The 57,671-nt window shown below is 66.8% G+C and carries 45 protein-coding genes and 2 pseudogenes (1 of these 47 running past the window's edge); 20 read left to right on the forward strand and 27 right to left on the reverse strand.

Features of this window, described 5'->3' with window-relative positions; all coding sequences use genetic code 11:
* From VGG53_RS07760 to VGG53_RS07770, 3 genes are all read left to right on the forward strand, one after another.
* The coding region (locus tag VGG53_RS07760; protein ID WP_331517468.1) for an ATP-binding cassette domain-containing protein at positions 1 to 341 on the forward strand (341 nt) is incomplete at its 5' end.
* 14 nt (positions 342 to 355) lie between these two features.
* The gene (locus tag VGG53_RS07765; RefSeq protein WP_331517520.1) at positions 356 to 1,105 is read left to right on the forward strand and encodes an ABC transporter permease; all 750 of its coding nucleotides are present in this window, start codon (positions 356 to 358) and stop codon (positions 1,103 to 1,105) included.
* A gap of 4 nt (positions 1,106 to 1,109) precedes the next feature.
* On the forward strand, positions 1,110 to 1,730 hold the full coding sequence (locus tag VGG53_RS07770; protein ID WP_331517469.1) for a TetR family transcriptional regulator: 621 nt from the start codon (positions 1,110 to 1,112) through the stop codon (positions 1,728 to 1,730).
* Here VGG53_RS07770 and VGG53_RS07775 read toward each other — a convergent pair.
* Together VGG53_RS07775 and VGG53_RS07780 are read right to left on the reverse strand one after the other, a co-directional pair.
* A complete protein-coding gene (locus VGG53_RS07775; RefSeq protein ID WP_331517521.1) occupies positions 1,696 to 1,920 on the reverse strand; it encodes a Trm112 family protein in 225 nt (74 codons plus the stop codon). The two genes, VGG53_RS07770 and VGG53_RS07775, sit on opposite strands and share 35 nt — an antisense overlap.
* 14 nt (positions 1,921 to 1,934) lie before the next feature.
* Complete coding sequence (locus VGG53_RS07780) at positions 1,935 to 4,904, reverse strand: acyl-CoA synthetase (RefSeq protein WP_331517470.1); 2,970 nt, start codon at positions 4,902 to 4,904, stop codon at positions 1,935 to 1,937.
* Positions 4,905 to 5,096: 192 nt separating this feature from the next.
* Between VGG53_RS07780 and VGG53_RS07785 the strand changes: the two genes are divergently transcribed.
* Entirely contained in the window at positions 5,097 to 6,878 is a 1,782-nt protein-coding gene (locus VGG53_RS07785) for an ABC-F family ATP-binding cassette domain-containing protein (protein ID WP_331517471.1), read from the forward strand.
* Between the two features lie 9 nt (positions 6,879 to 6,887).
* On the opposite strand, the gene argH is transcribed toward VGG53_RS07785, so the two are convergent.
* From argH to pheS, 10 genes are all read right to left on the reverse strand, one after another.
* The gene (gene argH / locus VGG53_RS07790; RefSeq protein WP_331517472.1) at positions 6,888 to 8,300 is read right to left on the reverse strand and encodes an argininosuccinate lyase; all 1,413 of its coding nucleotides are present in this window, start codon (positions 8,298 to 8,300) and stop codon (positions 6,888 to 6,890) included.
* 88 nt (positions 8,301 to 8,388) lie between these two features.
* Positions 8,389 to 9,585: an argininosuccinate synthase gene (locus tag VGG53_RS07795; RefSeq protein ID WP_331517473.1), complete on the reverse strand. Its 1,197-nt coding sequence runs from the start codon at positions 9,583 to 9,585 to the stop codon at positions 8,389 to 8,391.
* 26 nt (positions 9,586 to 9,611) lie between these two features.
* Positions 9,612 to 10,106, reverse strand: coding sequence for an arginine repressor (locus tag VGG53_RS07800; protein WP_331517522.1), 495 nt, complete (start codon positions 10,104 to 10,106; stop codon positions 9,612 to 9,614).
* Entirely contained in the window at positions 10,103 to 11,029 is a 927-nt protein-coding gene (gene argF, locus VGG53_RS07805; protein ID WP_331517474.1) for an ornithine carbamoyltransferase, read from the reverse strand. Before argF ends, VGG53_RS07800 begins: the two co-directional genes overlap by 4 nt.
* Positions 11,026 to 12,228: an acetylornithine transaminase gene (locus tag VGG53_RS07810; protein ID WP_331517475.1), complete on the reverse strand. Its 1,203-nt coding sequence runs from the start codon at positions 12,226 to 12,228 to the stop codon at positions 11,026 to 11,028. The genes argF and VGG53_RS07810 overlap by 4 nt, the downstream gene beginning before the upstream one ends.
* Positions 12,225 to 13,106: an acetylglutamate kinase gene (gene argB, locus VGG53_RS07815; protein WP_331517476.1), complete on the reverse strand. Its 882-nt coding sequence runs from the start codon at positions 13,104 to 13,106 to the stop codon at positions 12,225 to 12,227. The genes VGG53_RS07810 and argB overlap by 4 nt, the downstream gene beginning before the upstream one ends.
* A complete protein-coding gene (argJ, locus tag VGG53_RS07820; protein ID WP_331517477.1) occupies positions 13,103 to 14,314 on the reverse strand; it encodes a bifunctional glutamate N-acetyltransferase/amino-acid acetyltransferase ArgJ in 1,212 nt (403 codons plus the stop codon). The genes argB and argJ overlap by 4 nt, the downstream gene beginning before the upstream one ends.
* On the reverse strand, positions 14,311 to 15,354 hold the full coding sequence (gene argC, locus VGG53_RS07825) for an N-acetyl-gamma-glutamyl-phosphate reductase (RefSeq protein ID WP_331517478.1): 1,044 nt from the start codon (positions 15,352 to 15,354) through the stop codon (positions 14,311 to 14,313). The genes argJ and argC overlap by 4 nt, the downstream gene beginning before the upstream one ends.
* A gap of 58 nt (positions 15,355 to 15,412) precedes the next feature.
* Positions 15,413 to 17,911, reverse strand: coding sequence for a phenylalanine--tRNA ligase subunit beta (gene pheT, locus VGG53_RS07830; protein WP_331517479.1), 2,499 nt, complete (start codon positions 17,909 to 17,911; stop codon positions 15,413 to 15,415).
* Positions 17,911 to 18,963: a phenylalanine--tRNA ligase subunit alpha gene (pheS, locus tag VGG53_RS07835; RefSeq protein ID WP_331517480.1), complete on the reverse strand. Its 1,053-nt coding sequence runs from the start codon at positions 18,961 to 18,963 to the stop codon at positions 17,911 to 17,913. The genes pheT and pheS overlap by 1 nt, the downstream gene beginning before the upstream one ends.
* A 188-nt stretch (positions 18,964 to 19,151) precedes the next feature.
* Here pheS and VGG53_RS07840 point away from each other — a divergent pair, with 188 nt between their 5' ends.
* From VGG53_RS07840 to VGG53_RS07855, 4 genes are all read left to right on the forward strand, one after another.
* Positions 19,152 to 23,060 carry a Pls/PosA family non-ribosomal peptide synthetase gene (locus tag VGG53_RS07840; RefSeq protein WP_331517481.1) on the forward strand — a complete coding sequence of 1,303 codons (3,909 nt, stop codon included), beginning with the start codon at positions 19,152 to 19,154 and terminating at the stop codon, positions 23,058 to 23,060.
* Complete coding sequence (locus VGG53_RS07845) at positions 23,057 to 24,388, forward strand: M1 family metallopeptidase (protein WP_331517482.1); 1,332 nt, start codon at positions 23,057 to 23,059, stop codon at positions 24,386 to 24,388. Before VGG53_RS07840 ends, VGG53_RS07845 begins: the two co-directional genes overlap by 4 nt.
* A gap of 420 nt (positions 24,389 to 24,808) precedes the next feature.
* On the forward strand, positions 24,809 to 25,429 hold the full coding sequence (locus VGG53_RS07850; protein ID WP_331517483.1) for a TIGR03086 family metal-binding protein: 621 nt from the start codon (positions 24,809 to 24,811) through the stop codon (positions 25,427 to 25,429).
* Between the two features lie 231 nt (positions 25,430 to 25,660).
* Positions 25,661 to 26,491: an SMP-30/gluconolactonase/LRE family protein gene (locus VGG53_RS07855; RefSeq protein ID WP_331517484.1), complete on the forward strand. Its 831-nt coding sequence runs from the start codon at positions 25,661 to 25,663 to the stop codon at positions 26,489 to 26,491.
* Positions 26,492 to 26,584: 93 nt separating this feature from the next.
* Here VGG53_RS07855 and VGG53_RS07860 read toward each other — a convergent pair whose 3' ends face one another.
* Complete coding sequence (locus VGG53_RS07860) at positions 26,585 to 27,382, reverse strand: rhomboid-like protein (protein WP_331517485.1); 798 nt, start codon at positions 27,380 to 27,382, stop codon at positions 26,585 to 26,587.
* Between the two features lie 9 nt (positions 27,383 to 27,391).
* A complete protein-coding gene (locus VGG53_RS07865; protein WP_414688909.1) occupies positions 27,392 to 28,330 on the reverse strand; it encodes an adenylate/guanylate cyclase domain-containing protein in 939 nt (312 codons plus the stop codon).
* Between the two features lie 226 nt (positions 28,331 to 28,556).
* On the opposite strand from VGG53_RS07865, the gene VGG53_RS07870 reads away from it, so the two are divergent.
* Positions 28,557 to 29,624, forward strand: coding sequence for an oxygenase MpaB family protein (locus VGG53_RS07870; RefSeq protein ID WP_331517524.1), 1,068 nt, complete (start codon positions 28,557 to 28,559; stop codon positions 29,622 to 29,624).
* Here the strand turns inward: VGG53_RS07870 and VGG53_RS07875 are convergent.
* The 4 genes from VGG53_RS07875 to infC all read right to left on the reverse strand — a co-directional run bounded on the left by VGG53_RS07875 (position 29,621) and on the right by infC (position 31,703).
* Entirely contained in the window at positions 29,621 to 30,406 is a 786-nt protein-coding gene (locus VGG53_RS07875) for an RNA methyltransferase (RefSeq protein ID WP_331517486.1), read from the reverse strand. The genes VGG53_RS07870 and VGG53_RS07875 overlap by 4 nt on opposite strands.
* Positions 30,407 to 30,426: 20 nt before the next feature.
* Positions 30,427 to 30,816, reverse strand: coding sequence for a 50S ribosomal protein L20 (rplT, locus tag VGG53_RS07880; RefSeq protein WP_331517487.1), 390 nt, complete (start codon positions 30,814 to 30,816; stop codon positions 30,427 to 30,429).
* A gap of 64 nt (positions 30,817 to 30,880) precedes the next feature.
* Positions 30,881 to 31,075, reverse strand: a complete 195-nt coding sequence (rpmI, locus tag VGG53_RS07885) for a 50S ribosomal protein L35 (protein WP_331517488.1) — start codon at positions 31,073 to 31,075, stop codon at positions 30,881 to 30,883.
* A gap of 28 nt (positions 31,076 to 31,103) precedes the next feature.
* A complete protein-coding gene (infC, locus tag VGG53_RS07890) occupies positions 31,104 to 31,703 on the reverse strand; it encodes a translation initiation factor IF-3 (protein ID WP_331517525.1) in 600 nt (199 codons plus the stop codon).
* A 434-nt stretch (positions 31,704 to 32,137) separates the two neighbouring features.
* Between infC and lysX the strand changes: the two genes are divergently transcribed.
* From lysX to VGG53_RS07910, 4 genes are all read left to right on the forward strand, one after another.
* A complete protein-coding gene (gene lysX, locus VGG53_RS07895; protein ID WP_331517489.1) occupies positions 32,138 to 35,458 on the forward strand; it encodes a bifunctional lysylphosphatidylglycerol synthetase/lysine--tRNA ligase LysX in 3,321 nt (1,106 codons plus the stop codon).
* Between the two features lie 72 nt (positions 35,459 to 35,530).
* On the forward strand, positions 35,531 to 37,000 hold the full coding sequence (locus VGG53_RS07900; RefSeq protein ID WP_331517490.1) for an alpha/beta hydrolase: 1,470 nt from the start codon (positions 35,531 to 35,533) through the stop codon (positions 36,998 to 37,000).
* 68 nt (positions 37,001 to 37,068) lie between these two features.
* Entirely contained in the window at positions 37,069 to 37,317 is a 249-nt protein-coding gene (locus VGG53_RS07905; RefSeq protein WP_414688910.1) for a hypothetical protein, read from the forward strand.
* A 9-nt stretch (positions 37,318 to 37,326) separates the two neighbouring features.
* On the forward strand, positions 37,327 to 37,578 hold the full coding sequence (locus VGG53_RS07910) for a hypothetical protein (RefSeq protein ID WP_331517491.1): 252 nt from the start codon (positions 37,327 to 37,329) through the stop codon (positions 37,576 to 37,578).
* Between the two features lie 92 nt (positions 37,579 to 37,670).
* On the opposite strand, the gene uvrA is transcribed toward VGG53_RS07910, so the two are convergent.
* Positions 37,671 to 40,589 (reverse strand): excinuclease ABC subunit UvrA, encoded by a 2,919-nt coding sequence (gene uvrA, locus VGG53_RS07915; RefSeq protein WP_331517492.1) that lies wholly within the window; start codon positions 40,587 to 40,589, stop codon positions 37,671 to 37,673.
* Between the two features lie 91 nt (positions 40,590 to 40,680).
* Here uvrA and VGG53_RS07920 point away from each other — a divergent pair, with 91 nt between their 5' ends.
* Both VGG53_RS07920 and VGG53_RS07925 read left to right on the forward strand, forming a co-directional pair.
* Positions 40,681 to 41,358, forward strand: a complete 678-nt coding sequence (locus VGG53_RS07920) for an MBL fold metallo-hydrolase (RefSeq protein ID WP_331517493.1) — start codon at positions 40,681 to 40,683, stop codon at positions 41,356 to 41,358.
* Positions 41,359 to 41,420: 62 nt separating this feature from the next.
* A complete protein-coding gene (locus tag VGG53_RS07925) occupies positions 41,421 to 42,935 on the forward strand; it encodes an Hsp70 family protein (RefSeq protein ID WP_331517494.1) in 1,515 nt (504 codons plus the stop codon).
* 7 nt (positions 42,936 to 42,942) lie between these two features.
* On the opposite strand, the pseudogene VGG53_RS24005 reads toward VGG53_RS07925, so the two are convergent.
* The 3 genes and pseudogenes from VGG53_RS24005 to VGG53_RS07935 all read right to left on the reverse strand — a co-directional run.
* Positions 42,943 to 43,230 (reverse strand): annotated as a pseudogene (locus VGG53_RS24005) (SDR family oxidoreductase); the annotation flags it as partial.
* A pseudogene (locus VGG53_RS24010) lies at positions 43,226 to 43,405 on the reverse strand (SDR family NAD(P)-dependent oxidoreductase); the annotation flags it as partial. The pseudogenes VGG53_RS24005 and VGG53_RS24010, both read right to left, overlap by 5 nt.
* A 22-nt stretch (positions 43,406 to 43,427) precedes the next feature.
* Positions 43,428 to 43,871 carry a universal stress protein gene (locus VGG53_RS07935; RefSeq protein WP_331517495.1) on the reverse strand — a complete coding sequence of 148 codons (444 nt, stop codon included), beginning with the start codon at positions 43,869 to 43,871 and terminating at the stop codon, positions 43,428 to 43,430.
* 322 nt (positions 43,872 to 44,193) lie between these two features.
* Between VGG53_RS07935 and VGG53_RS07940 the strand changes: the two genes are divergently transcribed.
* Positions 44,194 to 45,756 carry a glycosyltransferase family 39 protein gene (locus tag VGG53_RS07940; RefSeq protein WP_331517496.1) on the forward strand — a complete coding sequence of 521 codons (1,563 nt, stop codon included), beginning with the start codon at positions 44,194 to 44,196 and terminating at the stop codon, positions 45,754 to 45,756.
* A 6-nt stretch (positions 45,757 to 45,762) separates the two neighbouring features.
* Here VGG53_RS07940 and VGG53_RS07945 read toward each other — a convergent pair whose 3' ends face one another.
* From VGG53_RS07945 to VGG53_RS07955, 3 genes are read right to left on the reverse strand one after another with little or no spacing between them, the layout of a single operon-like run.
* A complete protein-coding gene (locus tag VGG53_RS07945; RefSeq protein ID WP_331517497.1) occupies positions 45,763 to 47,166 on the reverse strand; it encodes an MFS transporter in 1,404 nt (467 codons plus the stop codon).
* Complete coding sequence (gene uvrB / locus VGG53_RS07950) at positions 47,163 to 49,322, reverse strand: excinuclease ABC subunit UvrB (protein WP_331517498.1); 2,160 nt, start codon at positions 49,320 to 49,322, stop codon at positions 47,163 to 47,165. The genes VGG53_RS07945 and uvrB overlap by 4 nt, the downstream gene beginning before the upstream one ends.
* A gap of 54 nt (positions 49,323 to 49,376) precedes the next feature.
* Positions 49,377 to 51,437 carry a serine/threonine-protein kinase gene (locus VGG53_RS07955; RefSeq protein ID WP_331517499.1) on the reverse strand — a complete coding sequence of 687 codons (2,061 nt, stop codon included), beginning with the start codon at positions 51,435 to 51,437 and terminating at the stop codon, positions 49,377 to 49,379.
* Between the two features lie 264 nt (positions 51,438 to 51,701).
* Here VGG53_RS07955 and VGG53_RS07960 point away from each other — a divergent pair, with 264 nt between their 5' ends.
* The 4 genes from VGG53_RS07960 to VGG53_RS07975 all read left to right on the forward strand — a co-directional run bounded on the left by VGG53_RS07960 (position 51,702) and on the right by VGG53_RS07975 (position 56,198).
* On the forward strand, positions 51,702 to 54,272 hold the full coding sequence (locus VGG53_RS07960) for an ATP-binding cassette domain-containing protein (protein WP_414688911.1): 2,571 nt from the start codon (positions 51,702 to 51,704) through the stop codon (positions 54,270 to 54,272).
* A 90-nt stretch (positions 54,273 to 54,362) separates the two neighbouring features.
* The gene (locus VGG53_RS07965; protein ID WP_331517501.1) at positions 54,363 to 54,797 is read left to right on the forward strand and encodes a DUF402 domain-containing protein; all 435 of its coding nucleotides are present in this window, start codon (positions 54,363 to 54,365) and stop codon (positions 54,795 to 54,797) included.
* A gap of 57 nt (positions 54,798 to 54,854) precedes the next feature.
* The gene (locus VGG53_RS07970) at positions 54,855 to 55,379 is read left to right on the forward strand and encodes a DNA polymerase ligase N-terminal domain-containing protein (RefSeq protein ID WP_331517502.1); all 525 of its coding nucleotides are present in this window, start codon (positions 54,855 to 54,857) and stop codon (positions 55,377 to 55,379) included.
* A gap of 39 nt (positions 55,380 to 55,418) precedes the next feature.
* Positions 55,419 to 56,198, forward strand: coding sequence for an Fpg/Nei family DNA glycosylase (locus VGG53_RS07975; protein ID WP_331517503.1), 780 nt, complete (start codon positions 55,419 to 55,421; stop codon positions 56,196 to 56,198).
* 8 nt (positions 56,199 to 56,206) lie between these two features.
* On the opposite strand, the gene coaE is transcribed toward VGG53_RS07975, so the two are convergent.
* Together coaE and rpsA are read right to left on the reverse strand one after the other, a co-directional pair.
* Positions 56,207 to 57,406 carry a dephospho-CoA kinase gene (gene coaE, locus VGG53_RS07980; protein WP_331517504.1) on the reverse strand — a complete coding sequence of 400 codons (1,200 nt, stop codon included), beginning with the start codon at positions 57,404 to 57,406 and terminating at the stop codon, positions 56,207 to 56,209.
* Positions 57,407 to 57,417: 11 nt separating this feature from the next.
* On the reverse strand, positions 57,418 to 57,671 hold the final stretch of the coding sequence (rpsA, locus tag VGG53_RS07985) for a 30S ribosomal protein S1 (protein WP_331517505.1). It continues 1,186 nt past the right edge of the window; 254 of the gene's 1,440 nt are visible here — the last part of the coding sequence; its start codon lies beyond the right edge, outside the window; it ends in the stop codon at positions 57,418 to 57,420.

Consider the following 57,671-nt stretch of genomic DNA (forward strand, 5'->3'; position numbering starts at 1 on the left):
ACCTCTCCGGCGGTCAGCGCACCCGAGTGTCGCTGGCTTGCGCATTGGTGTGCGAACCCGAGCTGCTGGTGCTCGACGAGCCCACGGTGGGCCTGGATCCCGTTCTGCGGGTGGATCTTTGGGAGCAGTTCGCCGACCTGGCTCGCGGGGGAACCACCCTCCTGGTTTCCAGTCATGTGATGGACGAGGCAGAGCACTGCGGTGACCTGTTGCTGATGCGCGACGGCCACCTCGTTGCGCAGACCACACCGAACCAACTACGAGAGGACACCGGATGCACGTCACTGGAGGACGCGTTTCTGTCCATCATCAAGCGCAGCACGAAGCGCCGAGCCGGTTAGGGCTGCAGGGGTCGCTGAAACCGTACGGCGCGACCACGTTACGGATCCTGCGCCAACTGGCCGCCGACCATCGCAGCATCGCGATGATCTTGGCAGTGCCGGTTCTGGTTATCACGTTGATGTACTTCATGTTCGAGAATGCCCCGCACCGGCCGGGCACGGCTGCGCCGTTCAACAATGCGTGCCTGATCCTGCTGGGCCTTTTTCCGCTCTTCGTGATGTTCATCATCACGGCGATCACCATGCAGCGCGAACGGGCATCGGGAACGCTGGAACGCATCCTGACCACTCCGTTGCGCCGGCTCGACCTGCTGATCGCTTACGGGACGGCCTTTTCAATTGCCGCCGCGATACAAGCCACTTTGGCCTGCGGCGTGGCGTTTTGGCTTCTCGGTTTCGACACCGCCGGCAGTCCCTTCTGGGTGTTCCTGATCGCGATCGTCAACGCGGTGCTAGGCGTCGGCCTTGGACTGTTGTGTAGCGCGTTCGCGCGCACCGAGTTTCAGGCCGTCCAGTTCATTCCGCTGGTAATGGTGCCGCAGCTGCTGCTGGCCGGCATCATCGTGCCCCGCCCGATGATGGCTCACTGGCTGCAGTGGATCAGCAACGCGATGCCGGCCAGCTACGCGCTGGAAGCTCTGCAGCAGGTGGGCTCGCATACCGGACTGACCGGTATCGCGTTACGAGACATCCTGGTGGTGTTGGGGTTTGCGGTCGCGGCACTCTGCCTGGCTGCGGCGACGTTGCGTAGACGGACCCCGTGATCCGGTGGTCGCCCACGCACAGGGGAAACGTCCGGGACGTCCTCGCGGAGTCTCGGACAACCGCGAACGCATCCTGGCAAGTGCCCGAGAAATGTTTGCCCGCAATGGGATTCACAAGACGTCGATCCGGGCGGTGGCCAAAGCGGCGGACGTGGACGCCGCGTTGGTACATCACTACTTCGGCACCAAGGAAAGGCTCTTCGCTGCGGCTGTCCACATCCCGATCGACCCGATGGAGGTCATCGGTCCGCTACGAGAGGTTCCCGTCGAGGAACTCGGCCACAAACTGGCGTCAATGTTGTTGCCGCTGTGGGACTCCGAGATCGGTTCGGCGTTCATTGCCGCCCTGCGGTCAATCCTGGCGGGTTCGGAAGTCAACCTGTTCCGTGCGTTCATCCAGGATGTGATAGCGGTGGAGGTGGGTACCCGGGTAGACAATCCGCCGGGAAGCGGCATCATCCGCATCCAGTTCGTCGCCTCACAACTGGTGGGCGTCGTCATGGCGCGCTACATCCTGGAGTTGGAGCCTTTCGCATCGCTTCCCGCACAGCAGATCGCGGAAACCATCGCGCCGAACCTGCAGCGTTACCTCACTGGGGACTTGCCGGATTTGCCTGCGCCATGAGCCGCACGTGCTCGTCGTCGCCGACCTCGATCGCCTCGTCGATCAGCAGTACCGGGATGCTGTCTTCGATGCGGTAGGCCCGCCGTAGCCGCGGGTTGTAGAGCAACTCCTCATCACCTCTGTCGACCAGCACCAGCGGTCCTTGGTCGGCCGGGCAGACCAGGATTCTCAACAGCGTTTCGTCAATCACGTCGGCCTCGATCATCAATCCGCATCGGACATCTCCGCCCGTGCCGCGCCCGTCAACCGCCGGAAGTGGTTGGCGTCCGCGTCGAAATACCAAGCGTGCCGTCCCGGCTTGGGAATTCCGGCTGCCCGCAACGGGCTCACTGTCGGGCGATACGTGGCGCTCAGTGTCATCTCCCCCACCACATGCACGATGTCGGGTCCCAACCCGAAGGGCATGGCTGCCACTGCTTCGGTGAGATCGGCCGCGGTGATAGTGGCGCCCGGCCGCAGCGTAACCGCTGCCACTGAGACCTGGTGACCGTCCATCGACACCCCGTAGGTCGCCGCGAGATCGACGGCCGGAATGAGACCGAGCGCATCGGTGATCGGCTCGCAGAACACGACGCCCCGTGCGGTGCTGACCGCCGAACCGCGCCTGCCCACCAGCCAGAAGTCGCCGTCGGTGTCGCGACGGAATAGGTACTCGGTGGAGATCCAGGTGTCGGCGGGAGCGAAAACGCCCCGTTTGACCGAGGCGGTCGGATCGATCGGTCCACGCGGCTCGGCGAGCAGTACGCCGACTTCATTGCTGTCGGGTACCCGGACCAGGCCGCGCTCGGTTTCCAGGATCAGGTCATGCTCGGCGTCGTAGGCGGCCAGTTCGACGTGTCCGGCTCCGGGCAGCGGCCGGCCCTTGCTGCCGATCTTGGCGCCGGACACGTTGGCCAGCACCGCGTGCCCGTCGGTGGTCGCGAAGAACTCGACGACATGCGCGGGCGCGAACACATCGACGACTCGCTGCCACAGCCCGGTCGGCATGCCCGAGCCGATGAACAACCGCACCGGGTGATTGCCATGCAGCGAAAAGCCGGGGTCGTCGATGACATCGCGCAGCATCGCCCACGTGTAGGCGACCACGGTGACGCCGTATTGGCGCACTTCTGCGACGAATCGGTCTGCGCGCAGCCCGCGGGACAACGCGATGCGGGTGCCGCCCACCACCGCGCCGCCAAGGCTGACCAGCAGCCCGGACTCGTGGTGCAGCGGCGTCAGGCAGTACACGGTGTCGTTACGGCCCAGGGTCGCAGTCGAAGCGGTTCCGAACGCCGACAGCGCCCAGCGGTAGTTGGTGATCTGCTTGGCGACCAGCTGTCCACCGCCGGTGCTGAAACCGATGAACGCCAGATCCCGCGCATACCCCGGGTTCGCCCGATACCAGGCCGGCAGCTCGACGACGTCGGGGTCGATCTTTTCCATATCGATGACGCCGGCGTCCTCGGGCAGATGCAGATCCCGGGATTCGCCACCGCCGAGGACCAGAATCTGTCCGGGCAACTGCCGCGCGGTCTCGAGATTGGTTGGATCGGTGATGATCTCGGTCACTCCGCCGAGCCGGACCGCAGCGGTCAGGTCGACGTCGGGCTTCAACAGCACCGCGACGGCGCCCAACCGGGACAGCGCGGCGATGGCCACCAGTGCACTCGGCCGGGTTTCCATCAGCACGCCGACGTGTTCGCCCTGGCGCACCCCGACCTCGATGAGGCCCCGCACCACGTTGTCGATGCGGCGGTTCACCGCCTCGTAGGTGTGAACGCGCCCATCGAACAGCAGGAATTCGCCGTTGGGTGCATCGTGGGCTTGTTCGCCGATGATCCGGCCGAGCGAGATCCGGGTGTGGTCGTTGATCTGACCCAGTCGGGCCAGCCGGGGCAGGGTTCGGACGGTCTCGACGGCCAGGGTCCGCACGGATTTGTTCGCCGCGACGACGGCGCCGGCCGCCCCGCGGGCAAGCGTCAATGCCACCTCGCCTGCCTCACCCAGGCCGTGCGCCAGCCGGGAACTGAGCGCGACACCGCGGTCGGTGCGCTCGGCCGGCTGATCGGCCATCGGGAAGATGTCCGTGGGCTTGTCGCCGTGCCCGGAAATCCACAGCACCCAATCGGCGACAGTGGGCCAAGTCTCCTGTGCCGCTTTTGATCCGACCACCAGACCGAAATGACCGGTGCGCAGCGAATACTCGTAGACCTCGGCATTGGGCGCTGCGCGCCGGATGCCGCGTACCGCGGCCGGCTGCCCGATGTCGTCAACCTCGCCGACGAAAGCCAGTACCGGACAAGTGATATCGGTGAGAGTCACCAGTTGCCCGTTGATGGCAAAGCCGCCGGTCATCATCCGGTTGTGCGCGACGAACTGCTTGAGCAGCTCGGAGACCGCCGGGCCGGACCAGGCGATCCAGCCTTCCGACTCCAGGAATCTGCGCTGGGCTTCCCTTGGCAGCAGCGCCTCTCGATCGTGCAGCTGGCGCACGAAATCGATCCGCGCCTTGGCGGTCTTGAGCGGATCGAGCATCTGGAAGCCGGTGCGCGCCAACCAACTTGGGATATCCAACCGGTTGAAGACATGGTCGGCCATGAAATTCGCGACGCCGGGAGCCATGTTGGGCGGAAGGCCCATCGGCAGCGCCGCCAGGGTGTCTACCGGTGAGCCGAACGTCAGGATGCTGGCGATGCTTTTCGAGCGCCGGTAGGCCGCCGCCTGGTAGCAGAACATCCCACCTTGCGAATAGCCGGCCAGGTGCACGTCCTGACCGGTGGTCTCGGCGGTCAGGTCGATCGCCTCGCCCAGCGCAACGATGTGGTCGGCCAGATTGCGGCGCATGCCACCCTCGACCCGGTCGGGTGAGCCGAAGTCGATGACCCACGGATCCAGCCCGGCGGCGTGCAGGATGCCGACCGCCCCCTCCGCGCGGGTGACATCCCACATGGTCGCCGACATCATCATCGGGTGCACCAGCAGTACCGGCGGACCGGCCGGCGGCTGAGCCGGGCGGCTGTCCGGCGGGAAATAGCGCCGAAGCTTGTACATCGGCACGCTCTCCACGACCTGTGACGGCGACGGAGAGTTGCCGGTTTCCAGGCCCCCGAGCCGCAGCACCTCCAGGCCGTTCTGCGCCGTCGCCATCAGGCGCTCAACCGGTCGCGTGACCGCTGAGAACTTCAGATCCATGCCGCCGCTCCCTCGAAACCAAGACCATGCTGTGTTGCGCGTGGGCCTGACAGCGTGCACATCATGGCACATCGCAGAGGGTGGGCCCGCTGCTTTGGTCAGGCTGCCGAACCGTTCGACCAGCCTATCTTTCCGCGTCGGCGACCGCCCCGATACGGCGACAGGCATCATCGGCGGGCTAGGGTCGGGCCGGTGGCACACCTGCTGGGCGCCGAGGCAGTCCACCTCGAATACCCGACGCGGGTCGTCTTCGAATCGACGACCGTCGGGGTCAACGACGGCGATCGGATCGGCATCGTGGGACGCAACGGCGATGGAAAGTCCAGTTTGCTGGATCTGCTCACCGGTCAGGTGCGCCCGGATGCCGGGCGGGTGACACAGCGCGGCGGACTGCGCGCCGGCGCGCTGAGCCAGGCCGACGTCCTCGAGTCGGACAGCACGGTGGGATGGACGCTGGTCGGTGACCGGCACGAGCATGAGTGGGCCGGTGATCCGCGCATCCGCGATGTCGTCAGCGGACTGGTGTCCGACATCGGCTGGGACGCCGTGATCGGCACACTCAGCGGTGGCCAGCGGCGGCGTGTACAGCTGGCCGCGCTGCTGGTCGGCGAGTGGGACGTCATCGCGCTGGATGAGCCGACCAACCACCTCGACATCGAGGGCATCACCTGGCTGGCCGCTCACCTGCGTCAGCGGTGGGCCCGCAATACCGGCGGGTTGCTGCTGGTGACCCACGACCGGTGGTTCCTCGACGAGGTGGCGACCGCGACGTGGGAGGTGCACGACGGAATCGTGGAGCCGTTCGAAGGCGGATACGCCGCCTACGTGTTGCAGCGAGTCGAGCGTGATCGGCTGGCGGCCGTCGCAGAGGCCAAGCGGCAGAACCTGATGCGCAAGGAGCTGGCCTGGCTGCGCCGCGGTCCCCCGGCCCGCACGTCGAAACCGAAGTTCCGTATCGAGGCGGCCAACCAGCTAATCGCCGACGTGCCGCCCCTTCGGAACACTGTTGAGTTGGCCAAGCTCGCCACCGCGCGGCTCGGCAAGGACGTGGTCGATTTGATTGATGTTTCGGTCTCGTTCGACGGTCGGCCCGTGCTGCGCGATGTCGAATGGCGGATCGGCCCCGGCGAACGGACCGGCATCGTCGGGGCCAACGGGGCGGGCAAGTCGACACTGCTGGGGCTCATCAGCGGGGACGTCCAGCCTGAGGCCGGAAAAGTCAAGCGCGGCAAGACGGTTCGCGTAGGAATGCTCGACCAGCGGGGTGACGAGCTGGTCCCGTTGGCCGGCGAACGGGTTGCCGATGTCTTGGGTCGGCTGCGCAGCGGCTATCAGGTCGACGGCCGCGACGTCACTCCCGCCCAATTGTTGGAGCGTCTCGGATTCGCGGGTGCCGAGCTTTCATCGCGGGTCGGTGAGCTGTCAGGTGGGCAGCGCCGCCGGCTGCAACTGATGCTGACGCTGTTGGCCGAACCCAATGTGCTGCTGCTCGACGAGCCGACCAATGACGTGGACACCGACATGCTGGCCGCTACCGAGGACCTTCTCGACTCGTGGCCGGGCACATTGATCGTGGTCTCCCACGACCGCTATCTCCTGGAGCGCGTCACCGACCAGCAGTACGCGATTCTGGCCGGCCGACTGCGACACCTCCCCGGCGGCATCGACGAATACCTGCGGCTGGCCGCTGCCCAGGCCACCGCGGAGCGGGCCGTGCCGACAGCGGCCAAACCTGCGGAATCGCAGCAGATCTCCGGCGCCGAGCTGCGCGCCGCGCACAAAGAGATCGCTGCCATCGATCGCAGGCTGGCGCGGTTGGCCGAGCAGATCGAAGCCAAACATCGCGAACTGGCCGAGCACGATCAGTCCGATCACGTCGGCATCACCGGGCTCACCGGTCAACTACGCGACCTGGAAAGCGACGTTGCCGAACTGGAGAACCGGTGGCTAGAGGTTTCCGAGGTCATCGAGTGAGTTTGCAACCTAGCGGCTGAGCCGGGATCGAAGTCGCTCGGCGGCAGTAATAACTGAATCACGTTGGCGGGCAACCTGAATAGGCGCGGTGCCGCCGCGCGCGTCCCGCGATGACACCGAGCCCTCGATGGTGAGGACTTCTCGCACCTGCGGCGTCAGGGCGGCGCTGATTGCAGCCAACTGGTCGTCGGTCAACTCCTCGAGCCCGACACCGAGCTTCTCGGCGATCTGGACGGCGGCGCCGGCGGCCTCATGCGCCTCGCGGAACGGAACACCCTGGCGCACCAGCCATTCGGCGATATCGGTGGCCAGGGTGTAGCCGGCCGGCGCCAGTGCCGCCATCCGCTCGACATTGAACGTCAGGCTGCTGACCAGTCCGGCCATCGCCGGCAGCAGCAGCTCCAGCTGCGCCACCGAGTCGAGCACCGGCTCCTTGTCCTCCTGCAAGTCTCGGTTGTAGGCCAGCGGCTGAGCTTTGAGCGTCGCGAGCAGACCGGCCAGGTTTCCGATCAACCGGCCCGATTTCCCACGCGCCAACTCGGCGATGTCCGGATTCTTCTTTTGCGGCATGATCGAGCTGCCCGTCGACCACGAGTCATGCAGGGTGACGTAGCCGAATTCGGTTGAGCTCCAGATGATGACATCCTCGGCGAGCCGGGACAGGTCGACGCCGATCATCGCGAAAACAAACGCTGCCTCTGCGGCGAAATCCCGGGCCGCGGTGGCGTCGACGGAATTGTCGGCGGCTGCCGTGAAACCGAGGTGTTCGGCGATGGCGTCGGGATCCAATCCCAGCGACGAGCCGGCCAGCGCTCCAGAACCGTAGGGCGACACCGCGGTGCGCGCGTCGAGGTCGACGATCCGGTCGACGTCACGCAGCAGCGGATGGGCGTGCGCGAGCAAATGGTGGGCCAGCAAAATCGGCTGAGCGGACTGCAGGTGCGTCTTGCCCGGCATCACGGCGGTCGGGTGCGCAGCGGCCTGGTCGGCCAGTGCGCCGACCAGGTCCAGTGCACCCGCGGCCACGCGCCGCAGCGCGTCGCGCAGCCACATCCGAAACAGCGTGGCCACCTGGTCATTTCGTGAGCGCCCGGCCCGCAGCCGACCGCCGAGGTCGGACCCGGCCCGGTCGATCAGTCCACGCTCCAGCGCGGCGTGCACGTCCTCGTCGGTGACCAACGGGCCGAAGCTGCCGTCGGCAACGTCTTCGGCCAGGCTATCCAGACCGGCCAGCAGTCCGTCGCGCTGCTCATCGGTGAGCAGCCCGGCGTTGAACAGAATGAGGGTGTGCGCTTTGGACGCAGTGACGTCGTAAGGTGCCAGCACCCAGTCGAAGTGAGTGGATCTGCTCAGCGCGGCCAGCGCATCCGACGGGCCGTCGGCGAACCGCCCGCCCCACAGCGATCCCTCGTTGGTGCTCACGTGGTCACCTTCTCGGCGCGAACAGACGCAGAATCGCATCGAGAAGCCGGCTCGCGTGCGATTCTGCGTCTGCTCGCGCTGGAAGCGGTCACTGCTGGTCCCGGCGCGCGGCGAGCTTAGACGACAGCCCGTGCACGTAGACGAAACCCCTCGCCATGGACTGATCGAAGGTGTCGCCCTCGTCGTAGGTGGCCAGGTTGAAGTCATACAGCGACTGGGTGCTGCGCCGGCCGTTGACGGTAATATGGCCGCCGTGCAACACCATTCGGATCTCGCCGGTGACGTGCTCCTGAGTCTTGGCGACGAAGGTCTCCAAGGCGACCTTCAGGGGCGAGTACCACAAACCGTCGTACACCAGTTCCGCCCAACGCTGATCGGTGTGCCGTTTGAAGCGGCCCAGCTCGCGTTCCAAGGTGACGTGCTCGAGTTCGGTGTGCGCGGTGATGAGCACCATCGCGCCCGGTGCTTCGTAGATCTCCCGACTCTTGATGCCCACCAGTCGGTCTTCGACGACATCGAGGCGCCCGACACCCTGCGCGCCGGCGCGGCGGTTGAGTTCCTCGATGGCCTGCAGCACCGACACCGAGTTGCCGTCGATCGTCACCGGTACGCCACGCTCGAAGCCGACAATTACTTCGTCAGGGGTGTTCCAGTTGACGGTGGGGTCTTCGGTGTAGTCGTAGACGTCCTTGGTCGGCGCGTTCCAGAGGTGCTCCAGGAAACCGGTTTCCACCGCGCGGCCCCACACGTTCTGGTCGACGGAGAACGGCGAGCGTTTGGTGACATTGATCGGGATGGCGTTCTCCTCGGCGAAGGCGATGGCCTTCTCCCGCGTCCAGGCGTAGTCGCGGACCGGCGCCAGCACCTCCAGATCCGGTGCCAGCGAGGCGAATCCGACTTCGAAGCGGACCTGGTCGTTACCCTTGCCAGTGCAGCCGTGCGCGACGATGCTGCCGCCGTGCTCGCGGGCCGCCGCGACCAGATGCTTGGCGATGAGCGGACGGCTGATCGCTGACACCAGCGGGTAGCGATCCATGTAGAGAGCGTTGGACAAGATGGTGGGCAGGCAGTAGCCGTCGGCGAATTCGTCGCAGGCGTCGACGACGACGGCTTCGACGGCGCCACAGTCCAGCGCACGCTGACGTACCAGCTCCATGTCCTCACCGCCCTGGCCCAAGTCGATGGCGACCGCGACGACCTCCCGGCCGGTCTCCTTGCCGATCCAGCTGATCGCCACCGAGGTGTCCAGACCGCCGGAATACGCCAAGATGACGCGCTCGGACATGAACTGATCTCCTTAAAGTCGTGCGGTTATGTGAGGTCTTGGATCAGGGTCGCGAGCTCTGCACCGGTCATCGGCTCGCGGGCCGCCACGAAGATCGTGTCATCCCCGGCGATGGTCCCGACTACGTAGGGCAGTGCGGCCCGGTCGATGGCGCTGGCCAGGTAGTCGGCCGCACCGGGCGGGGTCCGCAGCACGGCGAGGTTTCCGCTGGCATCGGTGGAGACCAGCACGTCGCTGAGCAGCCTGGACAGCCGCGCGGTACCACCGGAGACCCCGCGCAGCGGGCTGCCGTTTTCCGGCACGACGTAGACGCCGACACCGCCGTCTGCGCCGCGTAACTTCACCGCGCCGAGATCTTCCAGGTCCCGCGACAGCGTGGCCTGGGTGACCTCGACGCCGTCGGCGGCGAGCAGCGCGGCCAGCTCGCTCTGGCTGCGCACCTCGGTCGACGACAGGATCGCCACGATGCGCGCCTGCCGTCCGACCCGGGTGATTTCGGGCGTGGTCTTGGCGCGCGTCATGTGGATCGCTCCAGCAGCCACACCAGCAACGCCTTCTGCGCGTGTAGCCGGTTCTCGGCCTCGTCCCAGACCGCGCTGTGCGGACCGTCGAGCACGTCGTCGGTGATCTCATGACCACGATGAGCGGGAAGGCAGTGCAGCACAACGACTTCCGAGTCAGCCTTGGCCAACAGCTCAGCGTTGAGCTGGAACGGCCGAAATGGTCGGACCCGGTCCAGCCCGTCATCCTCCTGACCCATCGAAGTCCAGGTATCGGTCACCAGCACGTCGGCGCCAGACGCCGCGGCGTCGGCGTCTGCGGTGATGGTCACCGATGCTCGGGTTTCCGCGGCGCGACGCTCGGCGGCGGCTATCACCGACGGATCAGGCGCAAACCCGGCCGGAGACGCGACCGTCACGTGCATGCCGGCCGTCACGCCGCCCAGCATCAACGAATGCGCCATGTTGTTGGCGCCGTCACCAAAATAGGACATCCGCAAACCGGGCAATGATCCGGTGCGTTCGGCAACGGTCTGCAGATCGGCAAGCACCTGGCAGGGGTGGAACTGGTCGGAGAGCGCGTTGACGATCGGCACCGTCGCGGTCTCGGCCATCGCACTCAGCCGGGCCTGCCCGTAGGTGCGCCAGACGATGGCATCGACATAGCGGGACAACACTTTCGCGGTGTCCTGCAACGTCTCCTCGCGTCCCAGCTGGGTGCTGCGGCCGTCGACCACCACCGCATGACCGCCGAGCTGCGCGATACCCACCTCGAAGGAAAACCGGGTACGGGTGGAGTTCTTGTCGAAGATCACCGCTACGCCGCGCGGACCGTCCAGTGGCCGGTGGCTGAATGGGTCTTTCTTCAACTCCGCGGCCAGCGCCAGCACCTCGGCTTGTTCCGCTGGCCTCAGGTCGTCGTCGCGCAGGAAGTGTCGCGTCATTGTTTTTCCCCCGCATCCCCCTCGACTGCGTCCAGGATGCCCGGCAACGCGGTGACGAACGTGTCGAGCTGATGCTCGGTGATGATCAACGGCGGTGCCAGGCGAACGACGTCCGCTGAGGCGGCGTTGACGAGGAATCCGGCGGCGCGTGCCGCCGCCTCGACCGCTTTCGCGGCGGGCGCGGTGAGCACGACCCCGCACAGCAGGCCACGGCCGCGGACGTGGTCGATCGAGGGATGACGAAGAGATTCGATGCTCTGGCGCAAGGTCTTTCCGAGCACCCCGGCACGCCGCACCAGGTCTTCCCCGGCCAATACCCGCAGCACCGCCAGGGCCGCCGCCGCGCAGATCGGGTTGCCGCCGAACGTGCTGCCGTGCAGGCCGGGGGTCAGCAGTTGCGCGGCCGGACCGGTCGCCAGGCACGCACCGATCGGCAGGCCACCGCCCAGTCCCTTGGCCAGTGTCACTACGTCGGGAGTGATGCCGTCGTGTTGGTGCGCGAAAAACGTTCCGGTGCGGCCCATTCCGGTCTGCACCTCGTCCAGCACCAGCAGCGCACCGTGGTCGGCGGTGATGTCGCGGGCGGCCGCCAGGTAGCCGTCGGGCGGCACGACGATGCCGCTCTCGCCCATGATCGGCTCTAAAAACACCGCAGCGGTGTCGTCACCGACCGCAGCCGCCAGAGCGTCGGCATCGCCGTACGGCACATGGGTGACATCGCCGGGCAGCGGTGCGAATGGCGCCTGCTTACCCGGCTGCCCGGTCAGCGCCAGTGCACCCATCGTCCGGCCGTGAAATGCTTCTTGCGCCGCAACCAGTTTCGTCCGTCTGGTGAGACGGGACAGTTTGAATGCCGCCTCGTTGGCCTCGGTGCCGGAGTTGCAGAACAACACCCGGGTCTCCGCATCGGCGCTGAGCAAACCGACCAGCGCCTCGGCCAGCGCGATGCCAGGTTCGGCGGCATACAGGTTGGAGGTGTGCCCCAGTGTCGACATCTGTCGCGTGACGGCCTCGAGCACGGCAGGATGCCCATGCCCCAGCACGTTGACGGCTATGCCGCCGAGCAGATCCAGATACGACGTGCCATCCACGTCGGTGACCACGGCACCGTTGCCACTGGCCAGGGCCACCGGCGGGACGCCGTAGTTGTTCATCATCACCGCGGCCCACCGGTCTTGCAGCTGTTCCGTGCGGGTCACGCGCTCACCACCTTCGTTCCGGACCCTTCATCGGTGAGCAGTTCGACCAGCACGCAGTGCTCGACGCGGCCGTCGATGACGTGTGCGCTCGGCACTCCGGCCTTCACCGCCCGCAGGCAGGCCTCCACCTTGGGGATCATGCCGGTCTGCAGCGTCGGCAACAGTTCAGTCAAAGTCGCACTGTCGATTTCGCTGGCCAGCGAATCCCGGTCCGGCCAACGGGTGTAGAGACCTTCGATGTCGGTGAGCATCAACAGCTTCTCGGCTCCCAGCGCCTCGGCCAACGCGCCCGCAGCGGTGTCGGCGTTGATGTTGTGCACCACGCCGTCGATGTCGGGAGCCAAGGTTGATACCACCGGAATCCGGTTGGCGGCAATCAGGTCCAGTACGACGGCGGGGTTCACCTGAGCGACGTTGCCCACCAGGCCGACGTCGGTGTCGACACCCTCGACGCTGACGTTGCGCCGCACCGCGGTGAACAGGTTCGCGTCTTCGCCGGTGACACCGACCGCGTAGGGCCCGTGCACATTGATCAGGTTCACCAGTTCGCGTCCGACCTGACCGAACAACACCATCCGTGCCACCTCCAGCACTTCGGGTGTGGTGACCCGAAATCCACCCTTGAAGTCGCCGGCGATGCCCAGTCGCTCGAGCATCGCGCTGATTTGCGGGCCGCCGCCGTGCACCACGACCGGATGAATCCCGCAGTTACGCAGAAAAGCCATGTCGGCGGCGAACTCACGCCGCAGCGTGTCGTTGGTCATGGCGTTGCCGCCGTATTTCACCACCACGATCTTGCCGTGCAATTGGGTCAGCCACGGTAATGCTTCGGCCAGCACCTGCGCTTTGACTTGGGTGGACAGCATCTCCGCGCTCATGAGCTGTAGGCCGAATTCTCTTCGACATAAGCGTGCGACAGGTCAGTGGTCCGGACGGCGGCGTTTGCGGCGCCGACGCCCAGGTCGACAGTCACATCGATGTCGGTGGCCGACAGATCCACCTCGCGCGCCCCCGGTGTGCCGACGCCGTCGACGCAGACCGCTGAACCGTTGAACGACACGGTGATCCGGTCGGGGTTGAGTGCTACCGGTGCCATCCCGACAGCGGCAAGAACCCGGCCCCAGTTCGGGTCGGAGCCGAACAGTGCGGTCTTCACCAGGCTGTCCCGTGCAATCATCCGGGCCGCGACGAGGGCATCGTCTTCGGTCGGCGCGCCGGTGACGTTGATCGTGATGCACTTGGTGACGCCTTCGGCGTCGGATTGCAATTGAGCGCACAGGTCATCGCAGACCCGCAGCACGGCGTCGTCGAGATCAGTTTGGCTGGGTGTGATTTCGCTTGCGCCCGAAGCCAATAGCAGCACGGTGTCGTTGGTTGAGCAGCTGCCGTCGACGTCGAGTCGATCGAACGTCCGCGCGGTGGCGCGGCGCAGTGCCTGCTCGAGCGCGGCTGCTTCGGCCACAGCGTCGGTGGTGAGCACGCACAGCATGGTGGCCAGCGACGGCGCCAGCATTCCGGCACCCTTGGCCATTCCGCCGACCGTCCAGTTGCCCGGATGGTGCAGCGCAACCTGTTTGGGCACGGTGTCGGTGGTCATGATCGCCCGGGCGGCCTCCTCGCCGCCGGTGATCCCGCCGGCCATCTCGTGCACCAGTTCCACGACGCCGGCGAGGACCCTGTCCATCGGCAACCGGTCACCGATCAAGCCGGTGGAACACACCGCGACATCGATGGCCCCGATCTCGGTGCCCCACTCCGACAAAGCGGCCGCCAGGCCCTCGGCGGTGGCATGCGTGTCCTGGAATCCGCCGGGTCCGGTGCAGGCGTTTGCGCCACCGGAATTCAGGACCACCGCGCGCAGCCGTCCATCGGCCACCACCTGGCGGGTCCACAACACCGGCGCCGCCTTGACCTGGTTGCGGGTGAACACCCCGGCCGCGGCGTGATCGGGCCCTTCGTTGAACACCAGCGCCAGATCGGGCGCCCCAGATGCCTTGATACCCGCCGCGATACCGACGGCACGAAAGCCCGCCGGCGCCGTGACTCCTTGGGTGCGTACCAGTGTCGCCAGGTCCGCGCGAGTCACGGGGCCACCCCCACCACCGAAAGGCCTTCGGCTTCCGGCCAACCCAGCGCCAGGTTCATCGACTGCAGGGCCGCGCCACCGGTGCCCTTGACCAGGTTGTCGATCGCGGCGATCGCGATGAAGGTGGAAGCGTCCTCATCCACGGCGACCGCGATGTGGGCTGCATTGCTGCCGATCACCGCGCCGGTGCGCGGCAACTGCCCTTCGGGCAGCAGGTGCACGAAAGGCTCGTCGTGGTAAGCCTTTTCATATGCAGCTCGCAGCTGCGAGAGCGACGACGCGGTCCGCGCAGTACAGGTCGCAAGAATTCCCCGAGAGGTCGGGATGAGCACCGGCGTGAACGACACGGTGACCTCGCGATCGGTAACCCGGTTGAGTCCCTGAACGATTTCAGGTGTGTGCCGGTGTGTGCCGGCGATGTTGTAGGCCCGCGCCGAACCAATCACCTCCGAGCCGAGCAGATCGGTTTTCACCGCGCGGCCCGCACCCGACGTGCCGCTGACGGCGACGACGGTAGCGGCCGAATCGATGAGATCGGCCGCAACGGCGGGAAACAGTGCCAACACCGCGGCGGTCGGATAGCAGCCGGGTACGGCGATGCGCCGGGCACCGCGCAGCGCCTCGCGAGCGCCGGGTAGTTCAGGCAGCCCGTACGGCCAGCTGCCCGCGTGCGCGGAGCCGTAGAAGCGTTCCCAGGCGGCCGCGTCGCTCAGCCGGAAGTCCGCCCCGCAGTCCACCACCAACGTCTGCGGGTCGAGTTGTTGCGCCAGGGCCGCCGAATGACCGTGCGGAAGCGCCAGAAAAACCACGTCATGGCCGACCAGCACGTCAAGCTCGGTGGGCTCCAGTACCCGCTGGGCCAACGGCAGCAGGTGTGGATGGTGTTCGGCAAGCGGCGTGCCCGCACTGGCGGCGGCGGTCACCGCGCCGATCGTCAGCCGCCCATCGTGGTAGGCCGGATGTCCGAGCAGCAGCCGCAGGATCTCCCCGCCCGCGTAGCCGCTGGCACCGGCCACCGCCACCCGCATCCCCTGGGTCATGACGCCCATCGTTGCATGACTATGCACGCCTATGCAAACTCATTCTTTAGCGGGCGGTTCAGCCGCGCAGCACCGCGCCGACCTGCTCGGCCGCACGTCGCACCGCAGCATCGCGAGCGGCGCTGGCCTCGTCTTCGGTGAGGGTACGGTCGGTCGCGCGGAACCGCAGAGCGAAGGTCAGAGACTTGCGGTCCTCGCCGACCTGCGGGCCGGTGAACACGTCGAACAGCCGGACATCCTCCAACAGCTCTCCCGCGCCGTCGCGAACGGCGTCCGCCACGCTCTGCGCGGGCACAGCGGCGTCCACAACGAGGCTGACGTCTTGGAAGACCGCGGGAAACGGGGACACCCGAGGCGCGGGGAAAGTATCGACGATCGGGATCGCGTCGAGGTTCAGCTCGACCGCGCAGGTGCCCTTGGGCAGGCCGGCACGCTCGATCACCGCCGGGTGCAGCTGCCCGGCGTGGCCGACCACCGTCTCGCCGCCGCCGGCGGACACCAGTACTTCCGCACAGCGGCCAGGATGCCACGGGAGGTACTGAGCAGCCCGCAGTGTGACCTCAATTCCGCTGGCGCGGGCGGTGATTCGGACTGCCTCGAAAGCGTCGGCGGCCTCGGACCGCCGACCGTCGCCCCACGGCCCGCGCGGCTCACGTAGCCCGGTCAACACCGCCGCGACATGCTGGGGTTGCTGCGGCAGCGACGCGTCGAGCAGCGCGATCTCGTCGTCGGTAGGACGCCGGTGCACCGGAATCAGCTCGACGGCCTTGGTCTGCTGGGTCGGCTGCACCACCTGCGCGACGGCGAACAGCGCGACGTCGACGATACCGCGGGAAACGTTGCGCGCCAACGCCTCCAACAACCCGGGCAACAACGTCGTGGCCAGATTTGGCCGGTCGGCCTCCAACGGGTTGAGCACCTGAGTGGTGTGACGCCGGGCGTCGTCGGGGGGGAGGCCCCAGGCGTCGAAAACACCAGCGGGCAGGAACGGCGTCGGAAGGATCTCGACGTAGCCGGAAAGCGCCAGCGACTTGCCGATCGCACGACGGCGTCGCTGTGCGGCGGACAGTCCACGCCCGGCCGGCGCCGACGGCAGCACCGACGGTATGACCTCCAGGCCCTCCAGCCGCAGCACTTCTTCGACCAAGTCGGCCGGCTGCAACAGGTCGGGCCGCCAACTCGGCGGCGTCACGGTCAGGCTGTCGCCGGCATCGGTCACCCGGGCGCCCACCTGAGTCAACCGGCGCGCCGTCGTGCCCGGGCGATACTGCACCCCCGCCACGCGGTCGGGCAGATCGGCGGCGAGCCGGATCGGCGGTAGTGACCAGTCGTCCCGCGGCGGGTCGCCCCGCCAATCGGTCATCTTCGCCGACACCTCGCCACCGGCAATCTCGGCAAGCAGCGACGCACAGCGGTCCAGCGCCGCAACGGAAATGGCCGGGTCGACCGCACGCTCGTACCGGCGGGCGGCCTCGCTGGCCAGGTGCAGCCGGCGCGCGGTGCGCGAGACCGCCGCCGGGTCCCACACCGCGGCCTCCAACAGAACGTCGGTCGAGTCGCCGCGCATCTCGGTGCTGCCCGAACCCATCACGCCGCCGATCGCCGCGGTTGCGACGTCATCGACGATCAGGACATCAGCCGAAGTGAGCCGGCGCTCGATGTCATCGAGCGTGATGACCGTTTCGTTCGGCCGGGCGAACCGTACGGCGAGGCCCCCGGTGATTCGGTTGAGGTCGTGCGCATGCATCGGGTGACCCAGCTCCAGCATCACGTAATTGGTCGCGTCGACGGCCGGCGAAATCGCCCGGATACCGCACAGCAACAGACGGCGCTGTAACCACCACGGCGACACGGCGGTTGGGTCGATACCGGTCACCGGGCGCAGCGCGAACCGGCGCACACCGGTCTCGGGCTGCACCGCCAACGGCCAGGCTTCTCCGTTACTCGGCAACGCCGGCGCATCGGCAGGGTCGACGAAGGCGAGGTCGTAGGCGCAGGCGATCTCGCGGGCCAACCCGCGCACCGACATGCAGTAGCCGCGGTCCGGAGTGATGGCCAGGTTGAAGATCACGTCGTCGAGTCCGAGAACGTCGGCACCGCTCGCGCCGGGCTCGGCGGTTCCCGGTGGCAGCACCAGGATGCCGGAATGGTCTGCGGCCAAGCCGAGTTCGGCAGCCGAGCAGATCATCCCGTCGGAGGTCTGGCCGTAAGTCTTGCGCGCGGTGATAGCGAATCCGCCGGGCAGCGTTGTCCCGGGCAGCGCCACCACCACCAGATCACCGGCGGCGAAGTTCGTGGCACCGCAGATTATTTCGCGTCGCTCCGCTTCGCCGACGTCGACCTTGCAGGCCCGGATCGGCTTTTTGAACTCGGTGAGCTCCTCGACCGTCACGACTCGTCCCACCGTCAGTGGACCCTCGACGGGCCCGAGGGTGAGCACCTCTTCCACTTCGTGGCCGATACCGACCAGGGCCTGTTCGAGGTCGGCCGCTGTCACGTCCCAGCCGGGAGCGCCGACGCTGACGACTTCCCGCAGCCAGCTGTAAGGGACGCGCATCAGGCCCCCACTCCGAACGGCAACGAGAACCGGACATCGCCTTCGACCATGTCACGCATGTCCGGGATGCCGTTGCGGAACTGCAGGGTGCGCTCCAGGCCCATGCCGAACGCGAAGCCCGAGTACTCGTGCGGATCAATACCGACTGCGCGCAACACATTCGGATTCACCATTCCGCAGCCGCCCCACTCGACCCAGCCGGCGCCACCCTTCTTGTTCTCGAACCACACGTCGACTTCGGCCGACGGCTCAGTGAACGGGAAGAAATGCGGGCGGATCCTGGTACGCGCCTGCGGCCCGAACTCGGCGCGGGCGAATGCGTCGAGGGTGCCGCGCAGATGGGCCATCGACAGGCCGCGGTCCACCGCCAGTCCCTCGACTTGGTGGAAGACCGGGGTGTGGGTGGCGTCGAGCTCGTCGGTTCGGAAGGTGCGACCGATCGAGATGACGTAGACCGGCAACGTGCGCTCGAGTAGCGCGCGCACCTGCACGGGCGAGGTGTGGGTACGCAGCAGCTGCCGTGAGCCGTCCGGCGCGATGTAGAAGGTGTCCTGCTCGCCGCGGGCCGGGTGATCGGCGGGGAAATTGAGCGCGTCGAAGTTGAATTGTTCGGTCTCGACTTCGGGCCCCTCGGCAAGCTCCCATCCCATCGCGATGAACGTGTCGGCAATGTGCTCGGCCAATATCGTGATCGGGTGGCGCGCACCGGTCGGCTGCCGGGTCGACGGCAACGTCACGTCGATCCGCTCGGCGATCAACACCGCGGCATCCCGCTCAGCGCGCAACGCCTCCAGTCGTTCGTCATAGCTGCGCTGGACATCGCCGCGGGACGTGTTCACCAGCCGGCCGGCATCAGCGCGCTCGGCTTTGGGCACGGTGGCCAGCGCCTGTCGCGCCAACGCCACCGGAGAACGATCGCCGAGGTGCTGGGTCTTGGCGCGGGCCAGCCCGTCGAGATCAGCCGCAGCCGCGAAGGCTTGCCGGGCTGCATCGACCGCGGCGGTCAACGCGTCCGGCGACAGGGCTTCCGTTGACGGGGGCTGGGCACCCACGCGGCGACACTCTCCTTTTCAGTGGGGCAAGCCCTGCTGGGCACTCTGTGCGGGGCCGGCGACACGGCGTGCCGCGCAAGAGCCGATCATATGTGGTCGCCTTGCTGACAATCGGAAGCCATCAGCCTGTTTCCCACACGCCGTGCGCGGTGGACGTCCCAGCGCCCGGCCTTGAGTAGTTTCATGGGGTGGCGACGCCCCAAGCTCCCGAACGGGTCCCGGCACAGTACCTGTCGTCGGCGCGTGCGGCGGACCCGCGCACGCTCATCGACATCCTGTACGACACAGCCGCGCGCTACCCGGAAGCCGCGGCGATCGACGACGGCACAGTCCAGCTCACCTACAGCGAGCTGATCAGCGACATCGAAGCGAGCGTGGCCTGGCTGGCCGCCCGGGGTATCGGTCGCGGCGACCGGATCGGCATCCGGATGCCGTCGGGCAGCTATGCGCTCTACGAGGCGATCCTGACGACGCTTGCCACCGGCGCGGCCTACGTGCCGGTGGACGCCGACGACCCGGACGAACGCGCGGCGTTGGTGTTCGGCGAGGCCAACGTCGTCGCGGTCGTCACCGAGGCCGGCATGGCACGAGGTCCGGGCTCGTCGCGTGGCTGGCGGGCCGGCGCGCCGCTCCCCCGCGACGACGCATGGATCATCTTCACGTCGGGATCGACCGGCACGCCCAAAGGCGTCGCCGTCACGCACCGCAGCGCGGCCGCATTCGTCGACGCCGAGGCGCAGATGTTCTTGCAGGACAGCCCGATTGGGCCGGGCGACCGGGTGCTGGCCGGGCTGTCGGTGGCGTTCGACGCATCGTGCGAAGAGATGTGGCTGGCCTGGCGGCACGGCGCCTGCCTGGTGCCTGCGCCCCGGTCCCTGGTGCGCAGCGGCATGGACCTCGGTCCGTGGCTGGTCAGCCGCGACGTGACCGTGGTCTCGACGGTGCCGACCCTGGCCGCGCTGTGGCCCGCCGAGGCGCTCGAGGCGGTGCGACTGTTGATCTTCGGCGGTGAGGCCTGCCCTCCGGAGCTGGCCGCCCGGCTGGGCCCAAGTATCCAAGAAGGTCGTGAAGTGTGGAACACCTACGGCCCCACCGAGGCCACCGTGGTCGCATGCGCGGCCAGGCTCGACGGTGTCAAACCCGTCCGCATCGGTCTGCCGCTGCCGGGCTGGGACCTGGCCGTCGTCGACGGCGACGGCCGGCCGGTGCGCACGGGCGAGGTGGGTGAGCTGGTGATCGGCGGCATCGGCCTGGCCCGCTACCTCGACGAGGACAAAGACGCCGAGAAGTACGCGCCGATGCCGACGCTGGGCTGGCGGCGCGCCTACCGCAGCGGCGACCTGGTGCGGCTGGAAGACGAGGGCCTGGTGTTCTGCGGCCGTGCCGACGACCAGGTCAAGGTCGGGGGCCGTCGTATCGAGCTGGGTGAGGTTGACGCGGCGCTGGTTCACCTCCCGGGAGTCAGCGGCGCCGCGGCGGCGATCCGCCGTACCGCGGCGGGCACACCGGTGCTGGTCGGCTACGTCGCCAGCACCGACCCGGAATTCGACATGGCCGCCGCGCGGACCCGGCTCGCCGAGCGGCTTCCCGCTGCGTTGGTGCCCCGCCTGGTCCGGGTCGACGAGCTGCCCACCCGCATCTCCGGCAAGGTCGACCGCGACGCGCTGGCCTGGTCACCACCGGGCGACGCCGATACGGAGCCAACGCTCGACCTCAGCGGTACGGCGTCCTGGTTGGCCGGCTTGTGGCGAGATCTCTTGGGTGCGGCCGTGGCAGGTTCCGAGGCCGACTTCTTCGCGCTCGGCGGCGGCTCGCTGGCCGCGGCACAACTCGTGGCGGCACTGCGCGACCGGTATCCACAGGTCACCGTCGCCGACGTGTACGACCATCCACGACTGGGATCGCTCAGCGGTTTTCTCGACGAGCTCGAATCACCGCCGGAGGTGATCGAGCGTGTCGTGCAACCGACGCCGCGGCTGACCCAGCTCGCCCAGATCGTGCTGTCGGTACCGCTGGCGACGCTGGCCGCGCTGCAGTGGGTGACGTGGTTGGCGCTGGGCAACAACATCGCTCGCGCGCTGCATCTGGTGCCGTGGACCGTCGCGGTGGATTGGTGGCTGGTCGCAACGGCTTTTGTCGTATTCGTGACGCCGGTGGGCCGGATGGCGATCACGGTGCTGGCCGCGCGGGCGTTGCTGCCGGATGTGCGGCCGGGGATCTACCGTCGCGGCGGGTGGCTACACCTGCGAGTGTGGCTGGCCGAGCGGCTCGCAGAGGCCAGCGGCGCCGAGAACTTGGCCGGCGCGCCCTGGCTGGTGTACTACGCGCGCGCGCTGGGCGCCGACGTCGGCAAGGGTGTCGATTTGCATTCGATGCCGCCGGTCACCGGCCTGCTGACACTCGGGCACCGCAGCGCGATCGAACCCGAGGTAGACCTGCGCGGACACTGGGTCGACGGGGACACGTTCCACATCGGCGCGATCACGATCGGTGACGACGCGACGATCGGCGCCCGCACCACGCTGCTCCCCGGGGCCGTTGTCGGCAAGAACGCCGACGTAGCCCCCGGCTCGGGTGTCGTCGGGAAAGTCAAAAGCCGCCAATACTGGAAAGGCTCGCCCGCGGTGAAATCCGGTCGGGTGAAACATCCGTGGCCCGACGAGCGGCCGGCGCGCAGAACGCACTGGGTGGTGATGTACGCGCTGACGTCGGTGCTGCTGGCTGCGATGCCGCTCACCGCCCTGCTGGCGGGGCTGGCCGTGATCGCGGTGGCCGTCCACCGCACACATCGGCTGTCGCAGGCAGTGCACCCCGCGCTGCTGTGGACGCCCGTCGCGGCCATGGCCGCGCTGGGCGCCTACGCGGTGATCACGATCGTGGCGGTGCGGATGTTCTCGATCGGATTGCGTGCGGGCTACCACCCGGTGCGCAGCCGCAGCGGTTGGCAGCTGTGGGCTACCGAGCGGCTGATGGACGGCGCCCGCAACTACCTGTTCCCGCTGTATGCGAGCCTGCTGACGCCGGCCTGGCTGCGACTGCTCGGCGCGCACGTCGGCCGCGACACCGAGATCTCCACGGTATTGCTGACCCCGAAGTTCACCGTCATCGAGGATGGCGCGTTTTTGGCCGACGACACCATGGTCGCCTCGTACGAACTGGGCGGCGGCTGGATCTACGCGGCCGAGACGACCGTCGGCAGACGCGCGTTTCTCGGCAATTCGGGCATCGCCCAACCGGGCCGACGGGTGCCCGACGACGGCTTGGTCGCGGTGCTGTCGGCCGCTCCGCCCAAAGCCAAGCGCGGTTCGTCCTGGCTGGGCAGCCCGCCCATGCGGCTGCGCCGGCGCCCCGCCGAGGCCGACGCGACCCGCACGTACGAACCACCGTGGCGGTTGAGAGCGATGCGGGCAGCCGTGGAGGCGTTTCGACTGCTACCGGTGATGGTGACAGCTGCGATCGGGCTGGCGGTGCTGGGCGGATTGCAGGCGTTGGCACGTATTTTCGGCATCTGGTCTGCCGCGCTGTGCGGTGGGCTGGCCCTGCTGGCCGCGGGCGGGGTCGCCGCCGGCGTCGCGGTCGCCGCGAAATGGCTTCTGGTGGGCCGGATTCGGGCGGGCGAATTCCCGCTGTGGTCGTCGTTCGTGTGGCGCAACGAGCTCGCCGACACGTTTGTGGAAACCGTTGCGGCGCCGTGGTTTGCGCGCGCAGCCAGCGGAACGCCGATGATGAACGTGTGGCTGCGCGCACTGGGGGCAGATGTCGGGCGCGGCGCCTGGTGTGAAACCTATTGGCTGCCAGAGGCTGACCTCGTCACGCTCGGTCGCGGCAGCACGGTCAACCGTGGCTGCGTGGTGCAGACACACCTGTTCCACGACCGGATCATGCGGATGGACGCCGTCGTGCTGGAGCGGGGCGCTACGCTGGGCCCGCATGGCGTCGCGCTGCCGTCGGCACGGCTCGGCGCCGGGGTGACCGTCGGACCCGCATCGCTGGTGGTGCGCGGCGACAAGGTACCGAAATCAACACGCTGGCAAGGTAATCCGATCCGGCCGTGGAATCCGGCCCGGAACAAGACCGGCAAGAAGGCTGCGGCGTGAAACGCGTTGCCAAGAAGCTCGCGGGTAGCGCCGAGCAGACTGTGATCGACGCGTACCTGCCGACGAACGGCAACCTCGGCTATCGGGTTTCGCGTTACGAACTCGCCCTGGAGTACAAAGTCGCGATCAACCGGTTGTCGGGATCGGTGACGATCACCGCGGCGACGCTTACCGAGCTGGCGGAATTCACCCTCGATCTGTCCGACGCGCTGACGGTGACGAAGGTGTCGGTGAACGGCAGTCGCCCGGCCCACTTCGCCTGCCGGATGCGCAAATTGCGCATCCGACTGTCCTCGAAACTGGCCGCCGGAGAGGCGATCTCGGTCGTCGTGCACTATCACGGGTCACCGCGACCACTGCGATCGTTGTGGGGTGACGTCGGTTTCGAAGAGCTGACTGACGGCGCGCTGGTGGCCGGGCAGCCCAACGGTGCCGCGTCGTGGTTTCCGTGCGACGACCACCCCAGCGCCAAAGCCTCATTTCGCATACAGATCAGCGCCGACAGCCCGTACCGGGTGGTCGCGAATGGCAGGCTGGCGTCGCGGCGGCTACGGGCCGCGCAGACCGAGTGGATCTACGACCAACCGGAGCCGACCTCGACCTACCTCATCACCCTGCAGATCGGGATGTACGAGATGACGCGACTGGGTACGACGCCGGTTCCGATGCGTGCCGCATTCCCCGAGCGACTGCAACGCAACTTCAACCAAGACTTCATTCGCCAACCCGAGATGATGGAGTTGTTCATCGAGTTGTTCGGCCCGTATCCGTTGGCCAACGGTTACACCGTCGTCGTGACGGACGATGACCTAGAAATACCTCTTGAGGCCCAAGGGGTTTCGATATTCGGAGCCAATCACTGCGACGGCACCCGGGCCAGCGAACGGCTCATTGCCCATGAGCTGGCCCACCAATGGTTCGGCAATTCTGTCACTGCGCGGCAATGGCGCGACATCTGGTTGCACGAAGGATTCGCGAGTTACGCGGAGTGGCTGTGGTCAGAACACAGCGGTGGACCCAGCGCCGACGAGCTCGCCCGCCACTATCACGAAAAGCTCCGCCAAGCGTCGCAGGATCTGCTGCTGGCCGATCCCGGCCCACGTGACATGTTCGACGACCGCGTCTACAAGCGCGGAGCGTTGACCCTGCACGCCCTGCGCCGGCGATTGAGCGACGAGAAATTCTTCGCGCTACTGAAAGATTGGACGACCCGTTACCGCCACGCCAACGTCAGCACCGACGAGTTCACCGGCTTGGCCGCCGGCTACTGCAACGAATCGCTGTCGGGATTGTGGGACAGCTGGTTGTACTCCAGGGCGGTGCCTTAACTCGGATTCACCGATCCGGCGGAGCGCGACGTAGCTTGCGTGTAGGAATTCGCTTATCGCCAATGCGTGTCGTGTGCGCTTCCCCTCGAGTCGTAGGGGGTTGATCTCTGTTGTCCGGCTGACGTGTAGTGAGCTTCTCTCGGTCGAGGGTGACCGCAAACGCGGTCGTTGGCGACCGATGAGTGGCGGGACCCCGAGAATTGGTCCAGGCTTGGTGAGAGCCGTTCGTTCAGTGGGGGTTGCAGTTCGAAGCGTAGCCGGTGCGTGTTCGTGGAGGTGGCAGGTCGCGTGGTCGGATGACCCGTGGCAGCCTGGGGCGGCTTGCTGAGGGAGAGGAGGTACGACGAACCGTGTCGATGACCGTCTGCGTGCCTCCCGATGCGGGCTAACTGAGTTCAGCCCGTCAGAGGTGCGCCTCCGTTGAGAGGTGACCTTGTGGCCCAATACTGCAACACTGCCCTATCCGCTTCGCCGGACCCACTCGTAGTCGTGCTCGGCCGCGCGTTTGAGGCGGTCGGCGTTCTCGTTTCCAACGTCGGCGCGGATCAGTGGTCCGCTGCGACAGTGTGTGCCGACTGGAATGTGCGTCGGCTTGTCGATCACCTGATCGGAATGAACCGGGTGTTCACGGCGCTGCTTGCCGACGCGCCGGTTCCGCGCACGCCAGCCGGTGATCGCCTCGAGGAAGATCCGGTGACCGCCTTCCGCGAAACCTCAGCCGCGCTAATGCGTGCGTTCGGGCAGCCCGGAGTTCTCGCCCGGCAGTACATAGGGCCGCTGGGGACGGCCAGTGGCGCGGAACGGTTACAAATCCGCCTCTACGACCTGCTTGCACATGGCTGGGATTTAGCGCATGCGACGGGGCAACCCGTGGACCTGCCCGACGACCTCGTCGAGTCGTCGGTCGCGTTCGCCCGAACGCAACTCGCCGAGCAATCCCGAGACTTGCGATTCGGCCCGCCACAAAATGTCGACGAGAACGCCTCGGCCATCGAGCGGCTGGTTGCCTTTCTGGGACGATCGGTCACCCGAGCCCCCTGACCGATCGCCACCGACGACACGTCTGGGGACGGCGGACCATCACGGCTTCAACGACGTCTCACCGGTGCGTGCAGGCAGCGGCGTAAGCGGCGGGGCTGTGTCGCTCCCTCGTCGCCATGATCTTGTCGAGCCTTACTGCCCATCTCGTGGGCAGGAAGACTCTCATAAGCCATGGATCAACCAATCGGGGTCAGCCCATGAGACTTGGCATTGCTGGCAGTCTGTCTCTACATGACGGTATTGATGGAAGGTATCTCGTTCGGTGAGTCGCCGCGTTGGCACCGCGGGCGACTCTGGTTTTCCGACTGGGGCGCGCATCAGGTGATCGCGCTCGATCCCGAGGGTGGCCACGAGGTGGTCGTCAGCGTGCCGTCGTTTCCCATGTGCATCGACTTCCTGCCCGACGGGCGATTGCTGGTCGTGGACTCGGCGCAGCGGCGGCTACTTCGCCGCGAGCCCGACGGCTCAATAGTCACCCATGCCGACCTGGCCCCCATCTCGCAGAAGCCGTGGAACGACATCGTGGTGGACGCGCGCGGCAACGCCTACATCAACAACATCGGCTTCGACTTCCCGGGTGGTGAGCCCGCACCCGGCAGCGTCGTGCTCGTCACGCCCGCGGGAGCTGTCCGTCGGGTCGCAGGCGACCTCGCCTTTCCCAACGGCATGGCGATCACCGCCGATGGCTCCACGCTGATCGTGGCCGAGTCCCACGGCAACCGGCTCACCGCCTACGACATCGGTCCGGACGGCGACCTCGCCAACCGGCGGACGTGGGCGGACGCCGAGGGTGACCACCCCGACGGGATCTGTGTCGATGCCGAGGGCGCGGTCTGGTACGCCGATGTGGCTAACCGACATTGCGTGCGGGTGCGCGAGGGCGGCGAGGTTCTTGCCACGGTGGAATTGGACCAGGGTGCCTTCGCCTGCACTCTTAGCCGCGGCGATCGACCGCAGCTCTACGTCGTCACCCAGCAGTGGGGCGGCCCGCAGACGACCGAACCTACCGGACAGATCGTTGTGTTCCCAGCCCCCGCACCCGGCGCCGGGAAGCCGAGCTGACGCGCGGCTCCCACTGTGACCCACCAGAGAAACAAGGCCCTGGTCTTGCGTCGGTGGATCAATCCGATTCGGTGGATTGAGGCTTGACGCGTCTCAGCCGTTGAGTGCTGGCTCCGGCACAAGCTCGGGCGCCAGCCCCTGCGGCGTCGCCCGCGAGCGGGTCAGCAACTCCGCCGCTACCGCGCCCACCACGCCGACGGCCGCCGCACCGACCGCCGACCAGGCGCCGTGCGCCAACATCAGGAAACCGAAGGCCGCAGAGACCCCCAGCAGCGCGCACCGGACCCGCGTCCAGCGGGCCGGGCCGCCCAGCCGGGTGGAGAACAGCATGCCCAACACCAGCGCGACGGTGTGCCCGATGTCGGTGAAATCGTCGCCCAATGCCGCCCCGGCGATACCGACCGGGATCCACCAGCCAATCCAGGCGGGGCGCCAACGTTGAGGTATTGCCGAGGTCAGCGCGCCCAGCACCGCGACGGCGCCATAGCTCACGCCCACGTCGCTCGCGTGCGAAACCGACAGCGGTAACCAGCCGAATTCGATCGCCGCGGTGAGGCCGACCGCGACCAGCAGCGTCGCACCGATGTGGCCGCTGACCAACACCACGGCCAGCCGCCCACTACGCCAGATCAGCTCCGCCAACGCGAGCAGGCACACCAGGCACGGCAGCCAGAAATACATCGGACCGGCATCGGTGACGAATGCGCTGTCGAGCAGGGTGGCCAGGTGACCGTGGGCGAGGTTGTGCAGATTGGTGCTGGCCTGCGCGATGACGTGCTCGCGCGCCCGCGGGCCGAGCCCGACGAGCGCTGCGCTGACACCGGCCAGCACGGCAGTGTAGCCCAGCGTGATCCGCACACGCGAAACCCGCGACAATATCTGCAATATCATCGCCATCTACTATGCCTCCGGGCTTTCGTCTTCCGGACTGTCCGAACCTGATAAGTCTCTGACAGTTTCTCTGGACCGCTTGAGCCGGTAGATGGTCAAATCGGCTGGAAAGCCTGCGGGTTTACCCGCGAAAACCGACCAATGCACCCGCTTGGCGGTGACGCCCAAGGCGTCCAGATCCTGCTGTGCCAGCTGGTCGAGGGTGGCGCCGGAGATCATCATCCCGCCCCGGGTGGCCCGCTCCATCACCCGCGCGGCGACGTTGACGTCGACACCGAGCCAGTCGGCTGCCAGCTGTTGCGGGCGCCCGGTATGGATACCCACCCGCATTCGCGGCGTGTAGCCGTCGACATCGACCGATTTCAGCCTTGTTTGGGCGTCCAGGACAGCGCTGACCGCGACGAGCGGGTCGGCGAACACTGCCATGGCGCCGTCACCCATGCGCTTGACGATGTGTCCGCCGGCGTCCAGCAGCGGCGGTTCAATCGCCCGCGCCACCCGCCGCAAGAGCTTGAGGGTGGCCTCGTCACCGGCGTCCAATGACCACGTCGAGAAGTCCACCAGGTCGGTGAAAACTATCGTGACCTCCTGGTTCGCCGGGCGCCGGGAAACCGCCTCGGTCAAGGCCTGCCACACCTGCAGGGCGCCCAGGCTGACTTCGCGCGACGCGCCGCCGCGCTCACCCAGCAGTCGGCTGGCGGCCCGGGCCGCGGCGCGCGGCCCGCCGTCGCCGGCCGTCGAGAGCGGATCGCCGAAATCGGGATCGCCCGGCAGCAATCTGCGTGCCCGCCGGACCAGCCCGATCACGCCGGCACGCTGGTTTGTGCCGCGCAGCCAGTCCGCCGCATCGCGTATTGACGCCGGCGAACGCTGTACAGAGTGCGGCGGATCCGGCGTGGCCACCGTTTGCTCGGGCTCGCCGGACGCCGGCTGGGGCCCGAGTTCCACAACGCTCAGGGTAGGTGGTGTCCGAAGAGACCGGCAATGACCCTCGTGGTGGTGTCCGACACCATTTGCGGTGAACCGCCTGATCACGGGGTTACGTCGGCGGGGTCGCCGCTCGGTAACAGCGCACCGCGACGCGCCCCAAACCGTGGACAACATGCGTTGTCAACATTATCGTGGTCTTATCGTCGCCCATCGGGTCCAGGAGGCTGTGATGACAGTGACTTCGATGCCATCCAAGTCCCCGCGCGTGTCCCCGCCACGCGAGTCGGTCGAGCGCGACGACGAGACTCCGCCCGCCGCATCTCCACTGGGCCCGGACTCGCTGACCTGGAAGTACTTCGGCGACCTGCGGACCGGGATCATGGGCGTCTGGATCGGCGCGGTCCAGAACATGTATCCGGAATTGGGAGCCGGCGTCGAGGAGCACTCGATCCTGTTGCGCGAACCGCTGCAACGGGTCGCGCGCTCGGTGTACCCGATCATGGGGGTTGTCTACGACGGCGGTCGAGCTTCCCAGACCGGTGAACAGATCAAGCAATACCACCGCACCATCAAGGGCGTGGATGCCGCCGGCCGTCGCTACCACGCGCTGAACCCCGAGACGTTCTACTGGGCGCACGCCACCTTCTTCATGCTGGTGATCAAGGTGGCCGAGTACTTCTGCGGCGGGTTGACCGAGGCCGAAAAGCGCCAGCTGTTCGATGAACACGTCCAGTGGTATCGGATGTACGGGATGAGCATGCGGCCGGTGCCCGAATCCTGGGAGGATTTTCAGGAGTACTGGCACCGGGTCTGCCGCGACGAGCTGGAGCTCAATCAGGCGACGCTGGATATCTTCCAGATCCGGATTCCCAAGCCGAAATTCGTTCTGATGCCCACGCCGGTATGGGACCAGCTGTTCAAACCTCTTGTCGCGGGCCAACGTTGGATTGCGGCCGGTTTATTCGAACCGTCGGTGCGGGAAAAGGTCGGCATGCGGTGGACTCCGAGCGACGAAGTGGTGCTGCGGTTGTTCGGAAAACTGGTCGAGCTGGCGTTCTTGGCGGTTCCCGACGAGATCCGGTTGCATCCGCGGGCACTGGCCGCGTACCGCCGGGCCCAGGGACGGGATTCCGCTGACGCCCCGCTCGTCGAGGCGCCGAGCTTCATGGCACCGCCGCCGGACCGCCGCGGCCTGCCGATGCATTACTTCCCGCCCCGCAAATCCATCATCGAGCGGGCCGGCTCTTTGGTGCACACCACGTTCTCGCTGGCCGGCTTACGTCCGGCGCGGGGCCGCAGCAGGGCCGCTTAGCGACCCCGATCGGCCCGCTGAGCACGGGCGCTTTGATAGAGGCAAATCGCGGCTGCCGCAGCAACATTCAGACTCTGCGCTGCCCCGTGCATCGGGATGGCGATGCGGGTGTCGGCCTGCCGCGCCAAGTGCGCTGAGAGCCCGTGCGCCTCGGCCCCGAACAGCCACGCCGTCGGCGCTGCCAGATCGGCGTCGTCCAGCGGCAGCTCACCGTCCACGGTCGTGGCCAGTATCTGCAGTCCGGCGGTCCGCAGCGCGTCGACCGCGGTATCGACCTCCGGTGCGACGACGACCGGCACCGCGAAGATGCTGCCTGCCGACGCGCGCAGGCACTTGCCGTTGTACGGGTCGACGCTGTGGCCGACGAAAACCACTGCGGCAGCGCCCATGGCATCGGCAATTCGGATCAGCGTGCCCGCGTTGCCGGGTTCACTGATTTCCACGCCGACGGCGACGAGTCGGGGCGCGTGCCGGAGAACATCCTCCAAATCGGGGCTCGGCAGCTCGCAGACCGCCACCAAGCCGGTCGGAGTTACGGTGTCCGACAAGGCTTTCGCGGCGCGCTCGGTGACGAGGTGCACCGATGCGTGGTGTCCTGCCAGCACAGCCGCGTGCCGCTGGGCCGCGGCCTCGGTGACGAAAATATCGCGGATCAGCTCGCGCTGCGAGGCCGCTTCGACCAGGTTGGCGCCTTCGACCAGGAAACGACGGTTGCGGCGCCGGGCCACCTGTCGGTGCAGTTTGACCGCGGCGACCACGCGGGCCGATCGTTCAGTGAGCACCGGGTGATCCGCCGGTGTGGTTAAGCGGCCTCTCCGGATGGCGCGTTGACGTCGTCAGGCAGTGCGGCCCGGGCAACATCGACCAGCGCGCTGAACGCCGCGGGATCGCTGATGGCGATCTCGGAGAGGTTCTTGCGGTCGACCTCGACGCCCGCGGCCTTCAGGCCCTGGATCAGCCGGTTGTAGGTGATGTCGTTGGCACGGGCAGCGGCGTTGATCCTCGAAATCCACAGCTTGCGAAATTCACCCTTGCGCGCCCGCCGGTCACGGTAGGCGTAGGTGAGTGAATGCAGTTGCTGCTCTTTGGCTTTGCGGTAGAGGCGGGATCGCTGGCCGCGATAGCCTTTGGAAGCATTCAGGATGGTGCGGCGCTTCTTATGGGCGTTGACTGCCCGCTTCACGCGTGCCATGGGTTTTCCTATCCTCGTGTGGACGTAGTAGTTGTTCCGGCGCTGTGCAGGTGACGGTCGCCGGTCAGCCGTTCAGCATCTTTTTGACCCGCTTGGTGTCGTTGGCCGACACCGCGGTACGTCCTTCGAGCCGTCGCGTCCGCTTGGTCGGCTTGTGCTCGAGCAGGTGGCGGCGGTTGGCTTTCTGACGCACGATCTTCCCGGTGCCGGTGCGACGGAATCGCTTCGACGCTCCGCTGTGGGTCTTGGTCTTGGGCATCTGTTTCAGGTCCTCTGTCTTGTCTGTGTCAGTTCGGCGACGGTTCGGGGTCGCCGGTCGGTGCGGGCTGGGGCGTCGGACCGCTGGCCTGCTCGGCCGCACGGGCGCGGGTCTTCGCGCCGCGGTGCGGTGCCAGCACCATCGTCATGTTGCGTCCGTCCTGCTTGGCCGAGGTCTCGACGAATCCGTAATCGGCGACGTCGGCGCCCAGGCGTTGCAGCAGCCGGTAACCCAGCTCGGGTCGTGACTGCTCGCGTCCGCGGAACATGATTGTGACCTTGACTTTCGATCCCGCCTCCAGGAAGCGGATTACGTGGCCCTTCTTGGTCTCGTAGTCGTGAGGGTCGATCTTGGGTCGCAACTTCTGTTCTTTGACGACGGTCTGCTGCTGGTTCTTGCGAGACTCGCGCGCCTTTTGCGCCGCCTCGTATTTGAACTTGCCGTAATCCATGATCTTGCAGACCGGTGGCCTGGCGTCTGGCGCAACTTCGACAAGGTCGAGATCGGCATCTGCGGCGACGCGAAGGGCGTCTTCGATACGCACGATGCCTACCTGCTCCCCCCCTGGCCCGATCAGGCGGACTTCAGGTACGCGGATGCGTTCGTTAACGCGGGTCTCAGTGCTGATGGGGCCTCCTCATTGGTCTTTCCCGATTGCCACCGTCACCTGCTCCATTCGGAGTCAGCGGTTGGGATACCACGCCATCAGCAAAAAAGCCCTGCATAAGCAGGGCCCGGTGCCGACCGATCACGGCAAAAGCCGCCTGCAAAACGCAGAACCGGCGAGCTAATGTGCCGGTGACCGGACCGCTGAGCCTTGAATCAATGTCGTTGGCCAACGGTGGGAGCGGGACTCCACTTGCTGTCTCTGGCTTCGCCGGAGACGGTCGCGCAGGTGAGTCTACCAGTCACGACGCGGAGCTCAGTCACCTCGCCGCCGGGCCCGGCACAACCGGCGGTGCATGACGAGGTCTACTCGAGGCCTCCGGACAGCCGACACGAGTAATTTCATGCCCACCCGGCATAGGCATTCCATAGCTAGAGCGAATATCCTCGCCGTCTGTGACCTTCACTGCGTCTCGCCCGAGGAGCCGGTTGAATTCTCGGCTTCGCTGGGTGCCGGCAGCCGCCGGCTGGACGGTCGGCGTCATTGCCACGCTGTCACTGATCGCCAGTGTGTCACCGGTGATTCGGTGGGCCATCAGGGTGCCGCGGGAGTTCATCAACGACTACATATTCAACTTCCCGGATACCAGCTTCGCGTGGTCGTTCGTACTGGCATTACTGGCCGGCGCGCTCACCGCGCGCAAACGGATCGCCTGGTGGCTGTTGGTGCTCAACCTGCTGCTGGCCGCGGGGTTGAACATCGGCGGGCTGACAACGGATCACCCGAGCCCGGCAAAGAGCTTCGGCGAGACACTCGGTCTCGGTCTGCATCTGGCTGCCTTGGCGGTGCTGATCTTCGCCTACCGCGAGTTCTGGGCCAAGGTCCGCCAGGGTGCGTTGTACAAAGCGGCGGGGGTGCTGCTGACCGGTTGGGCGATCGGGATCGTGCTGTCCTGGGGTCTGGTCGAGACGTTCCCCCGCTCGCTGGCCGCCGAGGACCGGTTGTTCTATGTGGTGAACCGGGTGGTCGGATTCGCCGTCGTCGAATCGGCGCAGTTCACCGGCCGGCCGCCCATCTTCCTCAACGCGCTCTTCGGGTTGTTCAGCGCGATGGCGTTGATTGCTGCCGCGATTGTGCTGTTCCAGTCGCAACGCGCCGACAACGCGCTCACCGGCGAGGACGAGTCCGCGATTCGCGGGCTGCTCGAGTTGTGGGGCAAGAACGATTCGTTGGGTTACTTCGCCACCCGCCGCGACAAGTCGGTGGTTTTTGCGCCGAGCGGTCGCGCCGCGATCACCTATCGCGTCGAGGTCGGCGTCTGCCTGGCCAGTGGCGACCCGATCGGCGATCCGCGCGCCTGGCCGCAAGCCATCGACGCGTGGCTGGCGCTGTGCCAGAGCTACGGCTGGACGCCCGGAAACATGGGTGCGAGTTCCGCTGGCGCCAAGGCATTTCGCGAGGCGGGCCTGAATGCGCTGGAACTGGGCGACGAGGCGATCCTGCACACTGCCGAATTCAGGCTGTCCGGACGGGAGATGCGCGGGGTGCGTCAGGCGGTGACGCGGGCCCGCCGGGCCGGGCTGACGGTACGCATTCGACGGCACCATGACATCGTGCCCGCCGAAATGGCGCAAGTGACCTCGCGCGCGGATGCATGGCGGGACACCGAAAGCGAGCGAGGGTTCTCGATGGCGCTGGGCCGGCTGGGCGACCCTGCCGACGTCGACTGCCTTCTCGTCGAGGCGATCGGACCCGACGACACGGCGGTCGCGATGCTTTCGCTGGTTCCGTGGGGACGCAACGGCGTTTCGCTGGACCTCATGCGTCGTGCGCCACAATCCCCCAACGGCACCATCGAACTCATGGTGAGCGAGCTCGCCCTACACGCTGAGCGCATCGGCATCACTCGTATCTCGTTGAACTTTGCCATGTTCCGGTCCGCGTTCGAGCAGGGCGCCCAACTCGGTGCGGGCCCGGTCGCACGGCTCTGGCGCGGGTTCCTGTTGTTCTTCTCGCGGTGGTGGCAGTTGGAGACGTTGTACCGCTCGAACATGAAATACCAACCCGACTGGATACCGCGTTACGCCTGCTACGAAGAGACCCGGATGATCCCGCGGGTGGGCGTCGCGTCGGTGATCGCCGAGGGCTTCCTGGTGCTGCCCTTCACCCGTCGCGACGAACAGCACACCGGCCATCACCCGTCGGTTCCGCCGACGTTGTTGGCGACCGGGCTGTTGCAGCACGACGGCTCGGCGCCGGACGTGTCGGCATTGCAGGAGGCCGACTTCGCCGACGGCGACGAGCGGCGCAGACTGCCCGAACAGATGCGCGTGCGGCTGTCCAAGTTGAAGACGTTGCAGGACAACGGTATTGACGTCTATCCGGTGGGGCGGCCACCCAGTCATACGGTCGCTCAGGCGCTGAGCATCGACGACCAATCGGCCGTCTCGGTATCGGGACGCGTCCTGCGAATCCGGGACTTCGGCGGCGTGCTGTTCGCTCAGCTGCGCGATTGGTCGGCGGACGTGCAACTGCTGCTGGAGAATTCAATTCTCGAGCATGGGCGTACTGCGGATTTCACCAAGGCGATCGATCTCGGCGACCTGGTCGAGGTGACCGGGCAGATGGGGCACAGCAAGACCGGCACCCAGTCGCTGATCGTGCACAGCTGGCGGTTGATCGGCAAATGCTTACGGCCGCTGCCGAACAAGTGGAAAGGGCTGACTGATCCTGAAGCGCGGGTGCGCAGCCGGTACGTCGACCTGGCCGTCAATGCGGAGTCCCGCGAGCTGATCGTTGCTCGCAGCAATGTGCTGCGCTCGATCCGGGACACGTTGAACGCCAAGGGGTTTCTCGAAGTCGAAACACCGATCCTGCAACAAATCCACGGCGGAGCCACCGCTCGTCCGTTCAGCACCCACATCAACAGCTACGACCTCGACCTGTATCTACGTATTGCGCCCGAGCTGTACCTGAAGCGGCTGTGCGTCGGTGGCGTGGAGCGAGTGTTCGAGCTGGGCCGCGCATTTCGGAACGAGGGTGTCGACTTCAGCCACAACCCGGAGTTCACACTGTTGGAGGCCTATCAAGCGCACGCCGACTACAAGGACTGGATCGACGGCAGCCGGGAACTGATCCAGAACGCGGCCCACGCCGCCAACGGCGCGCACGTGGTGATGCGGCCCCGCTCCGGCGCTGCCGATGACGGCTTGGAAGAAATAGACATCTCCGGGATCTGGCCGGTCAAGACCGTGCATGACGCGGTATCCGAGGCACTCGGCGAGCACATCGACGCCTGCACCAGCCTGACCGAGCTGCATCGACTATCCGACGCCGCGAAGATTCCCTACCTGGCGCGGTGGGACGCCGGCGCGGTGGTGCTGGAGCTCTATGAGCATCTGGTCGAAGCTCGAACCGAACAACCGACCTTCTACATCGACTTCCCGCTTTCCGTTTCGCCGCTGACCCGCCCGCACCGCAGTCAGGCCGGACTCGCCGAGCGATGGGATTTGGTGGCGTGGGGCGTCGAACTGGGCACCGCCTACAGCGAACTCACCGATCCCGTCGAACAGCGCCGCCGCCTCGAGGAGCAGTCCTTCCTGGCCGCCGGCGGAGATCCTGAAGCCATGGAACTCGACGAAGACTTCCTGCAGGCGATGGAGTACGCGATGCCGCCGACCGGCGGCCTCGGGATGGGTGTCGACCGCGTCGTCATGCTGATCACCGGGCACAGCATCCGCGAGACGCTGCCCTTCCCGTTGGCCAAGCCGAGGTAGCCCAGCCGACGGCGCACGCCACTCGCATCAGATCGACAAAAGTCGTGCTCAACGCATGAAAAAAGGGTCACAATGGAGGGCGTGACAGGTTCACCGGCGAACCTCCCCCTAGCGGTGCTGGCCGACAACCACACCTCCCTGATGCACGGATGGGTCCCGGGAGCCGTCCAGGTCGTCGCGGTGGCCATGCTGCTGGCGGCGGTCGGCTGGCGATCGCGGCTGTGGCGGCTGGTGTGGCTGCCGGTGGCGGCGGTGCTGGGCGCCGCCCTGGCTGGTTTGTCGCGCTGGTACATCACCACCAGCGGTCTGGCCGACGACCCTGCGCCCGGCGTGCTGTGGTGGTGGATCGCCGTCAGCGGTGCCGCCATCGCGATCCTGGTCCTGGGCTGGCGTACCGCGCACTGGTGGCGGCGCTGCGTCTCACTGCTGTGCGTGCCACTCTGCCTGCTCAGCGCGGGAGTCACGCTCAATCTCTGGGTCGGCTACTTCCCGACCGTGCAAAACGCGTGGGATCAGATCACCGCCGGCCCGTTGCCTGACGAGACCGACGCGGCCGGCATCGCCGCGATGGCCGTCGCGGGTTCGCAGCCAACCCACGGCAGCGTGCTGGCTGTTTCGATCCCGGACAATGCGTCACATTTCAAACATCGCGGCGAGATCGTGTACTTGCCGCCGGCGTGGTTTTCCAGCGCTCGATCACCGCAGCTGCCGACGGTGATGATGATCGGCGGCGAGTTCAACACGCCCGCCGATTGGCTGCGGGCGGGCAACGCGGTGAAGACGATCGACGACCTCGCGGCAACTCACGGGGGCAACGCCCCGGTGTTCGTCTTCGTGGATTCCGGTGGCGCGTTCAACAACGACACCGAATGCGTCAACGGGAGCCGTGGCAATGCCGCCGACCACCTAACCAAAGATGTTGTGCCGTTCATGATCTCGAAGTTCGGCGTCAGCCCCGAACCGGCGCATTGGGGTGTCGTCGGCTGGTCGATGGGCGGGACATGCGCGCTGGACCTCACCGTCATGCATCCGGAGCTGTTCAGCTCATTCGTCGACATCGCCGGCAATGTGGGCCCGGAGGCCGGGACCAAAGCGCAGACCATCGCTCGGCTGTTCGGCGGTAACGCCGATGCATGGGCGGGCTTCGACCCGGCCACCGTCATCGCCAAACACGGTCGTTACACCGGGGTTTCGGGCTGGTTCGATGTTTCGTCGAGCAACCCGGCCAAACGTCATCGCGGCCTCTCGGTGACCGACGCCGGCGACTTCGCCCGGGGCACTCGGGATTCCATCGCAAACCCCAACGACGAGACCTCGGCGGCTGAGACGTTGTGCGAATCCGGCCGCGCCAACGGCATCAGCTGCGCGGTTGTCGCCCAGCCGGGCAAGCACGACTGGCCTTTCGCGAGCAATGCCTTCGCGGCCGCGCTGCCCTGGCTGGCCGGTCGACTGGGCACTCCGGGGCTGCCGGAGATCTCGACGCCATCCACCTGGCCGACCGAGTCGAGCGCGGCTCCACACGCCGAACCGGTCGGCCGCTGACTGAGGTAACTGCTAATGACACCGGTCGAACGGGCGCGTCGCGCAATGTTCGCCCGTCACGCCAACCGGTGGAGCGCCTGGACACGCTGGGCGAGCACACCTCTGGTCCTGGTGCCGGTGTGGACGCGCCGTCGCAGCCACGGGTTGTTGGTCGCGACCTGGTTCGCGCTCCGGTGGCCGCCCTGCTGGCCGTCGCGGCTCTCGTCGCCGCCCGCCGCCATCGCGCCGTCCTGGCGTTGGTCACAACCGCGGCGCAGATGGCGCTGACCCTGGTGTACTGGCAGCAGATGGTGCGCTACCTGGACCGTCACCGGTAACGTGGGATCATGCCCGACGAGCCGAAAGGTTGCGCTGCACCGCCCGATGTCGACCCAGGCTTCACCAGCTCCGGGGTGCCGACGTTCGAATCGGTCCGCGAGAAGATCGAGAGTCGATACGAAACATCCATCGGTGCAGCCGAATTGGATGCCGAGAGTCCCGAGGGCCGCGACGTCGAGGGCCAGTATGAGGCCCGGCAGCGCGCCGCCGCCGACCGGTTGGCGCAAATCCGCGAATCGATACGCGACGACGGCCACTGAGCGATGCGCGTCGCCGAGTGTGCAGGTTGTGCATGCGATTTCGCGGGCGAATTTACCGGCCATAACCGGCACAGTCGGCGGACCGAGAGCAACTAGGCGCTGACCTTGCGGCGCTTGGCCGGCCGCCGCGACGCGCCGGCCGACGGCGTCCTGGGCCGGACGAGTATTTCTGCGAGGAATTTGCCGGTGTAGCTTTCCGGCACCGCCACCACATCCTCCGGTGTGCCCTCGGCGACGATGGTGCCGCCGCCGGCACCACCCTCGGGTCCCATGTCGATGACCCAGTCCGATGTTTTGATCACGTCCAGATTGTGCTCGATGACGATCACCGTGTTGCCTTTGTCCACAAGGCCATTGATGACGTCGAGCAATTTACGAATGTCTTCGAAATGCAGTCCGGTGGTGGGTTCATCGAGGATGTAAACCGTGCGCCCGGTAGAGCGCTTTTGCAGCTCCGACGCCAGCTTCACTCGCTGCGCCTCACCGCCGGACAGCGTGGGCGCGGGCTGGCCCAGTCGCACATACCCGAGGCCGACATCGACCAGCGTTCGCAGATAGCGGTGGATGCCGGTGATCGGCTGGAAGAACTCCGCCGCCTCCTCGATCGACATGTCCAGTACCTCGGAGATGGTCTTGCCCTTGTAGTGCACCTCCAAGGTTTCCCGGTTGTAGCGTGCGCCTTGGCAGACCTCGCAGGGCACATACACATCGGGCAGGAAGTTCATCTCGATTTTGATGGTGCCGTCACCGGTGCACGCCTCGCAGCGACCGCCCTTGACGTTGAACGAGAACCGGCCCGGTTGATAACCGCGAACCTTGGCCTCGGTGGTAGCCGCGAACAGGGTGCGGATCTTGTCGAAGACGCCGGTATAGGTGGCCGGGTTGGATCGCGGGGTCCGGCCGATCGGCGACTGGTCCACCCGGACCAGCTTGTCGACGTTGTCCAGTCCGGTGACGCGGGTATGACGGCCCGGCACCTGCCGGGCCCCGTTGAGCCGGTTCGCCAGCACCGCGGCCAGGATGTCGTTGACCAGTGTCGACTTCCCGGAACCGGACACGCCGGTCACCGCGGTGAGTACACCCAGCGGAAAGGCCACCTCGATGCCCCGCAGGTTGTGCTCGTTGGCGCCGACCACCGTGAGCCGGCGTCGGTTGTCCACCGGACGCCGGATCGTCGGGGTGACAATGCTTTTCTTTCCCGCAAGGTAGGCGCCGGTGATCGATTCCTTGTTCGCCAGCAGCTCGGAGTAAGTGCCGCTGTGCACGATGTGACCACCGTGCTCGCCGGCGCCGGGACCGATGTCGACAATCCAGTCGGCGTGCGCGATGGTGTCCTCGTCGTGCTCGACGACGATCAGCGTGTTGCCCAAAGCCTTCAAGCGAGTGAGGGTTTCGATGAGGCGACGATTGTCGCGCTGATGCAGCCCGATGGACGGCTCGTCGAGCACATACAGCACGCCGACCAGGCCGGAGCCGATCTGGGTGGCCAGCCGGATACGCTGCGCCTCACCGCCGGACAGCGTGGCCGCCGCCCGGGACAGCGACAGATACTCCAGCCCCACGTCTAGCAAAAAGCCCAGCCGCGACTGGATCTCCTTGAGTACCTGGCCCGCGATCGCCTGTTCACGCGAGCCCAGAGTGAGTTCGTTGAGGAAGTCTGCGCAGTCCGAGATCGACAGCTCGCAGACCTCGGCGATCGACTTCGCGCCGCGCGCGCCCGCGGTCAGGGTGACGGCCAGGATCTCCGGCTTGAGCCGCGTGCCCTCACACACCGGGCACGGAACGTCACGCATGAAGCCCTCGTAGCGCTCCTTCATCAGCTCGGATTCGGTCTGGTCCAGCTTGCGCTCCAGGAACGCCAGCACGCCCTCGAAGTCGGCGTAATAGGAGCGGGTGCGGCCGTAGCGGTTGCGGTAGCGGACGTGCACCTGCTCGTCGCAGCCCTCCAGAATCGCCTTGCGCGCCCTGGCCGGTAGCTTGCGCCAGGGCGTGTCGACGTCGAAGCCCATCGCCTCGCCGAGGCTGGCCAACATCCGGGTGAAGTACTCCGCGGTGTGGCCCATCGACCACGGCGCCACCGCGCCCTCTGCCAGCGTGCGCTCCGGGTCAGGCACCACCAGTTCGGGATCGACTTCCTTACGGATGCCCAGACCGACGCATTCCGGGCAGGCGCCGTAGGGCGAGTTGAACGAGAACGAACGCGGCTCCAGGTCGTCGACGGCCAGGGGGTGGCCGTTCGGACAGGCCAGCTTCTCGGAGAACCGCTGCTCGCGGTTGTGGGCGTCGTGCTCGTGATCGACGAACTCGAGCACCACGATGCCGTCGGCCAGGTTCAGCGCGGTCTCGACCGAGTCGGTGAGCCGCTGCTTGGCGCTGGCCTTGACGGTCAGGCGGTCGACCACCACCTCGATGTCGTGCTTCTCCTGCTTCTTGAGCTTGGGCGGATCGGTCAGCGAATGCACCACGCCGTCGACGCGGACCCGGCTGTAGCCCTGCGCGTTGAGCTTATCGAACAGGTCGGCGAACTCGCCCTTGCGGGTGCGCACCACCGGGGCGAGCACCTGGAACCGGGTGCCTTCGGGCATCACCAACACCTGGTCGACGATCTGCTGCGGAGTCTGGCGGGCGATCCGCTCACCGCAGACCGGGCAGTGCGGCGTGCCGGCCCGGGCGTACAGCAGACGCAGATAGTCGTACACCTCAGTGATGGTCCCGACCGTCGATCGGGGGTTGCGGTTGGTCGACTTCTGATCGATGGACACCGCCGGCGACAGACCTTCGATGAAGTCGACGTCGGGCTTGTCCATCTGGCCAAGGAACTGCCGGGCGTAGGCCGACAGCGATTCGACGTAGCGCCGCTGACCCTCGGCAAAGATCGTGTCGAACGCCAGCGAAGACTTACCCGAGCCGGACAGCCCGGTGAAGACAATCAACGCGTCGCGTGGCAAATCAAGATCGACGCTGCGCAAATTGTGCTCACGCGCACCCTTAACGATCAGGCGATCAGCCACACAGTCCCTTTCTCAGCGCTCACCAGACACGTCACTGCCCATGCTATGTGCCGCTACCGACAAGCGGCCGTCGGCCACTACCGTGGCACCAATGAGCGTCCTGAACGACAACTACACCGGCCACGTCGAACCAGGTGCGCCCGCCCGCCGCAGCCTGCCGGGCGTGACGATCCTCAAAGCGTCGGTAGGTCCCATGGACAACAACGCCTACCTGGTGACATGTTCCGCGACCGGCGAAACCCTGCTGATCGACGCCGCCAACGACGCGGAGGTCCTCATCGAGCTGGTACGAACGCATGCGCCGAAGGTCTCGCTGATCGTCACCAGCCACCAGCACTTCGACCACTGGCAGGCGCTGGCGGCCGTGGCACAGGCCACCGGCGCACCGACCGCCGCGCACGAGATCGACGCCGAGCCGCTGCCGGTCAAGCCGAACCGCTTGCTGGCCGGCGGCGACACCGTACAGATCGGCGAGCTGGCATTCGACGTCATCCATTTGCGCGGGCACACGCCGGGATCGGTGGCGCTGGCGCTCGACGGTCCGGCCACCGGTGGAGTGACCCAGCTGTTCACCGGCGACTGCCTGTTTCCCGGTGGCGTCGGCAAGACCTGGCAGCCCGGCGACTTCGACCAGCTGCTCGATGACGTCACCAGCCGGGTGTTCGACGTCTACGACGACGCCACCGTCGTCTATCCCGGCCACGGCGACGACACCACGTTGGGCGCTGAGCGTCCCAGCCTCGCCACCTGGCGCGAGCGCGGTTGGTGAGACGCCAACCGGGGTCGGTGATTCACGGTCGCGAAACGCGGTGCAGCGCCTACGCTTAGCCGATGAGGGCGGGCATCGACTTCGGCACGACGCACACCGTCGCCGCGGTCGTCGATCGGGGAAACTATCCCGTGGTGTCGTTCGAGGGGGCCGACACCTGGCCGTCGATGATCGCCGCCAACCAGGCCGGCGAGTTGCGCTTCGGTCTGGACGCTGCCTCCGTCCGCCACGACCCGGGCTGGTCGGTGCTGCGGTCGTTCAAACGTCTGCTCAACGATGCCGGGCCCGCAACGACGGTCGAGCTCTCGGGGCGCAGCTATCGGCTGGCCGACCTCTTTGCGGGTTTCCTCGCCCAGCTGAAAGCCGACCTCCAGCATCGGTCGAACATCGAACTGCCCCCGGGCGAGCGGGTCGAAGCCGCGATCAGCGTGCCGGCCAACGCCTCCAGCGCACAGCGCTTCCTGACGCTGGATGCCTTCACCCAGGCCGGCTTCGATGTGGTTGCTCTGCTCAACGAGCCGTCGGCGGCCGCCTTCGAATACGCCCACCGGTACCGCTCGACGATCACCGCCAAGCGGGAGTATCTGCTGATCTACGACCTCGGTGGCGGGACGTTCGACGCGTCGCTGCTGAAGATGACGGGCCGATTGAACGAGGTCGTCTTCAGCGAGGGCATCCAGCGGCTCGGCGGCGACGACTTCGACGAGGCGATCCTCAAGCTCGTCCGCAACGGAGCAGCCCTGCGCGCGCTGCCCGCGGGCACCCGCGATCTGCTGCTCGAGGAGTGTGCGGCCCGCAAAGAGGCGGTCGGCCCGCACACCCGCCGCTTTTTGGTCGATCTCGCCGGGGTCGGGAAGCCGCCGTTCTCCTGCCCGATCGACGACGTCTACGCGGCCTGTGTTCCGCTGGTGGACAAGACAATTGCCGCTCTTTCCGGCGTCTTGCTCGACCACGCCGACGGCGACGTCGCCTGGTCGGACGTTGCGGGAGTCTATGTGGTGGGCGGGGCCGGGAGTTTCCCGCTTGTTGGCCGGATGTTGCGCGCCACGTTCGATGAGAAGCGCGTCAAGCGTTCACTGCACCCGTTCGCGGCGACGGCGATCGGTCTGGCGGTCTTCCTCGACCGTGAGGCGGGTTTTGCTTTGTCCGAACGTCTTTCACGCCACTTCGGGGTGTTCCGCGAGGCGTGCGCCGGCGCGGACGTGTGCTTCGACCCGATTGTGCCGAAGGGGTCTGCGCTGCCGGCCGCGGGCCAGCCGCCTTTCGTGGTCACCCGGACCTATCGCGCGGCGCACAACATCGGCCACTTCCGCTTCGTGGAGTGCAGCCGGTTACGCGACGGCCACCCGGACGGCGACGTCACACCCTACGATCCGGTGTTCTTCCCGTTCGATCCCGACCTCAACGACGACCAGGACCTGCGGCGGCAGGCGGTTCGACGACGCGACGACGGCCCGGATGTCGAGGAGCGCTACGTCATCACGTCCGGTGGAGCCGTCGAGGTGACCCTCACGACGCGCCCCGACCGGTTGAGCCGGACGTTCCGGTTGGAACGCCACGACCTGGCAAGCGCGTGACGGTCAGTTAGGTTGCGGCGTCCAAATCGGGCGTCCAGGCCACGCCGTTGATATGGCTGCCACCGTCGACGAACAACGTGTTGCCGGTGAGATAGCGGCAGCCCTCGCCGGCCAGGAACAGCGCGACCGGAGCAATGTCGAGGTAGGGATCCCCGATTCGGCCCATCGGATTCGTCGAGTCGGCGAACGCCGCCAGGTCGGGATTGTCGCCGAGGGCACGCATGAACGCCACGCTCTTGGCCGCCGGGCAGATCGCGTTGACCGCCACACCGAACGGCGCCCACTCCCGCGCGGACTTCCACGCCATGCCGACGGCACTGGTCGGCGGTCTGCGCCAATGCCTCGGTTTTGCGAGCGACCAGCACCAGATTCATGCCCGCTTCGGCGAGCAGCCGCGCGAACTCGGCGCCGACCCCCTCCGAGCCGCCCGCGATCAGCGCCCACGGCCCGTACTTCGCGGTATCGATCACCGGGTTGCCGCGCGACGCCCGCTTAGGTGGTGGTGTGAACGATCAGCACATCGACCTTGGCCCGGCGCGAGACGTTGGCGGGCACCGATCCCAGCAGCCGGCCGGCGATCGTGCTCAGGCCGACGTTGCCGACGACCAGCAGGTCGGCGCCGACCTCTTCGGCGAGTCCGACCAGCGCGTCGACCGGAGCGCCGACAATCGACCGTTCTTCGATGTTCTCGGCTCCCGCAGCTTGGGCGCGGTCCTTGGCCTCGCGGAGGATCGCATAGATCGGGGCGCTGCCTGACACCTTGTAGCTCTCGTCCTTCAGGGCGTCGGCGGCCCGAGGATCCTCGTGCTGAGGCAGGTACGCCGTCGCCACGATCAGCTTCGCTTCCGCCCCGGCAATGCTGCCTGCCTTCTCCACCGCGCGCAGCGACGAATCCGATCCATCGGTTCCTACCACCACGGTCCGATAGGCGCTCATTTACCCTCCCAGGTGTCGGTTGCTACGCCAACCCAAGACAGTAACGCGTTGGCGCAGACAGATGGTCGAATTCGAGACACGCCGACGCGGTTGGCAATTCTCGGCTACCGCTGCTGCGCGCGCACTCTGAGCCACCGATCGCCCCGGCACCGCTTTGATTTAACCGTCGACATCGATGAAATAACTTGAGCTGCAAACCTTTTCGTTGTCGAGGAGCGCACGCCGTCTACCCGCTGACCTCGGCAAAACCTGGAAAAGTGGTTCGTGAGCAGGCCGGACGGGTAAGCAGGTTCACCAAGTTGGACCTACAGTGACACACATCATGGTGGCTACCACACTCGACGAACCCAAGACGGCAGCCGTCGCCGGCGGGTCGCGCCCGCGGCGACGCAGCAGGGTGCTCGACCCCCTGGCGATCGCGGTGCTGGCCGCCGTCATCGGTGGCGCAGGGGCGGGCCGGCCGTCGCTGTGGTTTGACGAGAGCGCGACGATTTCCGCCTCCGCCGGCCGCTCGCTACCCGAGTTGTGGCGGATGTTGGGCCGCATCGACGCCGTGCACGGTTTGTACTACCTGGCGATGCACGGCTGGTTCAGCCTGGTCTCACCGAGCGAATTCTGGTCGCGGGTGCCCAGTTGTCTGGCGGTCGGGGTCGCGGCAGCCGGTGTGGTGGTCTTCGCCAAACAGTTCCAGCCTCGACGCACCGCGATCTGTGCGGGCCTCGTGTTCGCCGTCCTGCCCCGCGTGACGTGGGCCGCCGTCGAAGCACGCTCGTATGCCTTCACGGCGGCCGCCGCGGTTTGGTTGACCGTGCTGTTGGTCACCGCGATACGGCGGCATCGGTGGCCGCTGTGGATCGGGTACGGGCTCGCGCTGATGCTCTCGATATTGCTCAACGTCTATCTGGTGTTGTTGGTGCCGGCCTACGCCGTCGTCACACCGGTACTGCGGCGGCGTAAGTCGGCGGTGTTGTGGTGGGCGGCCACGTCAGCGGTGGCGGTGGGCGCTCTGACACCGTTGATGTTCTTCGCGCACGGCCAGAGCTTCCAGGTCGCCTGGATTTACCCGTTGAATTGGCACAACGCGCTTGACGTCGGGCTGCACCAGTATTTCGACAACAGTGTCCCGTTCGCGATCTTGGTGGCGCTCATTTTTGTTGCCGCGCTGACGATTCGGACGGCAGGCCGGTGGCAGTCAGTCGGCGATAGCCGCCGGGTGCTGATCATCTGCGCGGCCTGGATGGTGATGCCCACCGCTGTCAGCCTGATTTATTCGGCGATCGGTAGCCCGTTCTACTACCCGCGGTATCTGTTCTTCACCACCCCGGCGATGGCTGTCGCGCTGGCTGTCTGCATTGTGGCGATCGCGCGAACGCCGCGGTGGATCGCCGTGACACTGATCGCGCTCACCGTCGCGGCCGTCCCGAATTATCTTCTGTCGCAACGACAGCGGTACGCCAAAGAGGGCTGGGATTACAGCGACGTCGCCGACGTCATCAGCTCACACGCGGCTCCCGGGGACTGCCTGTTGGTCGACAACACCGTCGGGTGGCTGCCCGGGCCGGTTCGGGCGCTGCCTGCTGCTCGTCCCGCTGCCTTCCGGCCCTTGGTCGACGTGGGTCGCGGCGTTCCAGCGCCCAAGCGCGAGACGCTGTGGGACGGTCACGTGGCGGTGTGGCTGGTGGTAGGCCGGCTCTACCAATGCACGACGCTGTGGACGATCACCACTCACGACACCAGGCTGCCGAACCATCAGAGCGGCAAATCGTTGCCGCCGGGACGGCTGCTGGCACGCTCTCCCGCGTATGTGACGGCGAAAAACGTCGGGTTCGACATCGTCGAGCGTTGGCAGTTCCACCGCGCCCAGGTCATCAAGTCGACCCGCTGACGCCGGTCAGCGCAAGTCCAGGACGGCTCGGTAAGCTGCCAATGCGCCCACCACAGCGACCGCCGCGAACACCGCGAACAACGCCCGCGCGGCGACGACCATACTGGCCGGCGCGCTGTTGACCACGACACCGGCCAGCCCCGCCCCGAAAGCGCCGGCGATGACCTCGATCGTGTTGATCGCCGCGCCCGCCGCGGCACCTTCCTTCTCGTCGTCGACGTACTGCATCGACCAGGCCGACAGGTGCGGCCAGGCCGCGCCGATGCCGATTCCGGCGATCGTCAGCGTCAGCGCCCACGTGACGACAAGGCCCGCCGAGGCGTTGTCGACCTGGGTGGCCGCAGTCAGGACCAGGCCGAGAGCTATGACCAGGGGCGACGCCACGACCACGCGGTTGATGACTTTCCGGCCGCGCAACGACGCGCTGAGAATCTCGCTGACCGCCCAGCCCACCGCCAGCGCGGCGCCCAGGAAGCCGGCCACGACGGGAACAAGATGCGCCAAGCGTTGCCCGAACAACGGTACATACATGTCGACCATCGCCGAGGCCATCAACACCGCCAGGGTCAGATAGATCCACTTCAACGGACCGGTGCCAAATACGCTGGGCGGCAACACTTTCACCGCCATGCGTCGATCAACGACCAGGAACGCGACCACGAGGACCAGACTGAACGCGAGCAACGCTGCGGTAAGCCCGACGCTCGTCGGAACCTGGGCGACGCTGACCGTGAGCGCCGCAGCGCTCAGCAGCAACACCGACCACACCGGCACTTGCAGCGTGGGCTTCGCGTCGCCCGGATCGACGCGGCGAGCCGGCAACACCAGCGGGATCAGCAAGGCCATCGCCAAGGCGAGGATCGCCATGGCGCCAAACGCCCAGCGCCACAAGCCGAATTGGGCGAACAGGCCACCCGCGGCCGGGCCGGTCACCGTCGCGACGCCCCACATCGCCGACACCAGTGCCGATGCCTTGGTCCATAGCGGTCGCGGCAGAGCGGAATTGATCAGCGCATAGCCCAGACCGGCCAGCAATCCGCCGGCCGCCCCCTGCAGGGTGCGACCCACCAGCATCACGTCCATGCCGGGAGCCACCGCACACACCACACTTCCGATCCCGAACACGGCCAATCCCAACAGAAATGACACCCGCGGCCCGACGCGCAGCAGCAGTGCGTTGACGTTCGTAGCCGTGACAACCGAGCCCACCAGGTACAGGGTGGTCACCCAGGCATACAGCCGCTCGCCACCGATGTCGGCGATCGCGCTCGGCAGCAGGCTGACCGTCAGGAATTCGTTGGTCGCGTACAGCGCAACTCCACCGGCAAGCAGCGTCGAGGTCCCCAGGAACCGGGGACCCAACAGCGCACGCCAGCCATCGACCGCTGTCGAACCGTGGGCTGAGCTCACTTCAGACCGGCGGCATCCATCCCGCGCAACTCTTTCTTGAGGTCGGCGATTTCGTCACGGAATCGGGCGGCCAGCTCGAATTGCAGGTCGCGTGCGGCGGTCATCATCTGCTCGGTGAGATCTTTGATCAGATCGGCCAGCTCGGCCCGCGGCATGTTCGCCGTGTCGCGCCCCTCGAACACCCCGGCACTGACCGCCCGGCCGGGCTCGCCTTGGGCCCGTCGCCCCCGCGACGAGTTGCGCCCCGACCCGCCGATCGCCACGGTGTCGCTGTCGTCGGCCTCGCGATAGACCTGGTCGAGGATATCGGCGATCTTCTTGCGCAGCGGCTGCGGGTCGATGCCGTTGGCCTCGTTGTAGGCGACCTGCTTGGCCCGCCGACGGTCGGTCTCGTCGATCGCTTCTCTCATCGAGTCGGTGATCTTGTCGGCGTACATGTGCACTTCGCCGGACACGTTGCGGGCGGCGCGGCCGATGGTCTGGATCAGGCTGCGCGACGAGCGCAGGAAGCCCTCTTTGTCGGCGTCCAGGATCGCGACCAGAGACACCTCCGGCAGGTCCAAGCCTTCGCGCAGCAGGTTGATGCCGACCAGCACGTCGTAGTCGCCCAGCCGCAGCTGACGCAGCAGCTCTACCCGGCGCAAGGTGTCGACCTCGGAGTGCAGGTAGCGCACCCGGATACCCAGCTCCAGCAGATAGTCGGTCAGGTCCTCGGCCATTTTCTTGGTCAGCGTTGTCACCAGAATCCGTTGGTCGGCCTCGGCGCGCTTGCGGATCTCGCCGATCAGATCGTCGATTTGGCCCTTGGTCGGCTTCACCACGACTTTCGGGTCGACCAGCCCCGTCGGGCGGATCACCTGCTCGACGAACTCCCCGGCGGACTGGCTCAGCTCGTAGGGACCGGGCGTCGCCGACAGGTACACCGTCTGCCCGACCCGGTCGGCGAACTCCTCCCAGGTCAGCGGCCGGTTGTCGACGGCAGACGGCAGCCGGAAGCCGTACTCGACGAGGTTGCGTTTGCGCGACATGTCGCCCTCGTACATGCCGCCGATCTGCGGCACCGTGACGTGCGACTCGTCGATGACCATCAGGAAGTCTTCCGGGAAATAGTCCAGCAGCGTCGCCGGTGGCGAGCCCGGCCCGCGAGCGTCGATGTGCCTCGAGTAGTTCTCGATACCGGAGCAGAACCCGACCTGGCGCATCATCTCGACGTCGTAGTTGGTCCGCATCCGCAGCCGCTGGGCCTCCAGCAGCTTGCCCTGGCCCTCGAGTTCGGCGAGGCGCATCTCGAGTTCCTGCTCGATGGTCGAGATGGCGTGCGCCATTCGCTCGGGTCCGGCGACGTAGTGCGTGGCCGGGAAGACCCGAAGCGAGTCAACCTTGCGCACGACGTCACCGGTGAGTGGGTGCATGTAGTACAGCGCTTCGATCTCGTCGCCGAAGTATTCGATGCGGACCGCGAGTTCTTCGTAGGACGGGATAATCTCGACGGTGTCGCCGCGCACCCGGAACGTGCCGCGGGTGAAGGACAGGTCGTTGCGGCTGTACTGCACGTCGACCAGCAGCCTCAGCAGCCCGTCACGCGGAACCTCGGTGCCGACCTTCAGTTCCACCGAGCGGTCCAGGTAGGACTGCGGGGTGCCCAGGCCGTAAATGCAGGACACCGATGCCACCACCACCACGTCGCGGCGCGACAGCAGCGACGACGTCGCGGAGTGCCGAAGCCGCTCCACGTCGTCGTTGATCGAGCTGTCCTTCTCGATATAGGTGTCGGTCTGGGCGATGTACGCCTCGGGCTGGTAGTAGTCGTAGTACGAGACGAAGTATTCAACGGCGTTGTGCGGCAACATCTCTCGCAGCTCGTTGGCCAGCTGCGCGGCCAGCGTCTTGTTCGGCGCCATCACCAGGGTCGGCCGTTGCAGCCGCTCGATGAGCCATGCGGTGGTGGCCGACTTACCGGTACCGGTGGCACCCAGCAGCACGACGTCGCGCTCCCCCGCCTGAATCCGGCGCTCCAGCTCGTCGATCGCGGTCGGCTGGTCACCGGCCGGTGTGTGCGGGCTGACCACCTCGAAGTGGCCGCCCGCACGCACCATCTCCTCGACCGGGCGGTATTCGGAGTGCGCAACCACAGGATGTTCGGTAGCAAACGCCATGCTCACCAGGGTAGAACCCCGCACCGACACGTGCGGCGACGATGCCGGCAGCGGTCAGCTGTGCTGGCCGCTCCACACCCGGGCACCGGGGTCGCATTCGATCAGGTGCCCGTCCTCGGATTTCGACATGGTGAACACCGGCGTGTCGTCACAGGACGTGCCGATCGGGTGTACCCCGGTGGTCGTTGGCGCTTTGTCCCAGGTGTTGCCCTCGCAGACGACCTGCTGATTGGCGGTGGAATCGTAGGCGACTTTGTCGATGTCGGTGCATGGCCCACCCAGTACCGCGGGCGACGGTGTTCCGACCGGCGCGGCGGTGTTGTCAGCCGCCTGCGTGGGATCGGCCACGGGCACATCCGGCGGGACGTCGCCGGTCCGCGACGCCACCACCGGGATGCGCAGCGTGGCCCCTTGCGACCCGCACTCGTTGCTCCGCACGGTCTGGGTCTGCACGCCGCGCAGCGTGCCGTCGGGTTCCGGCGTCAAAGTCCACACCACCGTCTCCGACTGCGTGGACAACGGCGCTGAGTGGCTGGTGCGACACTGCACCTGCACCTGGCGGGGCTCTCCCTGCCAGTGGCCGTCGACGAAATGCAGAATGCCGGCCTTGCCCGTGCCGACCGTCTTCGCCATCTGGTGACCCCCGTCATCCAGCTTGGTTCCGGTTGCCGCGCACCCGGTCGCGGTGCACGCGGAGGTAAACGCCCACCAACTGGTGGCTCCGCCGTTGGTGCGGATGACGCCGTTGGACGTCTGCTTCGCGCGGTCGTAATCCAGCCGGTAGCTGCCATTGAGCGGTGGTGCCGCTAGGGCCGATCCCGAGGACGACGTCTTGCTCACCCGCGGCGGTGACGCGGGATTCGCCGCCGGCTGGTTGTCCCAGGAGAAGAACGAGATGGCCCACGTCACGGTCAGTGCGACGACAGTGGTGACGATCATCGCCACGGCCATCGCGGCTTTCAGGGAAGGCCGCCGCCGGGCTTTCTGCACGCCGGCGCGACGGCGTAGCAGCGCCGTCACGGCGCGCGCACCCAGCCTGGAGCCGCCATCGCAGGCGACGTACTCGCTGAACGCCGCCGCGAATTGGCGGCATGATTCGAATCTGTCCGAGGGTTCCTTCGCCAGCGCTCTGACGAACACGTCGTCGAGGTCGGCGAGGTCGGGTCGGTGATCGCTGAGTCGGGGCGGCGCCGCATGCAGGTGCTGCCCGATCACCGCGACCGGGTTGGAGTTCTGGAATGGTGGTACACCGGTGAGCAGGTGGAATGCCGAGGCCGCCAGCGCGTACTGGTCGGCGCGGCCGTCGATGTTGGACCCGACCAGTTGCTCGGGGGCAGCGTAAGCAACGGTGCCGACGGCGACGTTGGTCTCGGTGATACCGCTGATGTCAGCGAGTTGGCGGGCTACGCCGAAGTCTGCCAACAGGATTCGACGGTCGTCCTGGTCAGGATGGGTCAGCAGGATGTTGGCGGGCTTCACGTCGCGGTGCAGCAGCCCACGGGCATGGGCATAATCGAGCGCGCCGGCGACCGCGGTGACGATCGCGCAGACATCGTGCTCGCACATCCCGCCCCGGAAACGCTCGCGCATCAACCGGGCTGCGTCGGTGCCCTCGACATAGTCCATCGCGATCCAGAGGTGACCGTCGAACTCGCCGCGGTCGTGCACCGCAACGATGTGCGGGTGCCACAGCGTGGCGGCTAAATCGGCTTCGCGACTGAATCTCTCGCGGAACTCCGGGTCGGCGGTTGTCCCTTCGGTCAAAACCTTGAGCGCGTCGCGGCGCGGCAAACGGGGATGCTTGGCGAGGTACACGTCGGCCATCCCGCCAGACCCCAACGGCCGCAGGATGGTGTAGCCGGCGAACGACGTCGGCGTGGAGATCGCACTGTCCGACGCGTCGCCCGGGCCGGGTCGACCGACCCGCACGCCATCCCGATCGGGACGCGACGCGATCAACGGCACCCGGGTCAGTAAGCGTGTGATCGCCAGGTGCGGCAGCGATGTGTAACCGCGCCGCCTCGGACTGCGGGAGCGCTGCGGCCCTCCAGGAGGCTCCGCAAGCGGTCCCGATTGGGCGTCCCAGCGCTGGGTAGCTCTGGTCGCCTCATCCATAACCGCTTACCCCCTCACTGCTATCGATTCGCGAGCTATGCTCTTGAATTAGTTGCGGCCCGGGCATTTTCGACGTCTCCGAGGCCGCGGCCGTGTTCGGACAGGCTGCTACCTCTTCGCAATCATGCCGCGAGATGCGGTGTGGTCCCGTTGTGCCACTTATGAAACAGCTGTGAATCGCGGCGTCGGAGCAGCTCGCGACAACATATAGGCGAATCACAGTGCGTCCCGTGGAAGCGTTGCACTCCCGGAGTCGATACTGGAGTGGTGAGTCGACCAGCCCCGCCCCTGCTGACCATTTGCCACAACGGCTCCGAAAGTACCTTCACGCCGGGTCACGACGTCGTCGTCGGCCGTGATCTGCGCGCTGACGTGCGGATCGCCGACCCGCGAATCTCCCGCGCGCACCTGATTCTGCGGTTCGACCAGGGCAAGTGGGTGGCCATCGACAACGGTTCAGTGAACGGCACCTTCGTCAACGGCTACCGCACACCGGTGATCGACATCCATGACGGGCAAAGCATCAACATCGGCAATGCCGGCGGACCGCGGCTGACCTTCGAGGTCGGACCGCCTCGCGGCAACCGGGGACGACCACCGGAAGCGACGACCTCCCGTGATGCGCAATCGACGACGTCGTGGTCGACGCCGCAGGGCCGACCCGCTGCGCCGGTCCGGCCGAGCCGGCCGCTGTCACCGTCGGAGTATCCGACCAATGTGCAGGCCGGGCGGCCGCCCGCAGGACCGCCAACCCACGAGACAACCGTGGTCAACGTCCGCTCCGCGCCCGCACAGCACGAGGCGCCGCCCACCGAAGTCACCAGGCTCGACGCACGGTCCGCCGACGCCTCGAATTTTGCCACCCGCTTCGTCAAGTTCTTGTCACCGAGGGCGACGCCGGCCGCCAAACCAGCCGGATCGGTGACGATCGGCCGGGCATCCGACAACGACATCGTGGTCTCCGACGTGCTGGCCTCGCGGTATCACGCGACGCTGATTCTGACGCCGCTGGGCACCGAGATCCGCGACACCAGCGTCAACGGGACGTTCGTCAACGGCACCCGGGTCGGGTCGGCGATCCTGAGCGAAGGCGACATCGTCACCGTCGGCAACATCGACCTGGTGGTCAGCGGCGGGCTGCTGGTGCGTCGCAGCGAAACCGAAGCGGCGACCCGCACCGGTGGCTTGGAGGTGCGGAACGTCGAGTACCTCGTCGAGAACGGCAAACAACTTCTCAGCGACATCTCGCTCACTGCCCGGCCCGGAACACTGACCGCGGTGATCGGCGGGTCCGGCGCCGGGAAAAGCACGCTGGCGCGCCTGATCGCCGGATACACGACACCAAGCTCGGGGTCGGTGACCTTCGAGGGCCACGACATTCACGCCGAGTACGCCTCGCTGCGCAGCCGGATCGGCATGGTTCCCCAGGACGACGTGGTGCACCGTCAGCTGACGGTGCGCCAGGCGCTGAGCTACGCGGCCGAACTGCGGCTGCCACCGGACACCAGCAAACCCGACCGGACCAAGGTCGTCGCGCAGGTACTCGAAGAACTCGATCTGACCAAGCACGCCGACACCCGCGTCGACAAACTGTCGGGCGGACAGCGCAAACGCGCCTCGGTTGCGCTCGAGCTGCTCACCGGGCCGTCGCTGCTGATGCTCGACGAGCCGACCTCGGGGCTGGACCCGGCATTGGATCTGCAGGTCATGACGATGCTGCGGCAACTGGCCGACGCCGGACGGGTGGTGCTGGTCGTCACGCACTCGCTGTCCTACCTAGACGTCTGCGACCAGGTGCTGCTGGTGGCGCCGGGCGGCAAGACGGCCTACTACGGCCCGCCGGACGGCATCGGCGAGGTGATGGGCACTACCAACTGGGCCAAGATTTTCAGCCAGGTCGGTGCCGATCCTGACGAGGCGAACCGCCGGTTCCGCGAGCGGGAAGAACAGCAGTTGCCTCCGCAATCAGGCCAGCCGGCCGACCTGGGCGAGCCGGTCCACACCAGCGTGCGGCGCCAGATATCGACAATCGCGCGCCGACAGGTCCGGCTCGTGGTCGCCGATCGGGCGTATTTCATCTTCCTGGCGCTGCTGCCGTTCATCCTGGGCGCCCTGTCGCTGACCGTGCCGGGCAGCACCGGATTCCACCCCGCCGACCCGCACACCGGGACGCCCGACGAATCCGCGCAGATCCTGGCGCTGCTGTTGCCGGCCGCCGCGTTCATGGGGACCGCGCTGACCATTCGCGACCTGGTCGGCGAGCGCGCCATATTTCAGCGTGAGCAGGCGGTCGGCCTGTCGACGACGGCATACCTGCTGGCCAAGACACTGGTGTTCTGCGGCTTCGCGATTCTGCAGGCGGCGATCGTCACCGCGATCGTGGTGGCCGGCAAGGGCACGCCGAGCCGCGGAGCGGTGCTGCTGGGCCATTCGACGCTGGCCGCGACCGTCGAGCTGTTCAGCACCGTCGCCGCGACCTGCGTCGCCTCCGCCGTGCTGGGCCTGGCCATCTCGTCGCTGGTCCGGTCCACCGAGCAGATCATGCCGTTGTTCGTGATCGCCGTGATGGCCCAGCTTGTGTTGTGCGGCGGGATGGTCCCGGTGACCGGCCGGCTTGGTCTGGACCAGCTGTCGTGGCTGATGCCCGCACGTTGGGGGTATGCGGCCGCGTCGTCAACGGTCGACGTCCGGCACTTGGTGCCGCCCACGCTGCTCCCCCAGGATCAGTTCTGGCAGCACACCCGGCATTTCTGGCTGCTCGACATGGGCATGCTTGCCGGGTTGACGGTGTTCTTCGCCTGTTTTGTCCGCTGGAAGATCCGGCTCCGACGCTGAGCCGCACTGACTAGAGGTGACGCCATCCACCCGCCCAAGCACGAGACGTTCGACCTGCGCGCCCGCACCAACACCGATCCCAAAGGCATCGTGCGGGCCGTCGATGAGTACATCGTCCGGCCGTGGGGTCTCTACGTGGCCCGGCCAACACCTGGCCGCCCGCAGTTCCACTACCTGGAGTCGTGGCTGCTGCCGTCATTGGGGCTGCGCGCGACGGTCTTTCACTTCAACCCCGGTCACGAGCGTGACCAGAACTACTACCTCGATGTCGGCGACTACAGCCCCGGCCCGGACGTCTGGAGCTCGGAAGACCATTACCTCGATCTCGCGGTCCGCACCAACGAATCAACAGATCTTGCCGACGTCGACGAACTACTGGAGGCGGTCCGGCATGGTCTGTTGACGCCTGAAGTCGGCGAGCTGGCGATACGACGGGCCGTCGCCGCCACCGACGGTCTGGCCCGCAACGACTACGACCTCAACACCTGGCTTGCCGGCGAAGGCATGCCGCTGACATGGCGATGAAATTCGCACGATCTGTCGCGAGTTTCCAGGGTGCAGCCGAACGGGTACGTGCCATCCATGGGTTACATCGATTACCGGCGAAAGGGGCGATCCGGGCGGAGTCCCGAACAGTCCCGACGCCGCAGAGGAGGCAACAGCGGGCCGCAATTCGTGATTCAGGGTCACCCGGCGCGCAGCGATCAGTACGACTTTTGTCTGGAGATCGACGGCGTCCTGGTGTCTTGGGCGATCCCTCGGGGTCCGTCGGTCAACCCGCAGGATCGCCGGATGGCGCACCGCACCAAGGACCACCCGGTTGACGATGCCGGTAACGTGATCGTCTGGGACCGCGGCACGTACGCCAACCGGACCGAGTACGAGATGACGAAATGCCTTGGGCGCGGCCATCTGTCAATTCGGTTGAACGGCGAAAAACTGCACGGCCGTTACGCACTCACCCGGGTCCGCGAGGGCGACGATGAGACGTGGCTGCTGGTCAAGCGTCGCGACGACGAGGCCGACCCACACCAGGACCCGGCGCACAGGCAACCCGAACCGGTGTCGAGCGGACGCACACCCGATGACTTCGACGAATCGTCATGACGGACAGACCCGGTCCGGTGCAGCGAGTGGCCCAACTCCGTGCCCGAACTGCCTGACGTAGAAGGGTTTCGGCGCCGCTTGGCGAGCACGCTGCCTGGCCGCGAAGTTCGTAGCGTGAAAGCGCATGACCCGGGTATTCTGCGGAATGTCAGCGCTCAGGTGCTTGGGCGCCGGCTGGCCGGGCATCGTTTCGGCACGCCGCGTCGTCGGGGCAAGTGGCTGATGCTGCCGACCGATGGTCCAATGCTGCTGGTGCACAGCGGCATGACCGGACATCCATACTATGCCGAGACCGGTGCCGACAGAGAAAAGTATGAACGGCTGGTGGTGTCGCTTGATCGCGGCGAACTGCGTTACGCCGATCTGCGTAAGCTGCGCGGGGTATGGCTGGCCGGCGACGAGGATGAGGTCGCCGATGTGACGGGCCCGCTGGGTCCCGATGCATTGGGACTTGGCCTACCAGCATTCCGTGACGTTCTTTCCGGGCGCCGGCGTCGACTCAAGCCGACGCTGATGGACCAGTCAGCCATCGCCGGCCTCGGCAACCTGATCTGTGACGAAATGTGCTGGCGTGCACAGGTGAATCCGCTTCGATCGATCAGCGATCTGGGCTCAGAGGACGTCGGGCGTTTGCACAACGCGATGACCGGGGTGTTGCGCACCGCGGTGCGCCACGGCCGGGTGCCCGGGCTGCCGCGCTGGCTCACCGGGGCGCGCGACGGGCCGGATCCCAGCTGCCCGAGGTGCGGTACCCGACTCGCGCACGCCCGGGCCGGCGGCAGAACAACAGTGTGGTGCCCGCGCTGCCAGCCCAAGTGACCCTCGGCCTAGTCGCTGGGGCGCCAACCGGTCGCGTCGGCCCATTCCCATGCCCGACGATAGGCCTCCGAAAACCACGGCTCTTTGGCGGCGGGCTGTTCAGCTTCCCGCTTGACAGCCAGATACTCTTCCCGCACAACGGGATTGGCTGCCAACCAGTCGACAAACAGCAGCGCGAACTGCTGATTGGGCCAGCCGTCGACGCGCAGGTGGACGTGTGTCGCCCGGCCCGGATCGGCTGAGCAGTGAAGTCGCTTGCGCCACAATGATTCATCGTTGGTGTGGTCGAATTCTGCGACGGCGCTGCGGGCGTCGGGCTTGCCGACGTCAGCGGTGATCGGCCTATGTACATACCCCGCACTCGTCAACGCCTCGTCCAACTCATCGGCCACATCGAGCGAGGCGACCGTGACCTGCACGTCGATGACGTCCTTGGCAACGATGCCCGGCACTGCCGTCGACCCGATGTGGTCGATGCGAACCGCGCGGTGCCCGCAAGCCGTACTCAGTCGAGCCACAATGCGGCGCGCCTGATCTGGCCAGGATGGGTCGTACGGCACCAGAACAGGGTCTGAGCGGGCCGGCTCACCGCCGGCAAGATTGTGCGCGAACGGCAGGATCCGCCGGTGCCACAGCGCGCGCGCCTGTTCGACCAACTCCGCTGCGCTGCCGGAGTTGTCGAGCCACACATCGGCGACCGCTCGACGCTGTTCCTCGGTGGCCTGCGCTGCGATCCTGGCCCGTGCGTCCTTCTCGGTGAAGCCGCGGTGCTCGATCAACCGGTTCATCCGGAGGTCTTCGTCGGCGTTCACGATCAGCACCAACGGGAACATCGGCGCCATGCCGGATTCGACGAGAAGCGGGATGTCCTCCACGATCACCGGGTTTTTCTGGGCCTCGACGGCGCCGGCGATCAACTCTGAGCGGCGTTGGGCGACCAGCGGATGCACGATGCCGTTCAGTGTCTGACGCTTCTCGTCGTCGCTGAAGGCGATGGCGGCCAACGCGGGTCGGTCGAGTGCGCCGTCCTCGGACAGGATCTGCTCGCCGAACGCGTCGATGAGCTTCGCCAGGCCCTCGGTGCCCGGCTCGACGACCTCGCGGGAGATCACGTCGCCGTCGACGACGATTCCGCCGAGATCGCTGAATGTTGAGGACACCGTCGACTTCCCGGCGCCGATACCGCCGGACAGGCCAATGCGCAGCACCGGTGTGCGGGTTAGGCGCTGCCCGCGAGCTTCTCCCGCAGGGCGGCGAGTTGCGCGTCGCTGGCCAGCGAGCCACCGCTCGGCTGGTCGTCGCTTGGCGAGCCGTTGGCCTGCGGGCGCGCGGCCTCCTCGGCCTCGGTGGCGGCGAACTTCTCCATCTGCGTGGTGTGCATCTTGTGCCGCCGCTCGGCCTCGGCGTAGCGGGCTTCCCACTCGGTGCGCTGAGTGTCGAAACCCTCGAGCCATTCGTTGGTTTCGGCGTCGA

This window comes from Mycobacterium sp. (genome assembly GCF_036490025.1).
In the GTDB taxonomy this organism is placed as follows: Bacteria; Actinomycetota; Actinomycetes; order Mycobacteriales; family Mycobacteriaceae; genus Mycobacterium.

Bases quoted from the DNA above. Each gene is read 5' to 3' on its own strand.
- VGG53_RS07780 (WP_331517470.1), bottom strand. From the start codon at position 4,904: ATGGATCTGAAGTTCTCAGCGGTCACGCGACCGGTTGAGCGCCTGATG.
- VGG53_RS07795 (WP_331517473.1), bottom strand. From the start codon at position 9,585: ATGTCCGAGCGCGTCATCTTGGCGTATTCCGGCGGTCTGGACACCTCG.
- VGG53_RS07800 (WP_331517522.1), bottom strand. From the start codon at position 10,106: ATGACGCGCGCCAAGACCACGCCCGAAATCACCCGGGTCGGACGGCAG.
- argF (WP_331517474.1), bottom strand. From the start codon at position 11,029: ATGACGCGACACTTCCTGCGCGACGACGACCTGAGGCCAGCGGAACAA.
- argB (WP_331517476.1), bottom strand. From the start codon at position 13,106: ATGAGCGCGGAGATGCTGTCCACCCAAGTCAAAGCGCAGGTGCTGGCC.
- argC (WP_331517478.1), bottom strand. From the start codon at position 15,354: ATGACCCAGGGGATGCGGGTGGCGGTGGCCGGTGCCAGCGGCTACGCG.
- pheT (WP_331517479.1), bottom strand. From the start codon at position 17,911: ATGCGCGTCCCTTACAGCTGGCTGCGGGAAGTCGTCAGCGTCGGCGCT.
- VGG53_RS07855 (WP_331517484.1), top strand. From the start codon at position 25,661: ATGACGGTATTGATGGAAGGTATCTCGTTCGGTGAGTCGCCGCGTTGG.
- VGG53_RS07860 (WP_331517485.1), bottom strand. From the start codon at position 27,382: ATGATATTGCAGATATTGTCGCGGGTTTCGCGTGTGCGGATCACGCTG.
- VGG53_RS07870 (WP_331517524.1), top strand. From the start codon at position 28,557: ATGCCATCCAAGTCCCCGCGCGTGTCCCCGCCACGCGAGTCGGTCGAG.
- rplT (WP_331517487.1), bottom strand. From the start codon at position 30,816: ATGGCACGCGTGAAGCGGGCAGTCAACGCCCATAAGAAGCGCCGCACC.
- rpmI (WP_331517488.1), bottom strand. From the start codon at position 31,075: ATGCCCAAGACCAAGACCCACAGCGGAGCGTCGAAGCGATTCCGTCGC.
- VGG53_RS07900 (WP_331517490.1), top strand. From the start codon at position 35,531: ATGGAGGGCGTGACAGGTTCACCGGCGAACCTCCCCCTAGCGGTGCTG.
- VGG53_RS07910 (WP_331517491.1), top strand. From the start codon at position 37,327: ATGCCCGACGAGCCGAAAGGTTGCGCTGCACCGCCCGATGTCGACCCA.
- VGG53_RS07920 (WP_331517493.1), top strand. From the start codon at position 40,681: ATGAGCGTCCTGAACGACAACTACACCGGCCACGTCGAACCAGGTGCG.
- VGG53_RS07925 (WP_331517494.1), top strand. From the start codon at position 41,421: ATGAGGGCGGGCATCGACTTCGGCACGACGCACACCGTCGCCGCGGTC.
- VGG53_RS07935 (WP_331517495.1), bottom strand. From the start codon at position 43,871: ATGAGCGCCTATCGGACCGTGGTGGTAGGAACCGATGGATCGGATTCG.
- VGG53_RS07940 (WP_331517496.1), top strand. From the start codon at position 44,194: ATGGTGGCTACCACACTCGACGAACCCAAGACGGCAGCCGTCGCCGGC.
- uvrB (WP_331517498.1), bottom strand. From the start codon at position 49,322: ATGGCGTTTGCTACCGAACATCCTGTGGTTGCGCACTCCGAATACCGC.
- VGG53_RS07955 (WP_331517499.1), bottom strand. From the start codon at position 51,437: ATGGATGAGGCGACCAGAGCTACCCAGCGCTGGGACGCCCAATCGGGA.
- VGG53_RS07970 (WP_331517502.1), top strand. From the start codon at position 54,855: ATGGGTTACATCGATTACCGGCGAAAGGGGCGATCCGGGCGGAGTCCC.